A 57,671-nucleotide genomic window follows, 5' to 3' on the forward strand; every position below is an offset into this window, starting at 1 on the left:
CGCGTAGGCCTCGCCGAACTCGGACCGCGCGTCACGTTCCTCGTCACGCGCCAACTTCACGTATGACAGTCAGCACGGGAAACATCGCCAGCGTGAGAATCGTCGGCCACTGTACCAGGAAGCCGAGCATGACCAGGATGAAGCCGACGTACTGCGGGTGCCGAACGTAGCTGTAGGGCCCGGTGGTCGCGAGGCTGCGGGTCTGCTGTGCGTCGTACAGCACCCTCCAGGCAGCGGAGATCAGAACGAAGCCGGCCCCGATGAAAATGAAGCTCATGATGTGGAATGGTCCGGCGTGCGGGTTGGTCTTCCAGCCAAACATCATCTCGAGCAGGTGGCCGGCATCATGGGAGAACCAGTCGACATTCGGGTAGTGCGACTGCAGCCAGCCCGACAGAAAGTAGATGGTGAGCGGGAAGCCGTACATTTCCACGAATAGCGCCACCAGAAACGCGCTGAAGGCGCCGAACGAGCGCCAGTCGCGCGAAGTCTGCGGCTTGAAGAAGCTGTAGGCGAACAGGATGAAGACCACGGAATTGACGACGACCAGACTCCAGAGTCCGTAGTCGGGCGCGGTATCGCTCATGGATTCCTCCGTTCGGCTCCGCCGCCGTGATGGTGCCCGTGTCGTCCATGCATGAAGAAGTGCATCAGCGGACAGGCGAGTACCGGCAGCCATACCAGCAATCCGAGCACGTGTGCCCTGTGCTCAGTGAACAGCAGAGCGCTCGCGACAGGTGCGAAGCCGGCGAACACCAGCCTGATGCGGGTATTCGTGGACATGCCTCGCGCATGCCCCTCGCTTTCGGCGCGATCCTGGAGGCTCATCCAAATTGCTCCTTCGGTTGCCAGTCTAAGCGAGACCGCTGAAGCGAACTTGATTCAAGTCAACGAGAGGTACAGTTGAGATTTCGGACGACGCGCTCGCCTCAGGCATGGGGCGACGAAACAGCGCTCCCAAAATGCGAGCCCTGACGCATCTAAACGCCAACTCAGCAGACTTAAGCCTAATGGCCTACCGATCGACAGAGCGTTCCGTTACTGCGGACCAGCGCTCCTGGTGCCGTGCATGAACATCAGCATCTCCTCCATAGTGAGCTTGCCATCTTTGCTGCTGTCCATCGCCTTGAAAATCCGCTCGTGGGCGACCTGGAACTCCGCCGATGAGATAGTCCCATCGCCATCGGCGTCCATCAGCGCGAAAATCATGCGGAACATGATCGCGGGGCCCTTCGTGTCCCCACCCATCATGCCGCGCCCCATCATACCTCGGCCCATCATACCTCCTCCCATCATATCTCCGCCGCTCTTCATGCCCTGACGCTCGCCAGCCTGGCCTACGGAGGGTGCCGGTTGCGTGATAGGCGGTACTTGGTCCGCTCCGGGATGATGGGTCTCATGATCGGCTGGAGATTGAGCGAATGCGGGACAGCTAAGGGCCGTCAAGAGCAGCGCTGCAGCAATGGTTGGGCGTCGCATGGATCGTACTCCGGTGTTGGTGTGAGGTAGCGATGGTGCCGAATTGCTCCGAGTTCAGCTTGAGGCAAATCAACTCGCGCTATGCGGGGAAGTCCGCTGCAGTGCACCAGCCATCGCAAACGCTTGAGTTGTTGATGCAGCTCAACGGCGTCCGACGCGAGTCGGCATTGCATATCATTCAGAAAGGAGAACCGGCCATGATTGCAAGAATGCTAATATCCGTCACCGCCGCAATTTCGCTGATCGCGATTCCGGCCGTTGCGCAGACCACCGACAAGGAACAGAGCGGCCACCACTATCAGGGTGGCCCCAAGACCGAAGTGCCCCATCACATGGGCAAGAAGGATACGGTCGGCGTGTCTCGGCAAAAAGCGTCCGGAGGACATCACTATACAGGCGGCGCCGGAACGTCGACACCCCACCACATGGGCGACAAGAAAGCCCAATGATCGGTCGCGCCCCTCAACGAGTGCCGTAGGAGCAAAGAGCTCGAAAATATACCGCTTCGGCGAGGACCGGCGCGATCTCGATCCGTCCCGAGTGGCGCGCCGAACTCGTCGATGCTGCGATATCGCTGAGCTGTCCCAGGAATCCGCGCCGATCCTGCCGGTGTTCAGGGCGTTGGGCAAACAATGTGTCGCATGGCCATTGAGCACGACGCGATCGCCAAAACGATCCTGCAGCGCAGTGTCGGCGCCCATTCAGAACCGGGAGCGGCGCGGAGCAGCTCGCTGCTGACCGCGTCGAATTTCGCCCTCACTGGAAGCCCGCTTTGGCGGTCGACGATGCGGGCCTTGAAGACCCCGTCGTCGAGCTCGACGCTCCGGATATCGTAGCCGAGAGTGTCGATCTTCTGTTTAAGCCGCCCCAGCAGTATTTCCCGGTTACGCGAGGTCCGGTGAAGGGACGTATCGGCGTGGTCTGCCAGCGCGGCTCCGCTAGAAGCGGCGAACAGAGCGATAGCAGCGAGAATGATGGGCTTGCGCATTGTCGGTCTCCCGTTTCGGTGGCGCACCCTCGGTTCGCTTGGTCATCTTGGCTATTTTGACGACAGGCGTTCGTGCTTTCGAGTGCGCCTTCAATTCCTTGATATCGGCAGCAGTCCACTCGCGGCGAATTACCTTTTTCTTCTTAGCCAATGCGGCGCTCCTTCAACGTTGAGGGCGCGGTCTAACACGTGGCGCGGTGTGTGCAAACCTGTGCCGTCCAGAGCGGGACGTCGGATCTAACCCGCGCGCGGCGGACGCGACTGCAGCGGTCAAGCGGATGGCTCGTCCTGATTCAGTGCATCCACAAAGCGCGCGTGTAGAGTCATCTCATGCTTCGATCCATCAAGCAGAACACGAAGGCGGTGGCGCGTTCCGCCAGATCCGAGAACAACGCCATGTCGGCCGGCCATTCTGGGCCCCGCCGCTGCGTTCACGATGATCCGTTGCCCTTTCACTAGCTCGTTTTTGACGAGTGTGAGGTCCAGCAAGTTCGGTAGGTTGCGTCTGTTTGGTTGAGTCATGGTGGAAATTTCTCAATTGGAGAAGTCTTGCTTTTGTCGAATTTTTGGCACTACCTTATTTTTTTTAATGATGGAGATGTAGCGTGGCTATGGGGACAGTGAAGTGGTTCAACCCAACCAAGGGTTATGGATTTATACAGCCTTACAACGGCGGCAAGGACGTCTTTGTCCATATCTCGGCAGTTGAGAAAGCTGGTTTCAGCTCTCTCGCGGAGGGAGCCAAGGTTAGCTTCGACGTCGTGAACAATCGCGGCAAAGACTCGGCGGAAAATCTACGAATAGGTTGAGCCCTTTCAAACCGCGACGTGACGGTTTCAAGTCGTCGTTTGGGCCTATCGTCGAATATCCTCTGATTTCCTCATCGGCCATCCTAGCCTGGTTCGCTGGGGATTCGAATGATGAGCGAGGAAGAAGCTGATCGCTATCGAACCGAAGCTGAGGAATGCCGCCGATTGGCTGAGAAGGCCATCAAACAATCGGACAAGGAAGCTTGGTTAAGGCTTGCTGCAGATTGGCTGAAGCTGGCCGAAGGTGCCGCGCCTCACTGCTAACTTAGGCCTTAGGCTCGTCCGGAAAATCGAAGCTGAAAATAATGAGTGCGAAAGCTCCGACGATCAGGAGTGCAACGCATAGCGCCGCGATTCCGTAGGGCCACACTGCTGATCTCAGCTGGGAGAAAACGAAACCGACGCGCCGAGTATGATGGCGCGCCGACTCCGCCATGCTGAACCCGGACAGGGGCAACTCGTCCGGTGATGACAGCGTAACCGGGAAGGCGAGCGGCGCAATCGAAGCCTGCAATTAAGCTTGAGGGGTAGGGTAAATTAAGATGAACCTCATCGCACAAGCGCCGCTCCGATCGAATGCCGAAGCAGTAACCGATCAGGAGCATCCGGATCATCAGTTCGGGATCGATCGAAGGCCGGCCGATGCTACTGTAGAAAGGCGCCAGGTCCTGCCTGATCTCTTGCAGATCGACGAACCTGTCGACCGACCTCAGCAGGTGGTCGGCGGGAATATGCTTCTCGAGCGAGAAATCATAGAACAACGCAGCCTGATCGACTTGCCGATGCCCCATCATGACCTTCAGTCCTGCCAATTAGACAGACTGAATCACTGATATCTCATCCAGCAGGCTGATCACGAAATTGACGATCGGAGCGACCTCGCTTTCCACTCGACCGTCGATGCCCTGGTTCCTCTGGGTGGCCACGAACCTGGTCAGCACCTCGGACATCTTCAGTCGGACATACTTGGTGGATTGCACCGTGGCGTGATGGACGGGCGCGAGCGGCGCCTCCGTTCCGAAGTGGCGGGTTGCCATCTCCGGCGGCGGCAACACCATGGCCTGGCTGGCGAGCGCATACTCCAAGCGCTTCTGCTCCAACTGCCCCTCGACAGACTTGGACTTTTCGATCGCCTTGGATGCACGGCTGTTCTCGCGCACCAGCGTGACGAAGTGTTCGTCCCATCCGGGCACCACGTCATTCGGTTTGAGAGACAAGCCGCGCACGGTCCATTGGGCAACAAAGGCCATATCCTGAAACGCCCGGCGTTCCACGATATCAGCTTCATCACGCACGGGCTCGACCGCCAGGGCCTGCAAGCGTGGCCACAACGCTTGCAGCACCTCCCTCGGATCCTCGGCCGCCTTGACGCTCATCATCCAGCTCGCAATTCGGGCTGCCCCCCGGACGGCGACCTTTTGGTCCGACGTCTGTAGGCTTATCCGAAAAGCTGACTTGGATCCCACCGCCAGGCAAGGCGGCAGGCGCGCTCTAAACAGGTATCTGCCGTCCCGGCGGGAAAGATAAGCGTGGCGAGCCATCTTCAAGACCGTGTCCAGTGTGAGGGACACAGGTCGCGCCGCCGCGACAAGATACGGCTGAAACCATTGAAATATCTGTAGAATTTTGGGAGTTGGTAGCTACCCTAGGTGTGGTAGCGGGAGAGGGACTCGAACCCCCGACCCCAGGATTATGATTCCCGGGCTTTGAGCTTCGTCAATTGTCGAAGGCCATTGCCGATCCAAGTCTCGGCCGCCGACGGTTAGAATTTAAGCTGAACGCTTTGCTCGAGAGGGCTGCGAAAACGGCGCAACCGTTTTCTTGATGACCCACGGAAGCAACCGGACCTCATGCGGCTGCAAGTGAGCCGTCACCTCTGGAAGCATCATGACAAACTGCAGGAGGGTCGCGATTTCGTGCGGCTCGCAATACCGCTCGTCGGTCTCGCCGTCGCCACCATGCCCAAGCAGGTCGGAACGACCTTCCTTCGCCACCAGCTTCTTCTTCAGCTGTGCGCCAAAGAGATGCCGTACGGCATGCGCGCCCAAACCCTTCTCGGTCACGCCTGCGGCTTCGAGGACCGACTTGAAATCCTTGTAAAAGCGATCACCCATCGGAGAACTGGTCGACGGCGAGAAGAGATCCGGAAACAGAAGACGATAACCGAGCGCCTTGATGGCCTCGACGTAGGCAAGGAAATTCAGCCGCAACACCTCCGGGTGGAGCGGGATGTTACGTTGGGATTGCGCGTTCTTGATCCGCCGCTGCTCATTCTTGGCGATATGGAGATAGGGGATATCGCCATTGTCGGTGATGACATCGTCGACCATCAAGCCGCACAACTCCTCCCGGCGACAGCCGGTGTAGAAGATGAGCATCGGAACGAAGTAGAGCGCGCAATGAAAGACCAGGCTCTGCCCCTCAGGTCCGGGCTTATCCAGAGCGTCCCAGGCCGCGCAATTGTTGAAGACGGGCGCATGAAAGATCGCCGCCGCCTTCTCCAGCGGCAGCTTGGCGCGCGCGTTGCGGGCACGCCCCTTCTTGCCCTTGGCGCGAAGCTTGGTCAGGTCGATCCCCGCAAGGGCGGTCGCGCTGCGCGCGGCGGCAAAGTTGAAGACCTGTCCCAGATTTCCCAGATGCCGATTGAGGGTATCGCCGGTAATTCCGCGCTTGCTCTTGTCATGGGTCAGGGCAACCGCGCGCAGTTCCCCGATGCTGCGGCCTTCATCGGCGGATGATTTGCCGTAGTGCACGTAGATGTCGAGATTCAGGAAGTCGACGAAGGCCGCCACATGCGCCTTGTCCACCGAATGCAGATCCTCGACATGCTGGTCCTGCAGCATGAACTTGACGAACAGCCTGCTGATGTTGCGGACCTGCCGCTGAGTCTTGCCGTCCCAATGCTCCTGCTTGGCGTTTGCGGCGATGAGCTTTTCGGTGAAATCCTCAAAGCTCGCCATCGGGAGGCCCGCGCTCGCCAATAGGGTTTCCTGCTTCGGTGGGTCGCGCGGTGGATCGTTATCGCGCACCACTGCCACAGCCGGGGGCGGCGCCGGTGGATCGTTTTGCGCAAGGACCATCCGGTCGACAAAGCCGGCGTCCTCGACCCGGTTGCTGCCGTAGCGGCGATCGACGCTGGCAAGAGCCAGCTTCAAACCGCGATAGTAAATGCCTTGGGCAATGTCGAGGTTCATGGCCGTCGGCACCGCCTCGACGTCATCGAGCAGTCGGCGCAGCACATGTTGCTTGGTCGGGACCAGCTTGTTCGTCCGCAGCAAACAGAGGTGCTGCCACACGTCGTTGATGTCAGAGGCGCTGAACCCGTCTGCGACCATCTGATCGTAGTCCTCCCGTCGCAGGTAAGCAGCCGGGCCTTGCGCATCCAGGAGTGCGTAGGTCCAGAAGGCCTTCTTGTCATCCAAACGCGCCTGTTGAACGTCGAAGTCCGGATTGCGTTTGGCGGCAAACGCAACGCGCTCCAGCCTGCCGAGATGATTAGTCACCACGGCACGCAGCATTGTCTCAATTTGAGACGAAGACAGATCGAGAGTGTCGCGCTCAGCGAGCATCGCTGCATCTTCCAGGATCAGATCGAGTTGAACGGCCAGGCGCCGCGCCGTCGCGCGGCTGGTCGTCTTCAAGCTCAGAAAAAGATGCGGACGAGAAAAGAAACTGGCAAGCGGTCGCGGTGGACGGCGGCGCCAGTAATACACAGCATTCCTCCGGAAAATATGCGCAGCCATGGGGCACGACACCTGTGCAGCAGTAATGTGTCGCAGCGCTGTGCAGCAGCGCCCCAGCCAGGCCGGATTTGTCAGTGATTTCAGGGGAAGCGGGGCGTCTGGCTGGGGCGGGAGGGATCGAACCTCCGAATGGCGGAATCAAAATCAGTTCGACTATCTAGTTATTTCAAGGTGCATTTGGAAAAAATGACTGAATTCGCCTTTAGCGATATCAATTGCTTAGCAGGCGTTTCCAAATAAGGAAGCGCCTCGTCTGGGAAGATCGGCTCCGAGGAACGGCACGCGCGGCATCGTGCTTGTTTTACTCTATCTCGCCCTGGACGACGGTGACTATAGACCACTGGTCATTGATCAACCGGAAGAAAACCTCGATCCGCAATCCATTTACGTGGAGCTTGTCCCTTTGCTTCAGGCCGCGAAGCGCAAGCGTCAAGTGATCATGGTGACGCACAACGCCAACCTAGTGATCAATACCGACGCCGATCAGATTATCGTGGCTGAGGTAGGTCCGCATACGGCCGATGGACTACCACCGATCACTTATCGGAGTGGCGGGTTGGACGAAAAGCCAATACGCAAGCTCGTCTGCGATATTCTAGAGGGCGGCGAAAGAGCCTTTCAAGATCGCGCGAGACGCTTGCGGATCGCACTCGCGCGTGGGGATTAAGGTCGTGCCAGCTTGTACAAAGGTGGAAACTTGGCGCGCCAGCACTCCAGCCGAGGTGTCCGAATTCCTGAAGGCAAGCAAGTCGTCCGACAAGCGTACAAGAGAAATATTGGCCGTCCGATCAAAATTGAGACCGGTCGATGTTTACGCATATTTGAGAGCACGCTTTGGGGCGACGGGGCTTTCTTTTGGCGAGGAAGCGACAGGAGGTCGCTACTCGACTGGACTTCCGCCGTAATTTGACTCTTCATCCTGAACGTAGCGAGCCAACGTTTCTCTTACAGCGCTGGTCGATTCTTCTAGTCTTTGAAGCATGGTCCTCAAGTTAGCGACCGTTGCTTCCTCCATATGTAGATTTTGAGGGGCGAGAGTTGCTCGGATGAGTTGGTCGAGCGGCATTGGGGAAGTCGACATTGCCGCCGAAGCGTTTCCGTAATCAAACGATGACTCAGAAATCAGATCGCCGTCCGGGGTAAGTCTGCACGACGACGTCAAGTTGGATGAAATTGCTTCTTCTAACAGCCCAGCGGGAATTTCAATCGCCGCGACAACGGTCCCGGTCTCACTGACTCTGTATCCAAACCGATAAAGATCATCCGGCGTTCGCGCATTTCCGAGGCGCACGCGTTCTGCAAAGGGTTCAATTGCTTGTCGAGCAGCAAGAGCCAATACCTTAACTCCGTCAACATTAGCTCCTCCTCCGAGAATACCTAATTTATCGGTATCTGAAAAGTCGTTCTATGTGTCTGGCCCCCTTTTCGGAGGCCAGATGCCCAAGACGGTTACCTCGCCCATTCAAAAGAAGCTCGCCGCAATGTTGGTTGAGCTGAGAAAGGGTGCTGGGCTCCGTCAGGTTGATCTCGCCAACAAGCTTGGTGTCTACCAATCCTGGGTAACCCACCTTGAATCTGGGCAACGTCGAATAGACGTCGTTGAGCTGATCGAGCTGGGTCGAGCCATTGGCTTTGACCCCGCCGAGGTCGTGCGGAAACTCAATAAGCGTTAGGGGAAGCGAAGCACGCTTCGTTCGTGAAACACAGGGCTAAGCAGACCGACGTTGCGATTTTGCCGGCTGCTTCTTTGCACCTGTCTCCTTTGCCTGCTTCTTACCGACGATAGGCATCAGCATCTCTTTCTGACCGCTTGCGGCCTTGCGCGTCTTCTTGGCCGACTTCTTCGGATGATTTGCAGTCTCCGTCGATTTCTCCCTGCCGACGCTTTGTCGTAACGCCTCCATCAGATCGACGACGTTCTCACCTTTTGGCCGCTCTTTGGGGCGGATCATCTTGCCGGCGCGCTTCTGGTTGATCAGTTCGACCAGGGCGCTTTCGTAATGGTCCTCGAACTTTTCAGGATCGAATGTGCCTGCCTTCTGGTTCACGATGTGCTTGGCGAGATCCAGCATGTCTTTGGTGATTTTGACGTCCTGGATCTCGTCGAAGTATTCCTGCTCGCTGCGGACCTCGTAGGGGTAAAGCAACAACGTTCCCACGAGCCCCTTGCCCATCGGCTCAAGCGCAATGATGTGCTCGCGATTGGTCAGTACGACGCGGCCGATGGCGACCTTGTTCATTTCGCGGATGGTCTCCCGGATCACCGCGAAGGCGTCGTGGCCGACCTTCCCATCCGGTCGAAGGTAGTAGGGTCGGATCAGGTAGCGCGGGTCGATGTCTGACTTATCGACGAACTCATCGATTTCGATCGTGCGGGTCGATTCCAGCGCGATCTCTTCGAGCTCTTCCTTCGTCACCTCAATGAACTGCCCCTTCTCCACTTCATAGCCCTTGACGATGTCTTCGTTGGGCACCTCGTCGCCCGTGTCCTGATCCACCTTGATGTACTTGATGCGGTGGCCCGTCTGACGATTGAGCTGATTAAAGGAGATCTTCTCGGACTCAGAAGTCGCTGGGTACAGCGCCACCGGGCAAGTCACGAGGGACAGACGCAGGAAGCCTTTCCAGTTGGCGCGGGGGGCCATGTACGCAGAACTCCATGTCGGACGGTTCGGACTCAAGACGATCGAAGGCGGCTGGTTCCGACATTGTCAGGGGCAAATAAATCCACCAGCCGCCTTTGGTCGGACTCGACTTTTGTTCTCTTTATGTTCTAATACCAACATGAAGGATCGACCTGCGAGTTGGCGGATGCCCACCCCGAAACAGATGGAAAAGCTAACCGGCTCAATGGGAAAGAAAGCTCCGAGGGAGCGTTCGCTCGCTCCCAAGGACGACATGCCCGACGAATACTGGCGTGCCCTCCTCGACGCCCACGACCAGACAGCGGCCTCGGGAGGTTCGAGCCTCGTCCAGCGCCTCTGCGAAATCCCACAGCATGTCCTGCGCGTTTCCTGCCGCAGGTGCGAGCGCATTGTTGAGATCCAGAAAGTGGACGCCGTCCGTCTGTACGGACAGCAGGCGAGCTGGAAGGAGGTCGGGCAACGGTTGCTGGACAACACGTGCCAGAATCGAACTGGCCGCCACGAGGAGGACGGTTGCTGGCCGGCCTTCGGGCCCGTTTAACCGATCATCCGCGTCGCCGAGGATGGCTCCGAAGCATCACCCGACGCCACTCTCCGGCGGCGACCGGAAGGCGCTTGGCAAGGAGCTCGGCAAGGCACGCGCGATGACCACCATCCTGGCCGAGCAGTCCACAGCGGCTCGCGCCAAAGGTGAAGCACTGATCGAACAGGCCGATCGCCTCCTGAGTGAGAGCTGGAACGAGCGGATGTGGGCGAACGGCGAGCCGATCGATCCTTCCCCGGCAATCGATCAGGCGATCAACGGTGGTTATCCTTGGCTGGAGATCCAATGCTCCCGCTGCAAGACCCGACGTGACGTTGATCTGTCTGTATTGCCGCATGCCCCCACAACCTTTGTCCATGACCTGGCTGGCAGGCTCCGGTGCAACAAATGTGCTAAGGCGGGACGCCGTCCTGTGGCGACGCTGCTGCAGCTCGTGCGCCGCCCCCGCCCTGCTGTTTCAGAGACGTGATGATGTGCAATCTGTACTCGATGACCAAGAACGTTGATGCAATACGTCAGCTGTTCGGAGCCTTGAACAGCCGCGTCGGCAATCTGCCAAGCATGCCAGGCATCTTTCCAGACTATCCCGCGCCCATCGTCCGCAACGCCTCAGACGGACGCGAGATCGTCATGGCGCGATGGGGAATGCCTTCCTCCTCGAAGGCCTTAATGGACGCCACAAAGAAGCGAGTTGAGAAGCTCGAGGCCAAGGGCAAGCAGATCGAATTTAAGGAGTTGCTCCGAATGGAGCCAGACTCCGGGACGACAAATATCCGCAATACGAAAAGCAGCCACTGGAAGCGGTGGCTCGAGCCGGACAATCGCTGCCTGGTCCCGTTCACCAGCTTCAGCGAGTACGACACCATCGATGGAAAGAAGGTCCCTGTGTGGTTCTCCCCAGATGAGAGCCGTCCCCTACTCGCCTTCGGCGGGATCTGGACCAACTGGACGTCTGTGCGGAAGGCAAAGGAAGGCGAGGTGACGGCCGATATCTTTGGGTTTCTAACCTGTGATCCCAACGCGGAAGTGAAACGCGTCCATCCGAAGGCAATGCCGGTCATCCTCATAACGGCCGAGGAACACGACACCTGGATGCGCGCGCCTTGGGGCGAGGCGAAGGCGCTGCTAGCGGCCGCTCCCGGACGGCGCGCTGAAGATCGTGGCGACCGGCGAGAAGGAAGACCCAGCCGCGGCCTAGTGTTGTGCACAAGAGGGCGGAACACGTGGACAAGATCCAGCGCCGACGATTTCGAATCCCTACCCTGTGTTAACCGCCTGGAACGAGGGCGAGGATCGAGGATTCGTTTCGGTGGAGCGCATTCATGCTGATGTTTAGGGAAAGACGACCTGCGATCCGCACGCTGCGCGGCTGGGCCGTTTCGATCCTCAACGAGGCCGGAGCCATCAGGGAATGCGGGGAGCACGGCTGGATGCAAGATCGCGGCGACCCGCACGCCCATGAGCGTGCGTTCGATGTGGCGCGGCAGGATCCACCAGAGGGGTATTCTCCGGAGGCCGCCGCGGTCGCGATCACCGAAGTTCTGGAATCGATCGGCGATACATGCCCGGAGTGCCCAGCGGAGGACATCGTTTAAGGTTGCCACAACATCCGACGTTGAAAGTGCCGGTAATTTGTGAGGCCGGGGAGACGCAGACGCAATTGCGCAAGTCCGCCATTGCGCTAGGTCGAACGTGGCGACAGTGAGGATCCTAAGAGCGCCAAATCTTGGATGTGCAGACAACAACTTAGCTGCACTTCGGCGACAGTGCTTTTATCTTGCGTTACTAATCGGGCACCTACTGTCAATGCTCATCTGTGTTTTTGCTTGATCACATTGCTCACGACGGCTCTCCCTTCTCCCTGCACAACGAGCAGAGTTCGCCGCTTATCCGTCGCACGGTTTGCATCGTCCAGGCGGGGTCCATGCGTTACTTCGCGTTCAGCACAGGGCTGTCGCATGCTCTTCATCAGGTTCGTAAACAGGGCAGTCCAAGCAGTCAGGCGCTCTCATCACGATGGACGGCAGCAGGCAAGAGATAGCGGACATTCCCCATTTCGCGGCCCCGCCAGGGGACGCTCACCGCGCGCGCGGATGGCGATATTTCCTCCTTAAACAGGCTGGCAGCGACGCCGACAGCCGATCAATTCACCGCACTATAACCACCTCAGGACGCGGGTTTTAGCTTCAGACGCTGCGTGATCTTGGCGCCAAAACCGACCTGGAAGTCGCTTCCGTCGATCCACATCCGGTGCAGAATGCCGGCCATTTTACGTGCAACGGCGACAATGGCGCACAGCATACTCGAGCGCTTGGCGACCCGAAGTCCCCATGCCCGCAATGCGGACCACCTTCGAACGCGCAGCAGCAGGCTCGCTGCCGCTTCACACAATGCCTCGCGGACGTTGATGTCCCCCTGCTTTGTAATTCGTCCCTCATAATCGATCGATGTTCCGGATTGGTGGCGCCTGGGTGTCAGACCAAAATGCGCTCCGACCGTCCGCGATCGGGTGAAGCGCAGTGGATCATCGACGCCAACCTTGAAGGAGAGCGCCGTCACCGGACCGACGCCGGGAACCGTCATCAAGCGCCGGCAAACCGCATCGTATTGCACCACCTGCAATAGCACCCGGTGCAGCCTGTCGTAGCCGGCAAGAATCGCTCGGCGTACGTCCAGCATGGTCTCGATCATCGTCGTGAACACAATGTCGGCGCGCTCAATCAGCTCGCGGATCCGTGCCTCGTAACGGCCGCGGCTAACCGCGCCGACCAGCAATCCATAGGTGCGGAGCGCGCCCCGAATGTGGTTTTCGATGTCGACCAATTTGCGCTTCAACAGCTTGCGGTTTGACAGCAGTGTGCGCATTTTTTGCATGTCGACGTTCTTCACATGGACGGCACGGAACCAGCCCAATCGCATCATCTGGGCAATGCCGAGGGCGTCGTTGCGATCGGTTTTGTTCCGCATCGCCGACAGCGAGACACGCATGTGGCGGGCTTCCACAACGATCACAGGAAGCCCCGCGGGGTGAAGCTCACGATGCAGCCACATGCCGAGCGATGACGCTTCAACCCCGACCCGTGCGAGGCGATCCGCGTAGCCCTCCAGCGCGGAGCGAGATCGCCTCCGGTTCTGTGCTGACCTTGGTTTCGCGGACCGTTTTTCCGTCCTTGTCGACGACGCAAATGCTGGTTTCCTGCAGACCGACGTCTAGTCCAACATAGAATTCCATGGCGTCTCTCCTTCGTGCGAACGACGTCCAGATCGTTGCACCAGGCTCAAACTTCCGCCACCGTCCGTGCTATCTCGACACGCTGGCTGCCCGAGTCCCGATTAGAAGAGCCCTCTCCCCTCTCCTCATTGTTACTCGCTCACCCTTCCTCTTTTTGCTGCACTCGCATCTGACGATCCACCGACCAACGCACAGATCTCCTGCCCCGTCGTCGAAAAAAGTGGACGATCCGAGTTCAAAAATTCAGCTGCGACACGTCGCCAGCGACTGCGTGAAACAAGTTTTTTGGGATAGAAGCACACGAAGAATTGGCCCCAGCTTGCGTCAAAGCCATCGATTGGGACCGCTCACTTGTCCGCAGATTGGTGCAGATTTTGATGGCGATCGAGCGAACTTCTGCGTCGGAATGAGGAGGAAAAAGCTGTCGAGCGACCCTCGGACGCCAGGCTAAACTCGACTCCGTGCGAGTGCATTTGTTCGATCTAAATGGCACGTTTTCGCAAGCCACTCAGCCGCGCTCGCTCCTATCTGGGTTTAGTTACTGGCGCTCTCGATTAGTCGGCGCTATTCAAAACCTGATAGCCGGAGACAAGAAAGGGCTCCCGCGCAATGCGCGGGAGCCCAAGATTTTGACTTAGTCGACGGAATTCCAGATCAGGAAGAAGCTGCCGTCACCGTTAAGGCCGACGGTTCGACCAAGGTTGGCGCAGAGCTTACGGACCCCGAGGCCAGGTGCCGCAAGTGACAGGCTGACGTAGTCCGTTCCACGGCTTTCGCCGCTCAGAATCCGACCGGATCCGACCTCGACCCCTTGGGTGAAGATACGGAAGTCTGGTGAAGTATCGCCGGACTTATCGCGGTTTGGAACGATGTCGATGTGGGCGCAGATGGGCAGCAAATTGAGCTCGCCGCTGAAGCCGCCGTGAGTTGTGCGGGTGACGAAGCCGATCGCGGTCATGGTCTGTCTCCTTCGTGCCGCAGGGCCGATGCCCTGCGATGGCGAGACCGTTCATGGCGGCCGGCACGCATCCGAACCCCGCGGGGCGAAGCGCAGCGGCGCACCCGAGCTCGCCTCTTTTTTGCAGCGAAGCGACCGCGAGGAGCCGGCTTGCCGGCGGGGAAAAAAGGAACCGTGCGAGGGTTTCGGATGGGGGGCGGCTGCCATAGGTCGTAGCGCCATAAGCAGGGAATCGTGCCCCTTCAGACGAAGGAGTCAGGCATTGCCGCAGGGCGCTATTCACCCGCGCAAACGGCGGTCCAGAGCCGATTATCTCGCGGGGAAAGCGGCTCGGTTGCGCATCCGAGGGGTAGTCTCCTGGTGGCGGCCATCACGCCGAATCCGGCGCGATTGGTCGACCGCGCGAATGGCGGTTGAGCTCACGGACCGCCAACGAAAGCGCCCTCAGAAGTCCGATGAATTCGTAACTCGGCGCCTCCAATCGCGCTTGGGGGGCCCCGCAAATTCGCAGGCTGGCGCCTCCCTTTTGAGGGAGAAATGCCCTTCGTCTTCCCTTCAAAGCGGCGCAGGAAACGCAAAAAAGCCCCGCCTCCGAGGAGGCGGGGCCAATGATCCCAGGCGTCAGTCGCCGCTGCGGCGCGACCAGATCAGGCTGAAACCGTCCTCGCCTTCGACCTTGACCAGCGAGGCGTAGATCGGAGCGGGGAAGCTCGGATCGTCGAGCTTGACCGAGAGATATTCGCGGTCGCTGTCGCGAACGGTCTTCTTCCAGGCGGCGCCGAACTCGGTCGCTCCTGCGAAAATCCGGTAGTCGGGAGCCTTGTCGTTGTCCTTCTCGGAGGCCGTGAGCTTGGCCTTGATGTTCAGCGTCAGCGTCTTGATCGAGCCGGTGTAGCCGTTGTCCGAAGCGGTGAAAGTGCCGATGGTGGCCATGGTGATCTCCGTCTGTCTGTTGTTCGGGCCGCGCCTATCGCAGCCTCGATGGCGATCCCTTGCCCGGGGAGCGATCGGCCCGCAGCCGCAAGGCCCGCAGCGCAGCGGAGGACGGCGAAAGCCTGCTTTTTTGTCTTCCGCGAGGAATACCGCCGCTTGGCGGCAGGGGAAAAAAGCAGGCGTAAGCTGTTGCGGGAAGGCGATCGAGGCTCTTGCCGACCCTCGGGCCTGATCAGCCAATCGACGGTGCGTTGGACGCGAGCCCTTGACCGGACTGACGGAGATGACTGTGGCTGCCAACGCCCACCACAGCATCGGAAAACGGCGGGATCGATCAGAGAAAAGCCGACGTCTGCGCATCAATTGCGAGCACGATGCACCGGACAAATCAAAGCGAATCCGGCCGCATTTTCGCATCAGGAAACGACGAGCGCCGGCCAGGATTATCCGCGCGATTGCGCTCTCGAAACGAGAGGTCTGGACACGATCAATTGCCCGTAGCTTGATCGCCTCGCTGGTGCAGAAGACGGCGCGGCACAGCCTCACTGGCCGCTGCAAACGGCGTAGATCGGATCGATCGTAGCCCGCCTTTGGAGACGGGTTGACAGGCGTTGTCGCCGCTTCATTTCAACTGAACCGGCCGCGCACCGTCAGGTGCGCGGCCGGAATTTAATGGGTGCCGGGGGCGTCCTTGCGCCCCCGTCACGCTTCTTACTCTGCTGCTTGCGAGCAGAAATCATGCCCTTGTGTCTTGTCTGGTGCACGAGCCTGATCCTCTGTCCTGGCCGTGCGCAGCACAGCTGGCAACCAGTCGGTCGCCGCCAGCAGCTGTTCGGCCGCTGCGGCCATCTCGGCCTTTTTCATTCCCGACAAGCGTTCGGCGGCCTCCTCACTGACGCCTTCGCGGACTGCGTCAAGGATGCCCGCCTTGGTGACCCGGCCGAGATAACTTGGCACCGTGGGTCGCCAGTATCCGGTCATGTCGAGGCCGACGGCCCCGGCCAAACGGCTGGCCGCCGCCAACGCGCGCGGCCGCAGATCAAACGGCAATTTGACCGCGTTGACCGTCAATGCCGTGCAATGCGCGAACAGCGCCATGCGGCTGTCGTGATCGAGTTCGGTCACGAATTCCCAAAGCCTCGCGACATCTCGCGGCATTTGCCTCGCCCAATTGGCGTGGCGATCCGACCACGCCTTGCTGGCCGGGGTGTCCTCGATTCCAGGCGCATGCACGGCCAAATCTGTTTTCACCGGTTGAATGCCGACCACATGGGCATTGGCCCCGATATAGAAGATTTGCGCGGCGAGCGCATGCGTGAGCGCCATGATGGCGACGTCAGGCTGCTCACTCAAATTGAGGCGCAGCCCCAAGGTCCGATGCGCGGTGAGGTCGCGAACGAGCGTGTCGGACAGCCTCTGTTCCTCGTCTTCCTCCTCGTTCTCCGCCTCCTCGCCTTCACCTTCGCGTTTGACCTGATCGTTTCCTTCGCCCTCCTCGTCGGGTGCTTGAGCATCCCCGTCTTGCCCGGTTTCGGACTGGGGTTTCTCGTCCTCGGGGCGGATGAAACCGCGTTCGATCCTGACGGTGCCGTCATGATTGAGCGTCACGAATGCACCGCCGCGCGCGATATCACCGGGATCGTAGGCCTGCCGTTTCGCTTCCAGTTGTTCGATTTGGATCTCCAGTTCACCGAACCGCGCATCCACTTCGTCAGGCAATTCCTCGGCCGTTGAATACTGCTCGGTCAGCCGGTCGAACTCGGCCTGGACGACCTGAAGGGTGGCCTGATCTTCCGCCGAAAGCTCGACCTGATGCGGGTAGGCGCGGCGCATACCGTGGGCGTGCGGGAAGTCGAGATGGGGCTCCGTCCACTTCCATCCCTCAGCGGCCCGCAAGGCGTCCGCCTCGCGGCCAAGCCGTGCCGTCACCAGCAAATCGAGCAGCGCCAAATCTTCCAGATAGCCGCCGCGATCTTCGGTAAAGAGGTCGCGCAGGATCGTCCCGCCCGCCTCGACATAGGCTTCGAGCCCGACAAACCGCGCCCGGCGATCGGTTGCGGCGACGTGGGTCGCTGTGAGGAGACGGCGGATGGTGCTGGCATCGCGGTCGTAGGACAGGCGCTCAAAGACGTTTTCCTGTCGGACTTGATCGTCGGTGATGGCAAAGGCCATCAACTGCTCAAGGGTCAGATCGCCGTCGCGATAGAGCTGAACCAGTTTGGGAGAAACCGCCCCCAATCGCAGCCGCTGCCGGACCACATGAGCCGTCACGCCGAACCGGGCGGCGATCTCTTCCGCGCCGAAGCCGCGCTCCTCCGAAAGCTTCCTGAACGCCTCGAACTGGTCGGCGGGATGCATGTTTTCCCGGGTGACATTCTCGTCCAGGCTGATTTCGTGGGGATCATTCGCGGTGTCGATGATGCAGCGGATCGCCTCCGTCTTCCTGATCTCCTTCCGCTTCACCCGCAGCAGCTGGGCAAGCCGCCGGCCCTCACCGATGGTGACCAAATAGAACCCGGTCGCCACACCCTCGCCGTCCAGTTCGGGCTCAACCACCAGATTTTGCAGGATGCCCTTGGCGGCGATACTCGCCGCGTAGCCCTCGATTGCCGCCTCACTGTGCGGCGTCTTGCGCGCATTATTCGGAGACTTCTTGAGCTTGTTGAGCGGAATGAAGGTCTCCGTCCCGCTCGCGGGAATGATCTCAACTGATTTTGCCGACATGACCAAACTTCCTTTTGCTTCCATGGGTGCAAGGCGCACCACGCGCCTGCACCCCTGCCCATCGGCGAGATCGGGGGTAGCAAGTGCCAGGGCGACCCGAGCGGTGGGGGATCGCCCGCCCAGTAAGGGCCGCTCGAGAGAGCGGGTCTGCACAAGCGTGTGAGCCATGAAGCCCGAGTCAGCAGTGTGATAAGAGCGCGGAAGACCGGGGAGACCGCTCGGGTCGGCGCCGGCGATAGCCGGCGCTTCACCCTGGCGCGCGCGAGGGGCAGCGCCCCTTCCATGTCCTTTTGCAAGGAGAAAGACGCGGAGCGTCCATCACCGCACCGGAGGTGCGCTGGTGAGTACAGTTGCGAGGTGATGCTGTCAGGTCGGGAGCAGAACGACGATGGCGACGGTCGATCAATCTTCCATTCGCGGGTCGAGACCGCATGAGCGTTTTTCGCCGCGGGCCTACCTCGGACTTAGAACGGGCGTCGGGGTGAACCGGCCCGATGGGGCTCTCGAGGGTTGCCCTGACCGAGTGTCCTGCTCCCGGCCAAACAGGCCGGCGTCAGCTTGACTACGTTGTCACCGGCTTCACCTCCCGGCCGATCGCCCAGATGAAGCCGCAGAGCTCTCGCGCGATTGCGGCCACGACGACGGTGGGCTTCTTTCCAGCGGCGCTCAGCGTCCGATATCGTTTGCAGAGCCGAAGCTGCGCCTTCCAAGCAATATCTCGAACTGCTTTTGGAAGACGTACGATCACTTCAGCCTTCTCTTTCGCGACACGAGGCGGATAACGATAGCTCCAGGCGGCCTCGATCAGCATGCGCCGAGCCTCGGTGTTGCCAGTCTTAGTGATACCGCCACGCCGGATCCGTTCACCACTCGACTGCTCTGAAGGCACCAGGCCGAGATACGCCATCAAATGGCGAGCACTCTCGAAGCGGGCCAGATCACCGATCGCCGCGACAAATGTTGCGGATGAGATAAAATCAAGCCCTCGCAACGAGCGTAGCGCTTCCACGAGGGGTCCCATCGACCAATCGGCTGCTATGGCGCTGATGCGACCGACGAGTTGGTCGCGCCGTTCCTGGGTTGTCCAAACCGCTTCTATATAGTCCTGGAAGACAATCTGGTGCGCGGGCTGATCGAATGTTTGGCCTGCAAGCCACGAACGATGTCGTTGAGTCCAGTGTTTGCCGGTATCGTATGAGCGGCCGTGGCGCAGCAAAAATGCCAGCAATTGCTGTCGTGCCCGCATGAGGTGCATCGATGCATCCATCCGAGCCCTGGTGAGATCACGCATGGCCTCATGTCCCTCGTCTGGGACCCATACCCGCGTGAGGTCGCCAGATCGGTTCAAAATTGCCAGCTTCTGGGAGTCGCGGCGATCTGTCTTGATCCGCTCCCCCGGCTTACGCGGGATCATGGATGTCGCAGCAACAGTGCAACCATGTCCCAGACTGGTCAGCTGGCGATAGATGACATAGCCACAAAAGCCAGCTTCGTAACAAAACTCCAGTCGATGGCCGTTCTTGGACAAGCGTTTGCTCAGCTTGGATAGCGCCGCCGGCGTATTTGGTACCGCTCCGATGAAATTGACCGCTCCCTCACGTCCATCTTCCGCCACCGTTACCGAAATGCTGACTTTGTGAACGTCGAGCCCCACGTAAAGAACCTTCTGCATCTGCATTCTCCGATGTCGAGCCGCCGCGCCTTCATACGCGGCGGCGGCTCGACTGTGACGGAGACCGGTGGCACCGCTATGCTGGCGCTCAAGGACATACGGACTGAGCTCTCAAGCGTTGGAATATTGAGCAAGTCAGCGCGAGCGAAAGCAAGACATCGGAAACATGAGCAACAATGAGCAAATCAAAAGAGGCACCCGCAAGAGGGTCAGCATAGCGCCGACGCGGAACGCGGCGGGACCCGGGACCGAGTGCAGTCGCGAGACCGGTTCAATAAGGCACCCGCGCGACGGGCAGTGATAGCGGTGCCGCGAAGCGGCAGCCCTTCGTGCGAGTGCCTCCGGCGAGCGACACATTATATATCTGCTGCTTGCGCGAGGGATCGAAGCCGAATGGCCGAGACGCAACGCGGCCCGGTCCACGAGAGCCCGGTGCGGCACTGCCGCACGTGGACAGCTTTCCTTGTCCCGATAAGTATCTTATTCGCCTGAGGTCTGGCTGTCTCGCGTTGAAGGCTCGGATATGAATTGTGTGCATTCGGGCGACAATTCGCGCCGAGGAGGAATACCCTCGATAGCGGCGCTATCTCGTTTATCGGCGATCGTCTGGCCCGAGCACGTCTCGTCAAGCCTCAAGGCAAAGTGAACGACAAGACCGAGCATGATTTAGATAGCGGGATGGCATCCCGATCCGATGGCAGCTTGATCTCGATGCCGCTGCTCGCAAATTGTTCCGGCTGGCGCAAACCCAGAGCTCATGATCGAATGCAAGACCTGACGGAATCCCTGACGCGCGTTGGAAGGTCTCCGTCACGATCGCACATTTTCATTCTGGTTCAGGGCTTCGGTGAACAAGGTCATACGTTGCGTCACTTGAGCATGCAGCCGCCCTATTCCTCGACCGATGTCGCGACGGCGATAGGCATCTCACTTGACACATTCTATCGCACGCGCCGCCTCAGGCACGAGCGCGACGGCTTGCCTTCGCCGATCAGTGAGAGGGGCCCGCTGAAATGGGAACGAACCGGCTTCGATGCGTGGCTGACCCGAAATCATCCTATGCGCCCAAAGTCGATTGCTAATGACGCATTCGTCCCGCCGCCACCAGGAAACGACGACGAACACCGCGAGCGGCTGCGGAAGGCATACGGCCAGTCTGACGCTTGACAGATCAGATAACGCCAGATTCCAATAGCGTGATCTTCTTCCGGCAGAGAGACCTATTATGGCTGATCCCAAGTTTCCCCATGTGAAGTGGCGAGAGGGTCGTCCTCGCTCATCGCACGGCGCTCACGCCAGAGCACTCGGCTTTGGTGATGCTGATCTGCGTCATCCGCCCTACGATGAAAAAGGCCGACCGGTCGGTGCTTGGTTCAATCTCCAAGAAGCCTCAGACTTTTCAGACAAACGGAAGTCGGAAATCGAGGCGGCGCGCCGCGCGGGTAAGCTACCCAAGAAAATCACGATCCGGAAGCGTTCTACGATCGAAGATCTTCTGGACGATTGGAGCAAGTCGGTTGAGTTCAAGGCGTTGTCGCCCGCCTCGCAATCTTCCTATCGTAAATGCATCTCCGCTATCTTGTACCGACCGCAATCACGCGAATCCGCAGCGAAGATGCGTGCCGAAATCCGTGCTGCCAGGCTGCTCGGCGTGGCCGAGCCTGTACGAGAACTCGAGGCAATTGCGACTGCCACTCCGACATCAATCGGCAAACCTGAGCTCCGCGCCTTCTACAACTATGCAAAATCGGCTCGCGGCCATCATATGGCGCTCTCGATGATAGCCACGCTCTCAGCGGCATTCACTTGGGGACAGGAAAGCGTCTTGTGGCGTCTTGGACCCAACCCGCGAGAAGGCATGGAGTTCGATCATCCAGAGGGACGCATCGTGCAGGTTACGATGTCCGAATTTTCCGCATGGGTGGCCGCGGCCGATGCGATCGAACGCCCTTCGGTCGGCGATAGTTTTCATCTGGCGTTGTTCACGGGCCAGCGCCAGACTGACCGTCTTATTATGCGCAACGAGAGCGACGTCGAGGGCCGGCACGCATTCCGGCAGAGCAAGACCGGCGAACTTGTAGACATCAAAGAGGCGCCACAACTCAGTGTGCGGCTGAGCGCTTCGCGCGCGCGCGTAAAGGAGCTCAAGCTTCGGCTTCAACTGGATAAGGTGCCACCCGAGCTCGTGGTCAATGAGGACAATGGCGAACCGTATGACGAGAGTACCTATCGCCATTGGGTGTCGACCGCCCGGGCCGTCGCGATCTTCGGCTTTCTCGCGCGCGAAAATGCCCGCCAGGCAATTGTACGGGCAGAGCGACTAAACGCCGAACTGAGTAAAGATGTCGACAGGCTTTTCGCCTCTTTTCCTCTCGGCGAGGAGAACAAGGCGCAGCGCGCTCGTGCAATCGATCAGCGCAAGCGCGCATTAGCGGAATGGCTGGATACGCAGACCGCACGCGACAGCAATGGAGATGAGACGGCATGGCGGCTTAAGCCTTGTCCCGCGCTGATGTTTGTAAACGGCGCCGGCGAACTCGACCAAAAGCACGACCAAGACCTACGAGATACCTGTGTCATGCTTCTCGATCGAGCTGGCTGCGACCTGCTGACGATCTGCGACATCACTGGACATTCATACCGAAGTGCGCAGACAATCGTGAAGCACTACCGCGCCCGCAATGCGGCTCGAGCCGATTCCGGCATCGACAGGCTTGAATTGCAGGTGCTGAAGGAAGGTATGAAGGGCTGAACGCAGAACGGTCGGTCTCGGCGGGTGGTGTTCCAGCCGAGCATGTCTCCAGCCCAAGCTCGCGTTCTGTGTTTCAACCCATTCCTAGAACGCGCCAAGCGCTTCGACACTGGAGAATCTGTCAACGCAGACGATTAGCCATCGACGATGGCCCGCACCTGATGCACGCCCAAATTATCCGACTCGTCGCACGGCGTGCGACGTACGACCATCAAAAGCGTCGCACGAGACCCGCTTTGTTCTGCTACCAAGATAAAAAAGCTCTTGCGGGCCAACGTCTTAAGATGGTGGGCGCACCAGGGCTCGAACCTGGGACCCGCTGATTAAGAGTCAGCTGCTCTACCAACTGAGCTATGCGCCCGAAAGGCGGTCAAATGCCTTGCGAGGCCGGTCGTTTAGCAAAGCGATCCGGGGATGGCAAGCGATGCGGTGAAGGTTTTTCCACAGTCCCCAAAAAGCGAAAAGCCGCTGGATTCCAGCGGCTTCTCCAGGGGCAATCCCCGCAAAATCCCTGATGGCTCAGAGCCGGCCCTCGCGATCCCGGTCGGGGCGGCCGTCACGGTCGAAACGGTCGCCGTGGAAGCGGTCCATGCCGCGCTCCATCATGCGGTCCATGCCCCGTTCCATGAAGTGTCGGGACGGGCCGTCCCCACCGCCCCCGAACGGGCCACGGTGGCGGGTCAGCACGGCAAGGCGCCGCTTCTGGCCTTCGTCGAGCGTCTTGTAGAGCGGATCGGCGGCATCGGCGATCTTCTTCAGGGCGGTGGAGGTCGCGCCCATGTCCTCGGCGCGCTGGCGCAGGCGGGCGACCGGATCCTCGGGCTTGTCGGCGTCCTTGCCGGCGTCACCCGGGCCCGTATTCATCCGCGCGTTGGCGCGGTCGATGCGCAGCTTGGCGAAGTCGCGCACGGCAGCCTCGACCGGCGGCCACAGCTTCTCCTGGTCGGCGTTGAGCTTCAGCCCGGCATGGACGGCGGCGATCCGCGCGTCGACGAAGGCGGCACGGTCCTCCGGGTTCATGCGGACGTGGCGGAAGTGCTCCATCCACGGGCGATGAAATTGGGCATAGACCGCGCCCGAGCCGGCGATGCTGAGCACGGCGATGGCGGCGATGGTGAACTTCCTCATACGGACCTCCTCTGGAAGGATGCCGGTGAGGATGAGCGCCGGACGGCAGACGCGCAACTTACAACTTGGACAGAGAGGGCGTTCTTACGAAGATGTAACTCCCCTGAATGTCCATTCAGATGCAGACTGAAACGATTTGCAACAAAAAGGGCCTCCGCGCAGGCTGCACGGAAGCCCCTTCAATGATGGTCGATCCGGATCAGTTCGTCGTGCTCTTCGATTCCTTGAGGAACTCGTCGATCAGCGGCTGGCCGACGCGGCTTGCGGCGTCCTTGTAGACCGGCTCCATCGCCTTGCGCATCGCCTCGTCCTGCTGCGGCGTGAGCTTGATGATCTCGCTCTTGCCGCTCTTCTTGATCTCGGCCAGCGCGTCGTCGTTCTCCTTCTGCGACTGCGCGTTGTTGAAGTCGGTCGCCTCCTTCATCGCCTTCGACAGCTGGTCGCGGATGTCCGCCGGCAGATCGTCCCAGAACTTCTTGTTCACGATCACGACGTAGCCGATGTAGCCGTGATTGGTCTCGGTGATGTACTTCTGTACCTCGTGCATCTTCTGCGTATAGATATTCGACCAGGTGTTCTCCTGGCCGTCGACGACGCCGGTCTGCAGCGCCTGATAGACTTCCGAGAACGCCATCACCTGCGGCAGCGAACTGAGAGCCTTGAACTGGGCCTGGAGCACGCGCGATGACTGGATGCGGAACTTGACGCCCTGGTAGTCGGCGGGCGTGACCAGCTTCTTGTTGGCGCTCATCTGCTTGAAGCCGTTGTCCCAATAGGCAAGGCCGGTGATGCCCTTTGAGTCCAGGAGCTTGAGCAGCCGGAGGCCGAGCGGGCCTTCCGTCACCTTCCGCAGCGTCTTCAGGTCCGGAAGAATGTAAGGCAGATCGAACACCTCGAACTCGCGGATGCCGAGCGGGCCGAACTTGGAGTTGGACGGCGCCAGCATCTGCACACTGCCGAGCTGGAGCGCCTCTAGCTCTTCCTTGTCCTTGTAGAGCGTCGAGTTCGGATAGACTTCGATCTTGACCTTGCCGCCGGTGTACTTCTCGGCGAGCTCCTTGAACTTCTCCGACGCCTTGCCCTTCGGCGTGTCGGTGGCGACGACGTGACTGAACTTGATGATGATCGGCGATTGAGCCGATGCCGGCCCGGTCAGGGCCAACGCCCCGGTCAAGACCGCAACCGATGCCGCAGCCCAAATGAGTTTCCGCATGCTTCCTCCCGCACGTTTTTTGGTGGGGCACGAACCGTCGCCCCCAAGCCTTAGATTCAAGACTTGAAGGCAGGATTATAGGGAAGCGGACACAGGCGCCATTGCCCCTTAGCAGGGGGCGGCTTGCAAAAATGCGGTATCCGGAGGGGAAATCTGCCGGACTGGCTCGCGCAGGGCGATGGCAGGGAAACCCTGCCATCGCCGCTGCCGCCTCTCGCAACCTCAGCCGTGCAGCGCCGGCGCGAGCTGGGCCTGCTGCGCCACCGCCGGATCGGTGATCAGGGTGCCGCCGTGCCCGTCCGAGGACAGCGCGAAATCGGCCGCGCTGTATTGACCGAGCAAGTGCAGCGTCGCGACGTGGGTGCCGTCGGAGACCGTCAGCGTGCCACCGGTGTTGTCGCCATTCTGCGCATAGGCCAGCGAGGTCAGACTGTCGCTGAACAGGATGTCGCCGAGATCGAGACTGTCATGGTCCTGCCAGCCGGAGATCGTTCCCGTGAAGGCCGACGCCTGGGCCAGCACCAGCGAGGCATTGGGACCGGCGAAGATCACATCGTCGATCGTGCCGCCCGCATGGACAAAGGCGAGCGCGCCCGAGCCGATCGTCGTGTCGTCAGCGCTGCCGCCGGCCTGCACGTGCTGTGCGCCGGCCAGGACCGTCGTACCTGTCGCGCTGCCATACACATATTGTACGCCGCCGTTGACGATGGTTGCGCTGGCGGCGCCCCAATCGACCTGGACTCCGCCGGCATTGATCGTGGTGCCGGTCGCCCTGCCGTCGACGTAGACACTCTGCTGGCTGCCGGCGTTGACCGTCGTCATCGACGCGTTGCCGTGGAGGTACTGGAGGGCGCCATTGCTGATCGTGGTCTGGACCACCGTGCCGCCATAGACCGCCTGGATGCCGCCATCCATGGTGGTGTTGATCGCGGTTCCACCCAAATAGACGTCCTGCCCGCCGCCATGGATCGTCGTGTCCGAGGCCGTGCCGCCGCCCTCGACGGCCTGCAGGCCCGAATTGATCGTCGTGAGGCTCGCCGACCCGAACACGTACTGACCGCCGCCGCTGATCGTCGTGATGATCGTGAAGCCCCAATCGATCTGGATGCCGCCGGCATTGATGATGGATCCGGTCGCACTGCCGTCGATGTAGACGTTCTGCTCACCCCCGGCATTGACGACGGTGTTGAAAGCATTGTTGTGAACGTGCTGGAAGCCGCCATTCGCGACCGTGGTCTGGATCGCAACGCCGAAGACGTTCTGGGTGCCGCCGTCCACGGTGGTGTTGGTTGCGATACCACCGCCGAGGATATCCTGGTCGCCGCCGGCCTCGATCGCCGTGCCGTCGGCCGAGCCGCCGATCTGGATGTACTGATTGCCCGAGATCACGGAGTTCGAGGCCAGACCGAACACCAGCTGCGCGGCGCCCGCAGCAACCACCATTCCATTGGCCGAGCCCTCCAGCACGACCGCCGCGCCGCTCTCAACCTGGATGTCGGAATAGCCGGCCGCGTCCTTGATCCGCCAGATGCCGCTCTGGACGTCGAGCTTCTCGACATTGACGACCGCGCCAAGGAGCGAACCGGAGCCACTGCCCGACAGCACCAGCGTGTCTACGCCGTCGCCGCCGTCGATGGTGCCGGTGACGATCGAAGCGGTGGCGAGATTGATGCTGTCGTCGCCTGCGCCCATCGAGACGTCACCGGTGATGGAGCCGCTGTTGGTGAGCGTATCGTTGCCGCCGTCGGTGGCGACGCTGCCGAAAATGCCGCCCGTGTTGGTGACGGTGTCGCCGAAGGTGCCGACGATCGAGATCGCCTCGCCGTTGTTGCCGCGGATCGTGCCGTCGTTGATGATGGTCATGACGCCGAAGGCGCTACCGTCATTGCTGTCGTCCACGGTGATCGCGCGCTGATCGCTGATGATGAGGCCGCCCACCTCGTTGTGGACGAAGCCGCCGCCGATCGCGAGCGCCTCGTTCAGGCCGTTGGCGCCGCTGGTCAGGCCGACCGCCGCGATCGTCCCGAAATTTTCGATCGAGACCAGGCCGTCGACGTCGATGCCGTCGGCGTCAGCACCGCCGACCGCCGTGCCGGTGATGGTGCCACGGTTGGTCACGACCGTCGTCGTGTTAGCCGCGCTGTCCATGTTGATGCCGGAGCCGCTGCGGCCGGTGATCGTGCCGTCGTTGTTGACGGTGATCGGCTGGTCGCCGGTGATGGCGTGGCGGGCGCCGTCGATGATTCCGCCGGCATAGTTGTTGACCACGCCACCGGTGTTGACCGACTGGAAGTCGATCGCGTCGTTGCCATCAGAGGCCGCCGAAGCATTATGGCTGACGATCTGACCGTAATTGTTGATGGTGGCGTTGGCGCCGGGCCGGATCGCATCGGCATCGGCCGCCGAGATCACGCCGGTTACGGCGTTGTTGATGACGGTATTGGCGCCGCTCGAATTGATGTCGTCGAGATCGAGCGCCTGGCCGGCATTGCTGCCGGTCCCGGTCGATGAGATCGTGCCCTCGTTGTTGACGGTGAAGGTGCCGCTCTTGCCCGAGACCAGGTTCGAGATCTTCACCGCGTCCTTGGTCGCGGTGATGGTGGCGCCGGCCTTGTTGTTGATGGTGAGGCTGCCGCTCGTCGAACCGCTGGTGGCGATCGCGCGGCTGCTGCCGGTGATGGTGCCGAAATTGTCAACCAGCGCGCCGGGCGTCGTGCTGCCGCCGACCCAGGTGACCGGGGTCGAGCCCGACAGGGTCGCGCCGGCGAGAACGGTCAGATGATCGTTGTTCGCCAGCGTGATCGGGTTCGACGAGTTGCCGGAGACGAGAGTGCCGTCGTCATTGGCGATGGTGCCGGTCGCCGTCGCGGTGCCGATCGTGACCGCCGCGCCCGGATTGCTGGCGCTGGTGAGCGTGAGCGTAAAGCTCTCGTCGGGCTCTGCGGTGGTGTCGCCGGAGATCGTGATGGTGATTGTCGCCGAGGACGCACCGTCGGCGAAGCTGCCGCTGAAGGGCGAGGCCGGCAGCGTGCCGCCGAAATCGGCCGCATCGGTGGTGCCGGCGGCGAACGTGCCGGAGAAGCTGAGCACACCGGTGGTGCCGCCGGTGCGCGCGATGGTGAAAGTCATGGTCTTGGTGCCGCTCTGCCCCTCGGCAACCGACACGCTCGGCGACGAGAACGAGATCGTCTGCGTGGCGGGAGCCGCGACCGTGAAGGCGGTCGTCGGGAACGGCGCGTCGGGCGTGGTGCCGTCCGTGCTCTGGTCGCCGCTGCCGTTCTGGGTCGCCCAGTTGGCGGTGTTGCCGATCGCGGCGAGGTAGTCGGCGAAGCTGGCGAAGCCCGAGCGCGGGCCGTTATAGCCGACGATGTCGAGGCCGCCGGTGAAGCTGACCGCGGTCTGGCCGGCAACGAGGCCGGTGCCGGTCAGCGTGCCGTCTGAGGTCGCATAGCCGACATTGGAGATCGCGGCGAGGAAGGTCGGCGACGTCGAGGTGCCGACATAGGCGTAGACGACCTCGCTATCGTTGGACAGGCCGGTATTGTTGGCGTTGGTGAAGGTGGCCGAGCCCGCACTGGTGCCGAACGTGCCCTTGCCGATGTTGTTGATGTCGATGACGGTGCCGGCGGGAATCGCGCCGGTCGCGGTCCAGGCGATCGTGCTCTCGGCATTGCTGCCTGTGGCGAAGCTGGTTCCGTTCCAGTTGTTGTCGGTGAAGTTGATCACCGTGCCCTGCGGGATGTCGGTCAGGGCGACAAAGGACAAATTATCGTTGCCGTCGCCGTTGAATCCGGTGAAGGCGATCGAACCAGCGGAAAGGGGCATTCCAAATTCTCCAGCAGCGAGGGCGCAGCGACGCTGCCGGTTAATGGAACGTTAGCATGACATGTTAATAACATATTTGTTGCGATGCACCCCCGCATGACGTGATCGTGGGTCAAACGAAAAACGCGGCGCCGAAGGCGCCGCGATCCCGCAACTATTGCACTTTGGCCTTCCCGGCCTCAGCCATGCAGCGCCGGTGCAAGCGCGACCTGCGGTGCAAGCGCCGGATCGGTGAGCAGGGTGCCGCCATGTCCGTCCGACGCGATGGCAAAATCGGCGGCGGTGTATTGGCCGAGCAGGTGCAACGTCGCAACATGCGTGCCGTCAGAAACGGTCAGCGTACCGCCTGTGTTGTCGTTGTTCTGTGAGTAAGCGAGCGACGTGGAGTCGTCGCTGAACAGGATGTCGCCGAGGTCGATGCTGTCATGGTCCTGCCAGCCGGAGATCGTTCCGGTGAGGGCCGAGGCCTGGGCGAGCACCAGCGAGGCATTGGCACCGGCGAAGATCACGTCGTCCATCGTGCCGCCCGCATGGACAAAGGCGAGCGCACCCGAGCCGATCGTGGTGTCGTCCGCGCTCCCGCCGGACTGCACTTGCTGCGTGCCGGCCAGGACGGACGTGCCGGTCGCGCTGCCATACACATATTGCACGCCGCCATTGACGATGGTGGCGCTGGCGGCGCCCCAATCGACCTGGACGCCGCCGGCGTTGATCGTGGTGCCGGTCGCCGTGCCGTCGGAATAGACGTTCTGCCCGCCGCCATTGTTGAGGATGGTGGTGATGGCGCTGCCATGGAGATGCTGGATCGCGCCGTTGCCGATCGTGGTCTGGGTCACCACCGCGCCGTAAACCTGCTGGCTGCCGCCGTCCATGGTGGTACCGGTCGCTGTTCCACCGGCGAAGACGACCTGATCGCCGCCGTGGATCGTCGTGGCGTTGGCGCCGCCACCAGTCTCAACGACCTGCAAGCCCGAATTGAGAATTGTCGTGCTCGCCCTGCCGAACACATATTGAACACCGCCTTCGAGGGTCGTTCCGCTCGTCGTACCCCAGTCGTTCTGAACGCCGCCCGTGTTGATCGTGGTGCCGGTCGCAGTACCGTCGGAATAGACGTTTTGACCGCCGCCGTTGTTGAGGATCGTGGTGATGGCGCTGCCATGGAGATACTGGACCCCGCCGTTCCCGATCGTGGTCTGGGTCACGACCGCGCCATAGACGTTCTGGCTGCCGCCGTCCAGGATGGTGCCGTTCGCCTTGCCGTTCCCCACAACCCACTGCTCGCCGCGCACGGCGGCGCCGTCACTTCTGCCGTAAACGTAGAGCGCAGCGCCCTGCGCCACCGTGCCGGCTGAGCTTGAGCTCTGGCCTTGCACGAAAAGGCTGGCTCCGGTCTCGACCGTGACAAAAGAATAGGTCATGCCCGCGCTGGTCGCCCAGTTTCCGCTCCGCACATCGAGATTCTCGACGCCGATCGTCTTTCCAAGCGTCGAGCTGCCTAGCCCCGACAGATTGATCGTGTCGTTGCCCTCGCCGCCATCGATCGTCCCGGCGATGGTCGAACCGGTGAAAAGATTGATGGTGTCGTTTCCGGCGCCCATCCTCACACCGCCAGCGACAATACCCGTGTTCGTGAACGTATCGTCGCCGTCGCCAAGGTCGATCGCGGAACCGGAATACACCACGATCAAGCCGCTGTTGGTCAGCGTGTCTCCGCCGCCGTCCGTAAAGATGCCACCGGTCATATTCCCCTTGTTGGTGATGGTGTCGGCGAAGCTGCCGAGGATGCTGATGGCGGACGTGATCCCACCCTCACTGTAGATGGTCGTGGCGCCGAGCGACGGGCTCGTATCAATGAAGTAGGCCGTCGCTCCGCTCTCGATCTTGATATAGGAATAATTGGCGATGGCTCGGGCGTTCCAGTTGCCACTCTGTACGTCGAGATTCTCGACGTTGATCACGGCGCCGAGTTGGATGTTGTAGCCCGTGCCCGAAAGATTGAGGGTATCGTTCCCCGTACCGCCATCGATCGTCCCGGTCAGGGCCGAAGATAGCCCGTTCAATCTCAAGCCGGTGAAGAGGGCGATACTGTCGTCGCCGGCTCCCATCGACACATCGCCCGTGATGACGCCCTTGTTACTCAACGCATCATTGCCGCTGCCCATGTTGATGCTGCTGGTGATGGTGCGGGTGTTGGCGACGGTGTCGTCGCCGTCGCCAAGTTTGATTACGGAATCGAACTTCGCCGCGATCAAGCCGCTGTTGGTCAGCGTGTCTGCACCGCCGCCCATATCGATGCCTCCGGTGATGGAGCCGGTGGTGGCAATGGCATCAGCGCCGTCGCCAAGATTGATTGCGTAACCGGAAGTCGCCGCGATCGAGCCGCTGTTGGTCAGCGTGTCTGCGCCGCCGCCCATGTCGATGCTGCCGGTGATGGAGCCGGTGGTAGCGATGGTATCGGCGCCGTCGCCAAGTTTGATTGCGTAACCGGAAATCGCCACGATCGAGCCGCTGTTGGTCAGCGTATCTGCGCCGCCGTCCGAAAAGATTCCGCCGGTAATATTCCCCTTGTTAGTGATGATGTCGTCAAAACCTCCCAGGATGTTGATGGCCGCGCGCGCCGGGTCGCCGCCCTCGATCTTGCCCTCGTTATAGATGGTCTTGCCGACGAGCGACGAGCCGACGCCAGAGAAGGATACCGTCGATGCGCTGTCGAGCTTAACATAGGAATAACCGCGGTTGTCCTGGATAGACCAGTGGCCGCCCTGTACGTCGAGATTCTCGACGTTGATCACGGTGCCGACGTAGCGCGTGTCCGAAAGCGTAATCCAGCCCGAAAGCGTGAGCGTATCGTTGCCCGTACCGCCATCGATCGTCCCGGTCACAGCCGAATGCGCCCCGGTCACGCTCGAGCCGCCGACGAGGGTGAAGCTGTCGTCCCCGGCTCCCATTGACACATCGCCCGTGATGACGCCGATGTTGCTCAACGCATCATTCCCGCCGCCCATGTCGATGCTGCCGGTGATGGAGCCGCTGTTTGTGAGCGTATCGTTGCCGCCATCGGTGGCCACGCTGCCGAAGATCCCGCCGGTGTTGGTGACGGTGTCGCCGAAGGTGCCGACGATCGAGATCGCTTCGCCGTTGTTGCCGCGGATGGTGCCGTCATTGATGATCGTCATGGCGCCGAAAGCGCTGCCATTGTTGCTGTCGTCGACCGTGATCGCGCGCTGATCGCTGACGATCAGGCCGTCAGCCCTATTGCGGACGGAGCCGCCGCCAATCGCGAGCGCCTCGTTGAGGCCGTTGGCGCCGCTGGTCAGGCCGACCGCCTTGATCGTTCCGAAATTCTCGATCGAGACCAGGCCGTCGACATCGATGCCGTCGGCGTCGGCGCGGTTTACGGAGGTGCCGGTGATGGCGCCGCGGTTGGTCACGACAGTTGTCGTGTTCGCCGCACTATCCATGTTGATGCCGGAGCCGGCCTCGCCGGTGATGGTGCCGATGTTGTTGACGGTGATCGGCTGGTCGCCGGTGATGCCGTGGCGCGCGCCATCGATGGTGCCGCCGGCATAGTTGTTGATGACACCGCCGGCATTGACCGACTGGAAGTCGATCGCGTCGTTGCCATCAGAGGCCGCCGAAGCGTTGTGGCTGACGATCTGGCCGTAATTGTTGATGGTGGCGTTGGCGCCGGCCCGGATCGCATCGGCATCGGCCGCCGCGATCACGCCGCTCGACCAATTTGTTATGACGGTACGAGCGCCGCTCGAATTGATGTCGTCGAGGTCGAGCGCCTGGCCGCCATTGCTTCCGGTGCCGGTGGACGAGATCAAGCCCTGGTTGTAGACGGTGAAGGTACCGCTGGTGCCGGAGACGAGATTCGAGATCTTCACCGCATCCTTGGTTGCCGTGATGGTCGCGCCGAATTCGTTGCTCACGGTGAAGCTGCCGCTTGCGGACCCGCTGGTGTAGATCGCGCGGCTGGCTCCGATGATGGTGCCGGAATTGTCGACCAACGCGCCGGGCGAGGTGCTGCCGCCGATCCAGGTGACCGGGGTCGAACCGGACAGCGTTCCGCTGAAAATGACGAGAGGATCGTTGTTCGCCAGCGTGACCGGGGTGGACGAATTGCCCGATAGTACCGTCCCATCATCCTTGGTAATCGTGCCGGTCGCCGTCGCGGTGCCGATCGCGGTCACTGCGCTGGGGTTGCTGACGCTGGTGAGCGTGAGCGTGAAGCTCTCGTCGGCCTCCGGGGTTGTGTCGCCGGAAATCGTCACGGTGACGGTCGCCGAGGTCGCACCATCGGCGATGGTGCCGCTGAAGGTGGGGGCCGGCAACGTGCCGCCGTAATCGGCGGCGTTGGTGGTGCCGGCGGCAAAGCTGCCCGAGAAGCTCGCGACGCCGGTGGTGCTGCCGCTGCGCACGATGGTGAAGGTCATGGTTTTGGTGCCGTTGTCGCCTTCGACGATCGACACGCTCGACGGCGAGAACGATATCAATTGCGCCGCCGGGGGCGCCACGGTGAAGGCGGTGGTCGGGAACGGCGCGTCCGGCGTGTTGCCATCGGCGCTTTGATCGCCGCTGCCGTTCTGGGTGACCCAGTTGCCGGTGTCGCCGATCGCGGCGAGATAGTCCGCGAAGTTGGCCAAGCCGAAGCGCTGGCCGGTATAGCCGGCGATGTCGAGGCCGCCAGTAAAGCTGACCGCGGTCTGGCCGGCGACGAGGCCGGTGCCGGTCAGCGTGCCGTCTGAGGTCGCATAGCCGACATTGGAGATCGCGGCGAGGAAGGTCGGCGACGTCGAGGTGCCGACATAGGCGTAGACGACCTCGCTATCGTTGGACAGGCCGGTATTGTTGGCGTTGGTGAAGGTGGCCGAGCCCGCACTGGTGCCGAACGTGCCCTTGCCGATGTTGTTGATGTCGATGACGGTGCCGGCGGGAATCGCGCTGGTTGCGGTCCAGGCGATCGTGCTTTCGGCATTGCTGCCGACGGCAAAGTTCGCTCCGTCCCAGTTGCTGTCGGTAAAGTTGATCACCGTCCCCTGCGGGATGTCGGTCAGGGCAACAAAGGACAAATTGTCGTTGCCGTCGGCGTTGAAACCGGTGAAGGCAATGGATCCAGCCGAAAGCGACATATCAATTCTCCAACAGCGCGCGCACTGCGGCCCCTCGCAGCAGAGCGGGCATGCTCTGCCGCGTCGGGACTCGAAGCGGGAAAGACTGGCCCGATCGAAGGCCGGGCAAGGTCCGTGATACCTGTGGTTAATGATATGTTAACGTGACATGATAATAACAATCTTGCGGTGATGCGCCCTTCCTCCACATCTTAAAGGCCCCAAACGAAAAACGCGGCGCCAGGGGCGCCGCGTTTGCCGATGAAATGGAGAGGATGAAGCGTCAGCTTGCCGCTGCCGTCGTCACCGTATCGCGCTGGCGCTTCATGACGATCTTGTTGAGCGCGCCGAGATAGGCCTTTGCCGAGGCCACCAGCGTATCCGGATCGGCCGCGCGCGCGGTCATCGCACGTCCCTCATGCGACAGCCGCACCGAGACTTCCGCCTGCGCGTCGGTGCCTTCGGTCACCGCATGGACCTGATACAGCTCGAGCTTGGCCTCATGCGGCACCAGCGCCTTGATGCAGTTGAAGACCGCGTCGACCGGACCATTGCCCTCGGCCTCCTCGATCTTGATCTGGCCGTCGACGTCGAGCTTCATGGTCGCGCGCTGCGGGCCGTGGGTGCCGGCGATCACGGTCAGCGAGGTCAGCTTGATGCGGTCGTGCGACGCTGCCATCTCCTCGTCGACCAGCGCCTCGATGTCCTCGTCGTAGATGTCCTTCTTGCGGTCGGCGAGCGCCTTCATCCGCGTGAACGCATCCTCCAGCTGGTTGGCGCCGAGCTTGTAGCCCATCTCCTCCAGCTTGTGCACGAAGGCGTGGCGGCCGGAATGCTTGCCGAGCACCAGCGACGACTGCTTCAGGCCGACCATTTCGGGCCGCATGATCTCGTAGGTGGAGGCGTCCTTCAGCACGCCATCCTGGTGGATGCCGCTCTCATGCGCGAAGGCGTTCCGGCCGACGATGGCCTTGTTGTACTGGACCGGGAACGAGGTTGCGGCCGACACGACCTTCGAGGCGCGCGTCAGCTGCGTGGTGTCGATCTTGTTCCACCACGGAAACACGTCGTTGCGGACGTTGATGGCCATCACGACTTCCTCGAGGGAAGCGTTGCCAGCCCGCTCGCCGATGCCGTTGACGGTGCACTCGATCTGCCGCGCGCCGCCGGCAATGCCGGCCAGCGAATTCGCCACGGCCATCCCGAGGTCGTTATGGCAATGAACCGAGAAGACCGCCTTGTCGGAGTTCGGCACGCGCTCGATCAGCGTGCGCATGAAACGGGCATATTCCTCGGGCGTGGTGTAGCCGACGGTATCGGGGATATTGACGGTGGTCGCGCCGGCCTTGATCACGGCCTCGACGATGCGGCAGAGATAGTCCATCTCGCTGCGGGTGGCGTCCTCGGCCGACCATTCGACGTCGTCGATCTGGTTGCGGGCGCGGGTCACGTTGGCGATCGAGAGCTCCATCACCTGCTCCGGCGTCATGTTCAGCTTGACGCGCATGTGCAGCGGCGAGGTCGCGATCACGGTGTGGACGCGGCCGCGCCTGGCGAACTTCACCGCTTCGGCGCAGCGGTCGATGTCCTTCGGGTTGGCACGCGACAGGCCGGCGATCACCGAGTTCTTGGAGCGGCGGGCGATCTCGCTGACGGCCTGGAAGTCGCCTTCGGAGGTGATCGGGAAACCGGCCTCGATGACGTCGACGCCCATGTCGTCGAGCATCTCGGCGATCTCGATCTTCTCCTCGAAGGTCATAGTGGCGCCGGGGCACTGCTCGCCGTCGCGCAGCGTGGTGTCGAAAATGATGACGCGGTCCTTATCGGACTTGTTCACGGGGGCCATTGCAAAATTCCTTTATGAGCTTTTTGCGCCGTCAGTCTGCTGGGCGCTTGAGGTGTCCAGTGATCTCGACCAACCCCTGAGCGCCCAGGCGCATGGCGCCCAGCCGGCCCTCAGGGGCAAGTAAGAAGAAGGCCGCCAATCAGGAGGGTGGGCAGCAGCGCGGCCGGGATCGTGGCGGCGGCCAGAGCCACCTCCCCCGAAATCCCATCGATTTGGCCGCGAATCAGCATTGCCAGACCCTTTTGAGCCCTCAAATCCTCGGTCAAAACCGTTGACGGTTGGTTGCCGGGAGGCTCGATGCGCCGTTTCTAGACGAGAAATGGCCGCAACCGCAACGCCAAAAGATGGTCAGGAGAGATGACCTAATTGCGACGACCGCCGATGATCGAACCGAGCCGCGGCCCACCACGACATCTTAGCCGCAAACCGTCCCGCCTCCGCTTCTTAAACCTGAACCGGCGTTGCGAGCAGGGGCTGGGCCTGATGGGTGGTTGCAAGGTAGGTGCCGGCAAGATCGTGGCCCACCACGAAATCGGCCGCCGTGTACTGTCCGAGCAAGGCGAGCGTCGCCGTATGAACGCCATCCGAGAGGGTTAACGTGCCTCCAGTGTGGTCCGCATTCGTCACATAGCTTGGATGCATGTGAACATCATAAGCCATGTCATCGAGATTGATCTTGTTCCCGGCCTGGAAGCCGGAAATCGTTCCCGAGAATGCCGATGATTGAGCGAGTTCAAGTCTTGCGACTGGCGCTCCGAAGGTCACGTTGTGCATCGAGCCGCCCGCAGCGAGACGCACGACACCGTACGCGTTGATGGTGGTGTCACTGGCCGTACCGCCGCCGTAAATGTCCTGCTCGCCATGGTCGACGATCGTGTTGGCGGCGGTGCCACCGACATACTGCACGCCACCAGAAATCCTCGTGCCGGTAGCGGAGCCCCAGACAATCTGCGAGCCACCGTTGATCGTCGTGTCGATGGCGATTCCCCAATCGATCTGAACGTTGCCGGCATTCACTGTGGTGCCGACGGCAATGCCGCCAGCGTATATGTTCTGCCGCCCGGAGACGATTGTCGTGTTGGTGACGCGGCCATAAACGTACTGGAAGCCGCCGCCATCGACCGTCGTCTGATCGGCCGCACCGTACACGGATTGGCTGCCACCATGCACCGCGGTGCTACTCGCGCTGGCGCCGCCATAAATGGTTTGGCTACCGAAATTGATGATCGTGCTGGCAGCCGTGCCGCCGACATACTGCGCGCTGCCGGAATACATGGTCGTATTGGTGCTGGAGCCCCACACGAACTGCGTGCCACCGTACATCGTCGTATTGTTGGCAGCGCCCCAAACGATCTGCGTGCCGCTGATCACTGCACTATAGGCCAAGCCGCCCGCATAAACATTCTGCTGCGCACCGCTCGCGATCACCCAGCCGCTGGAGAGCCCGTAGACGTACTGTCGAAGACCGTCGCCGAGCACCGCTCCGTTGCCCCAGGACGCAGTGTAGACGTATTGGGACAGGCCGGAATTACCGGCCGCATCGTAAGCATAGACGGCTGGACTGTTGCTGAACACCGACACCGGCACACCGCTGATGCTCCAGTGTCCGCTGGCATCGGCCGTGGTCGTCACGCTCCACACACTCGGATTCGACGCAAAGGGAAGCGTCATGTCAGCGAGCGTGATCGTTCGGCCGGCGTCCGCAAGGTCGATCGTGCCGCTCACCGTGGCGGTTTCGCCGGCATCGGGGACAATTGACGTGATGGCGAGGACCGGTGGGGCAGTATCGACGACGAAGTTCAGCGCGGCGCTTGCGGCACTCTGGTTACCAGCCAGATCGGTAGCGGTGGCGGTGTAGGAATAGCTGCCATCGGCGAGGTGACCGATCTTGACGCTCCAATTGCCGTTTTTGTCCGCCGTCGTCGCGTAGGACGGCGTCGCCGATCCGTTGAGATAGATGTTGACGATGCTTTCCGCTTCCGCGGTTCCGCTCAGCGCCTGCGCCGTCGTGTCACCGGCCGCGTTGACGAAACCGCCAACGACGGATGCATTAGCGAGCACCGGCGCAGCAGGCGGCATCGTATCCCAGACAAAGACCTGCGCCTTGATTGCGGTGCCGCTGGTGTCGCCCAGCGTACCGCCGTCATCCTGCCAGGTAACCGCAAAACCGCCGTTGCCGAGCGCGGTGATTTTTGGAACGGTTTGGTTGCCGCCTGTCTGGGTATTGATAAAAAAATTGCCGCCGAGTTGGCTGCCGTCAGCCCCGAATACCTGCGCTTGGATGTCGCGGCCGTTGTCCCAGGCGACGACGAAGTCGCCGTTGCTCAAGCCGGTGACAGTGGGCGAAGAATGAGATCCACCTGCGGAGAATTGGAATCCCGCGCCGGTCTTTGTACCGTCACTCTTGTAAACCTGCCCCCCCCACGAAGAAGGCGTTGTCCTGCCAAGTGATGACAAAGCCGCCATTGGTGAGGCCGGTGATCGTCGGAACGACTTGATTGCCGTCCGCATACTTGTCGACGAGGAATTCCGAACCAACCTTGCTGCCATCGGCGGCAAAGACCTGCGCCTTGATGCTGGTGCCGCTGGCATCTCCCTGGGTGCCGCTCAAGTCCTGCCAGGTGACAACGAAGCCGCCATTCCCAAGACCGGTGACGGTCGGAACGGTCTGGTTGTTCGCCGTCTGCGTGTCGACCAGAAATTCCGAACCAACCTTGCTGCCGTCGGCGGCAAAGACCTGAGCCTTGATGCTGGTGCCGCTGGCGTCTCCCAGTGTGCCGCTAAAGTCCTGCCAGGTGACGACGAAGCCGCCGTTGCTCAAGCCCGTGACGGTCGGAACCTGCTGGAAACTTGCCGTCTCACCATTGACAAGGAATTCCGAGCCGACCTTGCTGCCGTCGGCGGCAAAGACCTGGGCCTTGATGCTGGTACCGCCGCCGTCCCCGAGCGTCCCGCTGAAGTCCTCCCAGGTGGCGACGAAGCCGCCATTGCCGAGGCCGGTGACGGTCGGCGAGACCTGATGTCCAGCCATCTGCGTATTGACCAGGAATTCAGAGCCAACCCGGGTGCCGTCGGCTGCAAATATCTGCGCCTTGACGCTGAACCCGTTAGCGTCTCCGAGTGTGCCGCTCAGGTCCTGCCAGGTGACGACAAAATTGCCATTCCCGAGACCGGTGATGGCCGGAGACGATTGATTGCTCACCGTCTGGGTGTTGACCACGAATTCGGAACCGACCTTCACAACGGGCATTGCCACGCGCCAGAACTCCTCTGCCAATCGATCATGGCCGCCTGAATCGACCTCGGGGCCGCGCCGGGCGTGCACAAGCTCTGATCTAGGAAAATTTATCTCATATCATAACTTATGTTGCATAACGATATGTCCGTCGCATGAAGGAGAAATGGCACGCCGCGAATGACGGACGAAAAGCCGGCGCCCAAACGCGCAGCGTTGCTGCGGTCTTCTCATCGCACGCACGTTTCGCAGGCCTGGCGCACCATCGCGCGGGCGGGCGCCCGCGATCGTGCCCGTCCGTTGTCGCCAGGTCTACGGATTGCGTCGATGCTAAACGGAGCAATTAGCGGATCAGCCCTTGCAAACAGCGCTTCCGCCTCCCGCAGTCACAGATCTTTTGCTGAGCTGTCGTTCGGATGCCGATTCCAGTATCGGCCAATCCGCGCCGCTATCCCGCGCGACGGGCGCGCGCCCTGCTTTCCCAGCGGTCCAGCATCTGGCCGAGCTCGCCGGTGGCGACAGGGGCAGCCGCGTTGGTGTTTGCGGCCTCGTTGGTGTTGGCAGGTGCGGCGGCGCGGAGCCAGCCCGGCTCGGTATATTCGCGCCAGCGGCGCGCCTCCGCGCGTCGTTTGCGGGAGGCGAGATCGCGGGTGAAATAGCCGGCGGCGAACGCGATGGCGAGCGCAATGACCAGTGCAACAACGGCTAACACAATGAACTCCGGCTGATACCCCGGAAACGTTCTGCCATCATCACGCGTGAGGTCAAGGCTTGACACGTCCTAAAAGCCGCACCGGTTAACAGCAAGAAGCCCGACGGCAGGACCCGAACGGCGAGACTGGGACGAATTGCCGCTTCTGCCCTCGCCTCGCCGCAATGCCGCCGCGTTCCAGCCTTTGCGGACCTGCCATCGCGTAGGGGATGCGTACCTGCCCCTCGCAACCGGCCGCGGACCGGACTAACCTTCGCCCGCTCGGCCGGATCAACCGGCCAGCCGAACATAACCGGGAGGACGCGATGAATCGCCCAGAGCAGCGTGACCATGATGCTGCGCTTTCACGACGAACACTTGTGCGGGGACTTGCGATCGGCGCAGCGGCGACCGTAGCCGGCCCCGCGCTGGCCCAGACCGGACCTGCCGCACCGCCCACGACGATCACCACCCCGCCGCGCGATTTCGGTCCCAACGGCGCGCCGACGACTTATTTCTGGGACCCCGACATCATCGCCGTCGATCCGTCCTTCAACGACCTGGCGCAGCCCAACACCGCGATCAAGCGCCTCTACACCGGCCTGTTGTGGGCCGAAGGCCCGGCCTGGAGCGCGCAGGGCCGATATCTGTTGTGGAGCGACATTCCCAACAACCGGCAGATGCGCTGGACCGAGGACGACGGCCGCGTCAGCGTGTTCCGCGCGCCCTCCAACAATTCCAACGGCAACTCGTTCGACTTCCAGGGCCGTCAGCTCTCCTGCGAACACCTGACCCGGCGGGTGACGCGCTACGAGCATGACGGCACCGCCACGGTGCTCGCGGATTCCTACCAGGGCAAACGCCTGAACTCGCCGAACGACATCGCCGCGCATCCCGACGGCAGCTACTGGTTCACCGACCCGCCCTATGGCGGCCAGCTCTATGAAGGCGAGCCCGACGTCGCCGGCGGCCCGAGCAATGCAGGCGGCAAGCTCAATCCGCGGATCGGACAGCCGGCCGGCTTCGTGCCGGGCAAACGCGAGCTGCCGACCAACTGCTATCGCATCGATCCAAGTGGCCGCATCGACCTCGTCGTCACCGAGGACCAGGTGCCCGATCCCAACGGCCTGTGCTTCTCACCGGACTACAAGAAGCTCTACGTCGCCTCGACCGGCAAGGGACCGGGCGACACCGGGCCCGGCGGCAAGGGCGAGATCTTCGTGTTCGATGTCGGCACCGACAACAAGCTCTCCAACGTGAAGAAGTTCAGCGACTGCGTGATCGACGGGGTGAAGTGCGGGCCCGATGGCGTGCGCTGCGACGTCAACGGCAATGTCTGGGCTTCCAGCAATGCCGGCCGCGCGGTCGGCTACAGCGGCGTGACGGTGTGGTCGCCGGAGGGCAAGCTGCTCGGCCGCATCCGCCTGCCGGAAGTGTGCGGCAACGTCTGCTTCGGCGGCCCCAAGCGCAACCGCTTGTTCATGGCCGCGAGCCAGTCGCTCTACGCGGTGTATACGGCGACGCAGGGCGCCGGACCGGGCTGAGGGGCAAGCACGGATTGCACCACGGCGCCGGCGTGCCCCGCCGGCGCCGAATGATGCTGTATCGCTCGTTTGAAGCGACCCAGCATTATCCCCATTCGTGATGATTTATCTCATGCTTTACGCCCAGCAGGTCGATGGTCTCGGAGCCGACCTGCAACAGTGTTCCGCCATGTTGGTCAGATGATTTCGTGACGTGAACGTCGTTCGAAAATTGCAGTTTGTCCTGTTTGGGATCGAAGTCGGTGATGACCGCGGTGTTGTGCTTACCTGCGAGAACACCAAGGTCGAATACGAATGTGTCGGCACCGGCACCTCCGGTCATGGTCATGCGGCCGCCCGCGGCGACCAGCGTGTCATCCAGATCTCCGCCAGTCAGGGTATCCCCGCCGGGAGATCCGACCACAAGCTGCGCCATGCCTGCTGCAGCCTCTTCTCCGGTCGGGTCTACGCCGCCCAGCGTGCCGCTGTGCCGTTCGGTGGCGACGAAGGCATCGCTCTGCATCGCAGTGGTATCGGTGTCGCGCAGAATGAGGTCCGATAGCGTGGTGTTCTTTATCTCATTCAGGGTCTGTTTATCGAAGCCCTGGTTCTCGAAATAGTAGCGATCGCCGTCGCGCAAAGCGGTGAACTGGTCGGCGATGATTATGCCGAAGGTGGGCCCGATGACGGCTCCTGGCGCATGATCCTCAGCCAATCCACCGGCCCACAAATCGACGGCATCGATCGAACCATAGGCTTCCTCGAACGCTGCTGCCGTCGCCGGATCAGAGCTGAGCTGATCGAAGCTGGTGTAAGGCGCAAGCCCCAGCGCCTCCCGGGTTTGGTTCAGTGTACCCAGCCCAAGATCATGGCCGCGTTGGATATTGATCGCTGCCAGATCCATGCCGTCCGGAAGATCGAACAGGAGGTTTCGCAAGCCATCGACAATGTGAGCGTCCAGCGGGTTGGCCAGGTCCCCCGACAGATGCCGCAGCAGGCCATCCGCACCAGTCGCCTTGAAAGTCGCCGTGTCTTCGAAGAACGATTGCGCCAGCGTCTGCTCCGACGTAAAGGCACCCAGATTGCTGGTTGCACTGATCTCGTCGGAGACGATGGAGTGACCGAAGCGAAAGGCCGCACCGGCAAACTCTTCGGTGATCCGCGCGTCCGCCGTGCGGTCATAGCCTTGGTACGGCTTGATGGCGTCCTCGCCCAACAGATGCGGCAGGAACTCGTTGTAGGTGATGTTGACCATCTCGGCCGTGGTGATGGCCTTGGCCGTCTCGTATAGCTTGTCGCCGCTCCAGTTCGGATGGTCCTCGTGCAGTCGATCGACCTGGTAATTGTGCTCGCGCACAAACAAGACTTGCAAGGCGGTCAGGTCGGGATTCTCCTGCGCCCGTACGTCACCGGCCGCAAAGACGTTGCCGTGGTCGGTCTCGACGATCGGGAGATTGTCTCCCGCCGACACCTTCATATGGCCGTCGGCCGTTCGCAGGCTCGCTGCGCTGGCCGCGTCGGAACCGTAGATCTGCGATCCGTCCAGCCAACCCGTCACCGTGTTTATCGCGGCCGCCGGATGCCCGGTGACCCCCGTCGCAGGATCGATCGCCACCCGCGTCAACGCGATCATGCTGCCGGGCGGCAGAAACTCATCATCAGCCGGGACCTTGATCGAGATATCATCCGTGCCTGTGCCCTCCTTCTGCAGATCCAGATCGTGATCGATGAACTGGCCCCACGCATACATCATGCCTGACAGCGCGACGCCGGCGTCATCCACCAGATGCGGGCCTTCCTCGTCATCGCCAATTTCCGTCTGCGCCACGACAATGTTGCTGATCTCGCGCGGATTCGGACCCGGCGTCATTTCATTGACCCCATCGACGAAATTTGCCGGCCCCAGCCGAGCAAAGTCGGTGTCGGCCTGGTTCAAGGTGGGATCCGCACGATTGTTGTTCGAGCCGTCGATGCTGCGGAATCTGAGCGCCATGGTTTACCCTCCCCGTAGAGTGTTCCCCCCAGCGCCTGCTCAATTGGCGGCTTGCGGCATGACGCTTTTGTGATTCTTTATGACGCTCGCATGATCGTTGAGTGACGACATTCGATATACGACAGAATTGCACCTCTAGCGGCGAAGCGGCAATCTTCGCCTGAACGATCGTGCCGGAACAGACCATGTTGCGCGCATCAGCGCAGCACTATCCAAGGAACAAGCCATGCGCGTCATCATCTGCGGCGGCGGCGTGATCGGAGCCTGCACCGCCTTGTTTCTCCGGCGCCGCGGCATCGAGGTCATCGTCGTCGAACGGACCGAGGTCGCGGCCGCCGCCTCCGGCAAGGCCGGCGGCTTTCTGGCGCGTGACTGGTGCGCCGGCTCGCCGCTCGACGCACTCGCGCGGCGGAGTTTTGCGCTTCATGCGCAGCTGGCGCAGGAGATCGCGGGCGATTGGGGCTATCGCCCGATGACCGCGTATGGCGGCTTTGTTGCGTCCGACGGCGATCCGCGCCGGAATGCACCCTCCGCGCTCGGCTGGCTCGCCAACGGCGTCGTCATCGCGCAGCGCATCGGTACGACGCAGACGACTGCGATCGTTCATCCCCGCAAATTTACGTCGGCCGTGATGAGCGCGGCAGTCGCGCAAGGCGCCGAGCTTCGCGTTGGCCGCATCACGGGCATCGTGCGCGACGCGAATGGCACGACCGCGAAGGGGGTCGAGGTCGAAGGCAGCCTCGTTGAGGCGGACGCCGTCGTGATCGCGATGGGACCATGGTCGCTGCTCGCCGCGCAATGGATGCGCCTGCCCGCTGTCTATGGCCAGCGCAGCCCGAGCATCGTGTACGACATCGGCTCCAACGTGCCGGCCGATGCGTTGTTCCTGGAGTATGACGAGGACGGCAGCGCCGTGTCGATCGAGGTCTTTCCACGCGCCGACGGCAGCACGCATATCACCGCACTCTCGGACATCGCGCCGCTGCCGCTCGATCCGGCGGCCGTAACGCCGGACGTCGATGCGATCGCGCGCCTGCAAATCATGTGCGAACGGCTGTCGCCACTGTTTCGCCCCGAAAAGATCATCGCGCAGCAGGCCTGCTTCCGACCGGTGACTGAGGATGGCCTGCCGTTGATCGGCAAAGTGCCGCAGAGCGAAGGCCTCTATGTTGCGACCGGGCACAATGTCTGGGGCATCCTCAATGCGCCCGCCACCGGCGAAGCGCTGGCGCAGCTGATCGCCAAGGATGCGGCGCGTGGTGACTTGTCGCCCTTCGATCCGGCCCGGCTGAGGCCGCTCGATCCATCGTCGCTGCAAGCGCGCTGAACCGGCATCGCTGCTCGTCTTGTAGGCTACCGCCCGCTCCAAGGCTTCGACGCTCACGCATGCCCGCCGACAGAAACTGCATGCCTGCGCGCGTCATGAGTGTCTCGCACCTATCCTGCCCGCAATTTGCGCAGCGCTAGACTTTAGTCCGTCTCTACCAATCCTGAACGCGGTTTCACTTGCCGAGAATGGCTCCGCCGTTATAGTTGCGACATAATGGCTCACAAGAGGCCTGTTCAAAGGGAGAGAACAACATGAAAAAACGACTCTCTGTTGCATTGCGAATAGCGCTCGGTGCGGCCTCGGTCGGCGCGATGATGGCAGCGTCAGGCGCAGCACTTGCGGCCGATCCCCTCAGGATCGGCGTGATCGCGGAAGCGCAGGCGATCGCAGGCGCCTCCATTCCGCAGGCGGCGCAGCTTGCCGCCGACGAGATCAACGCCAATGGCGGCGTCGACGGCCGCAAGATCGAGATCATCTCTTACGACAATCACTCCTCGTCGGCGGATTCAGTGCGTGCGTTCCAGCGCGCGGTGAACGAGGACAAGGTCAACGTGGTCATCGCCAGCTATATCAGCGAGGTCGTGCTGGCGCTGGAGCCCTGGGCCTCGCGGCTGAAGACGCCGTTCGTCACGCCGGGTGCCGCCTCCAACGAGATCAGCAAGAGCGTCCACGCCGACTACGACAAGAACAAGTACACCTTCCACGGCTATCTGACCTCGGCCGCGCTGGCGCTCTCGGTCTGCGACGGCGCCAAGGACCTGCTCGTCGACAGGATGCACATGAAGACCGCGGTCATCATGAGCGAGGACGCCGCCTGGACCAAGCCGCTCGACGTCGGCTACGAGGAATGCCTGCCCAAGATCGGGCTGAAGGTGCTCGACCACATCCGCTTCTCGCCCGATACGACCGACTTCACGCCGATCTTCAACAAGATCGAGGGCTCCAAGCCCGATGTGATCATCACCGGCATCTCCCATGTGGGCGTGCAGCCGACGGTGCAGTGGAAGAACCAGCAGGTGCCGATCCCGATGTTCGGCATCTCCTCGCAGGCAACCAACGAGACCTTCGGCAAGGACACCAACCAGGCGGCCGAAGGCGTGCTCTATCAGGGCGTCTCCGGGCCCGGCGTCGCGGTGACGCCGAAATCGGTGCCGTTCGCGGAGAACTTCAAGAAGAAGTTCGGCAATTATCCCTCCTATGCCGGCTACACCGCCTATGACGAGGTCTACTACATCGCCGACGCGGTGAAGCGCGCCGGCTCGAGCGACGCCGACAAGCTCGTCGCCGCGCTCGAGAAGACCGACTGGGAAGGCACGATCGGCCGCGTCCAGTTCTACGGCAAGGACGATCCGTTCACCCACTCGATCAAATACGGCAAGGGCCTGATCACCGGGCTGATGCTGCAATGGCAGGACGGCAAGCAGAGCGCGGTCTGGCCCAAGGACGTCGCCAAGGTGGACGTCAAGTTCCCGAGCTTCATCAAGCTCAGCAACTAGCAGGACATGCTCCCGGGACCACCTCCCGGGAGCTTCCACATGCGGCTCTCCGCAGCACCTTTCCTCAAAGCGGCAGCTCGGCTGCCACCCGGCCAATCATAGATGCGAGCTTTCCAGATATTGATCGATGGCTTTGCCATCAGCGCACTCTACGCTCTCGGTGCCACCGGCTTCACCCTGATCTTCGGCGTCTCCGGCGTGCTCAACCTCTCCCACGGTGCCATCATGGTGGCCGCAGCGGTGGCGGCCTGGGCCGCTGCCAGCATCCTCAACGTCGGCACCTATGCCGGTGCGCTGATCGGGGTCGCCGTGGCCCTCCTCACCGCCTTTGCGACCTATTTCGCGGTGGTGAAGCCCATTCAGGACTCCCGGCGCATCCCCAATGAGGAGAAGGAGATCTTCGTCCTCACGGGAACGCTGCTCTGGGGCATCATGATCCAGGAGCTGATCGCCTATTTCTTCACCAACAATGCCAAGACCGTGCTGCCGATCGTCGAGGGCGTGGTCGAGATCCTCGGCGTCCGCACGCCGAAGAACGAGATCTTCACCGCGATCGTGTGCTGCCTCGTCATCGCCCTGCTTTGGCTGCTCGTGAACCGCACCCGCACCGGCAAGGCGGTGCTGGCGGCGTCGATGAACCCGCGCGGCGTCACCCTGCTCGGGCTCGAGCTCACCAACATCTACGTCGTGGTGTGGGCGATCTACGGGATCCTTGCCGGCATCGCCGGCGTGCTGCTCGGCATGTTCTTAGGCGTCAGCTCCTACAGCGTCGGACCGCTGACGGCGAGCGCGTTCTCGATCGTGGTGCTCGGTGGTCTCGGCAGCGTCTCCGGCTCGCTGATCGCGGCCTTCGTGGTCGGCTATCTCGAGACGCTGACGGCCTACCTGGTCTCGCCGGCCTACCGCACCATTCCGGCGCTGCTGCTGCTCGTGTTCGTGATGTATATCCGGCCCCAGGGCCTTCTGGGGAGGCGCTGAGATGTCCACCTTCTTCACCTCCCGCCTGTTCTTCATCTCGGTCGCGCTCGTCATCATCGCGGCGACGCTGCCGCTTTACGTCTCCGGCTACGTGCTCGGCCTGCTCACCGTCGCGTTCTATTTCGGCGTGTTCGCGATGGCCTGGGACCTGCTGTTCGGCTTCGCGGGCGAGGTCAATTTCGGGCCCACCTTCCTGATCGGCGTCGGCGCCTACACAGCCGGCATTCTCAACGCCCAGTACGGCTGGTCGGTCTATCTCTGCATCGTGCTGGGGGCGCTGGCCTCCGTCATCGCGGGCCTCGTGCTGGCGCTGCCGGCTTTGCGCGTGCGCGGGCCGTATTTCGGCCTCACCACGCTGGTCGCGGTGTTGATGTTGCAGAACTTCATCGTGGTGTTCGCCGATCTCACCGGCGGCGAGATCGGCCTGACCATCCCCGACGTGATCACCATCAACGCCGGCGCCAATTACTGGATCGCGCTCGGCTTCATGACGATCTCGGCGGCGATCCTCTACGGCCTGTCGCAATCGCCGATTGGCCTCGTGCTCCAGGCCAGCGGCCAGGATCCGGTGCAGGCCGGCGCGCTCGGCTTCAACATCGTCAAGCACAAGCTCGCCGCCTTCATCGTCAGCGCGTTCTTCTCTGGTTTGTCCGGAGCGCTGCTGGTGTTCTATTTCGGCACCGCCTCGGTCGGCACCGTCGTCGACGTCGCGGTCGGCGTGAACGTGATCGTCTCGGCCGTGCTCGGCGGCCGGCGCACCGTGCTTGGCGCCGCGCTCGGCGCGATCTTCCTGATCGTCGCCGGTGAATTCCTGCGTCCCACCGGCGAGCTCGCGACCTTCATCGTCTCGGCGGTCGCGCTGCTCGTCGTACTGTTCTTCCCCGGCGGCTTCCTCGGAGCGGCCCTCTCGCGTGAGGCGCGCTCGTGATGGATATGATCGCAAACCGGCCCGTGCTCGACGTCCGCGGCCTGACAAAACGCTTTGGTGGATTGACGGCGGTGAAGAATCTCGGCTTCGAGGTGAACGCCGGCGAGATCTTCGGCCTGATCGGGCCGAACGGATCCGGCAAGTCGACCGCGATGAAGAGCGTGATGGGCATCGAGCGCCCGACATCAGGCGAAGTCATCTTCGAGGGCGAGAACGTCGCCGGCCTGCCCGCGCACAAGATCGCGCGCAAAGGCTTTGGCATGGTGTTCCAGCACTCGCGGCCGCTGAACCGGCAGACGGTGCTGGAGAACATCATGGTCGCGCTGCTGCCGGACAGCCTGTTCATGCTGTTCCCGGACAAGGCGCTGGTCGAGCGCGCCAAATGGATCGCCGACCGCGTCGGGTTGGGCAGCGTGATGAACCGCCGACCGCCGACGCTGCCTTTCGCCGACCTCCGCCGGCTGGAGCTTGCGAAAGCGATCGCGCGTGACCCAAAAGTCGTGCTGGTGGACGAGCCCTTTGCCGGGCTGACGCGGGCGGAGGTCGACGTCTTCTCCGACCTGATCCGCAGCTTTCGCGACGAGGGCCGCGCCGTGATGCTGGTCGACCACAACGTCAAGAGCGTCGCCGCGCTGGTCGACCGTGTGCTCGCGATGTATCTCGGCGAGGAGATCGTCACGGGCAAGGCCGACGACGTCATGAAGAACGAGACGGTGCGCCGGGTCTATCTCGGCGGCGCCATCGAGACCCATGCGCGGCCCGAGACCAGCTTCAGGGACAAGGTGCCGCTGCTCCAGGTCGAGAATGTCAGCGTGTTCTATGGCAAGGCGCAGGCACTGGAGAACGTCTCGATCCACGTCCACGAGGGCGAGTTCGTCTCCGTCGTCGGCCTCAACGGCGCCGGCAAGACCACGCTGTTCAACACCATCTCCGGCTTCCTGCCCTATAGCGGCGAGATCGTGCGCGGCGGCGACAAGTTGCGCGGCACGAGCCCTGCAAAGATCGCCCGCAGCGGCCTCGTGCAATGCCCGGAATCGCGCGAGCTGTTCGGCGAGATGAGCGTGCGCGAAAACCTCGATCTCGGCGGCCAGCATCTCTCCGACGACAAGCGCGCCGCGCAGCTCGCCTGGCTGTTCGAGCTGTTCCCGATCCTGAAGGAGCGCCAGGGCCAGATGGCACAAACGCTCTCCGGCGGCGAGCAGCAGATGCTCGCGATCGGCCGCGCGTTGATGATGCAGCCGCAGATCCTGATCCTGGACGAGCCGACGCTGGGCCTCGCTCCCGTCATCCTCGAGCAATTGTCCAAGGCGCTCACGAAGCTGCGGCAGACCACCGCGATCACGGTGCTGCTCGGCGAGCAGAACGTCACCTTCGCGCTGCCGCATGCCGACCGCGTCTATGTGCTGGAGCACGCCCGCATCGTCTGGGAGGGCGATCCCGGCCGCTTCGCGAGCGAAGCCGGCGCCGATTTTCTTTAACTCCGTCAACATCAATAAAAACATAGAAAGGGAAACGACCATGCGGCCTTCAATCCTCGGCAGCAGCCTCCTCACCTCCGCACTGGCGCTGTGCCTTGCCGCACCCGCCGATGCGCAGTCGAACGATCCGATCAAGATCGGCGTCATCGCCGAGGTGCAGTCGATCGCGGGCGCTGCGACCCCGGGCGGCGCGCAGATCGCTGCCGACGAGATCAACGCCAAGGGCGGCATTCTCGGCCGCAAGGTCGAGATCGTCACCTATGACAACAAGAGCTCGTCGGCCGACTCGGTGCGAGCCTTCCAGCGCGCGGTGAGCGAGGACAAGGTCTCCGCCGTGATCGCGAGCTATATCTCCGAAGTCGTTCTCGCGCTCGAGCCCTGGGCGGCGCGGCTGAAGATGCCGCTGATCACGCCCGGCGCCGCCTCGAACGAAATCACCAAGGCGATCCACAACGACTACGAGAAGAACAAGTACACCTTCCACGGCTATCTGACTTCGGCCGCGCAAGCCCAGCTCGTCTGCGATGCCGCCAAGGATCTGCTGGTCGACAAGCTCAAGTTCAAGACCGTTGCGATCATGAGCGAGGACGCGGCCTGGACCAAGCCACTCGACGTCGGCTACGAGGCCTGCCTGCCCAAGGCGGGCCTGAAGGTCGTGGAGCATGTGCGCTTCTCGCCCGATACCACCGACTTCACGCCGATCTTCAACAACATCGAGGGCAAGAAGCCTGACGTGATCGTCACCGGCATCTCGCATGTCGGCGTGCAGCCGACGGTGCAGTGGAAGAACCAGCAGGTGCCGATCCCGATGTTCGGCATCAGCGCGCAGGCGCTGAGCCCGACCTTCTGGAAGGACACCAATGGCGCCGCAGACGGCGTGCCGTCGCTGGCAGTGGCAACACCCGATGTTGCCGTGACCGCCAAGACAAAACCGTTCGCGGCCGCCTTCAAGGCCAAGTTCGGCACGCCGCCGGCCTATACCGGCTACACCGCCTATGACGAGGTCTACTTCATCACCGAAGCGATCAAGCGCGCGGGCTCGACCGATCCCGACAAGATGGTCGCTGAACTGGAGAAGACCGACTACGAGGGCACGATCGGCCGCATCCAGTTCTACGGCAAGGACGACGAGTTCACCCACGGCATCAAGTCCGGTCCCACGACCGTGTCCGGCCTCGTCTTCCAGTGGCAGGACAGCAAGCAGGTCGTGGTCTGGCCCGAGAAGATCGCCGAAGGCAAGCTGAAGTTTCCCGCCTTCGTGAAGCTGTCGCAGTAACCGGCTCGTCCCGGCATCAGGCCCACCGCTCATTCGCGGGCGGTGGGATTTTCTTTGCCCTTCAGGAAGTATGCTGCGCCGCGGCCGACACGTAGCGACCTTGGGTCACGTTGACGTTGTGCCGCAACCTCCGCCATGTAACCCGCCGGTGATGAAGCGGAGCATCTCAGATGGACGCAGGCATCTCTCCCGGACAATCTCCCGCACCTCAAGATTTCGCCCAGATATTCAGGCTGATCGGTGGGTACCGCATTTCGCAGGCCCTGCGCGTTGCCGTCGAGCTTGGCATTCCGGATCACCTGGCGGCAGGCCCGCGCCATTGCGATGATCTGGCGACAACGACCGGAAGCCATGCTCCGACCCTTTACCGGCTGCTTCGCTTCCTGGCTGGTGCCGGTCTGCTCGACGAGACGTCTCCGAAGCAGTTTGCGCTGACACCGCTTGGGTCTACCCTCCGCGCCGATATCCCGGCCTCGATCTGTCCGGTGGTGCGGCTGTGGCTCAGCGAGTCGCACTGGCAATCCTGGAGCCACCTTCTGCACTCCGTACAGACCGGCCAGCATGCCTTCGATCACGCACACGGGACGGGGGTCTTCGACTATTTGCGCGAGGACGCCGAGCTCTCCGCGATTTTCAACGCGACGATGACAACCAGCTCCGCCCGGTTGGCCACCGCGCTTCTCAAGCACTACGATTTTCACGGGATCGGCCGCATCGTCGACGTAGGCGGCGGACATGGATTCACGCTCACAACGATTCTGGCCGATCACCCGACCATGCAAGGCGTGCTGTTCGACCTTCCCGATGTCGTAGCCGGTGCTTCTCTGGGGGCGATTGGAGGCAGGAATCGATGTGAGATCATCGGCGGGAGCTTCTTCGAAACCATTCCGGCAGACGCAGACGCCTACATCCTGAAGCAGATCATCCATGATTGGGATGACGAACAATCGCTGGCAATCCTGCGAAATGTTCGCGCGGCAATGCCAGGACATGCTCGGGTTCTGCTGATCGAACGACGGATCGAGCCGGATCATCGCGACGCCATGCGCGTGCTCCATATCGACATGGAGATGCTGGTCAATGTCTCCGGCATGGAGCGCACCGACGCCGAATATCGATCCCTGCTGGAGCAGGCCGGATTCCGATTGGCGAGAGTGGTGCCGTTGCTCGACGGTGCAGGCTTTGCGGTATTCGAGGCCATGCGCTCCGACACGAACTGAGGTCGGGCAGATCGCTCGATGCAGTTCGTCTTCGCAGTTGCGTTCTGCGCCATGCCCCGCCTATCGACCTTTCGCCATGTTGACTTTCCATCGTCCCGCTCCCCATACTTCGCAAAAAAATAACAAGACCAATCAACAGACGGGTTTGAGGGAGGATAGGATGCCGACTTCACGCAGGCAGCTGCTGAAGAGCACTGCGGCTGCCGCCGCTGCGCTCAGCCTCGATTGGACCCGGGCCCAGGCGCAAGCCGAGAATTTGCGCATCGGCCTGATCTACGATCTCACCGGCCCCTTCGCCGCCGGCGGCTCGGTCGCCTCGTCAATCGGCGCGCAGATCGCGATCGACCTCGTCAACGAGAAAGGCGGTGTCGGCGGCAAGACCAAGATTGTTCCGGTCGCCGCGGATTCCCAGAGCAAACCCGACGTTGCGATCAACGAGGCCGAACGCCTGATCAGTCAGGAGAAGATCGACATCCTCAACGGCGTCTATGCGAGCTCGCATGCAGTGCCACTCGCGGCCAAGGTCGAGCAGCAGAAGAAGATCCTCTGGATCACGACCGCGGTCTCGACCGCCGTGTTCAAGGACAAGAACCTGCAATACGTGTTTCGCGCGCAGATCCATTCCGACCAGTATGGCCAGGCGTTCGCGAGCTTCCTCGCCGAGCATGCGCAAGGCAAGCTCGGTATGGATCCGAAGGACGTCAAGGTCGCGTTGATCCACGAGGACGGCCCCTATGGCGTCGGCGTCGCGGCGGCCGACGAGGCCTATGCGAAGCAGGCCGGCATCCAGGTGGTCCTGCGCGAGGGCTACTCCGCCTCGGCGCCCGACCTCTCGGTGCTCGTCACGAAAATCAAGCGCGCCAAGGCCGACGTGATTTCGCACGCCGGTTACAACCCCGACATCACCCTGTTCCTGCGCCAGGCGCGCGAGAGCGGATTGCGCTTCAAGATGCTGTTCGGCGCCGGCGCCGGCTACAGCCAGCTCGACAAGCTGCGCGCGACCTTCGGCGCCGACATCGACAATTTCTGCAACATCGATCCGGTACCGGCGCAATTGCTCGATCCCGCGAAGCTCGCACCGGGTATCGGCGATCTGACCAACGCCATGGTTACGCGCTACAAGGCCAAGACCGGCGCGACCGAAGTGCCGCCACACTGCTCGATGGGCTTCAACCAGACCTGGTTGCTGCTCAACAACGTGTTGCCGGTCGCCAAGGAGAAATACGGCAGCTTCGATCCCGAGGCCATCCGCAAGGCCGCGCTCGACGTCGACATTCCCGCCGGCGGCACCATCCAGGGCTATGGCGTGAAATTCTTCCCGCCGGGAACGCCGCTGTCAGGCCAGAACGAGCGCTCGACCCCGGTCGTGATGCAGAATGCCGGCGAGCGCATCTCAGTGGTGTGGCCGACCAACATCCGCACGCAGGACCCGGTATTTCCGCTGCCGAAGGGTTCGACCTACGGGGCCTGAGGACGGCGTGGACGGTGCCACCCTCCCCGGGAGGGGGAGGGTCGCTACGCATGCAGCGGAGCGGAATGCGTTGCGGGGTGGGGTGATCTCTCCTCACGGACACTGCCCGATTTGAGAGATCACCCCACCCCGCTCGCGCTTCGCGCGATCGACCCTCCCCCTCCAGGGGAGGGTAACGGAGCCGCGCCCTACAACACCACCCGCCGTCCCTCCTCCGCGGCCCAGTAGCCCGCGTAGTTCACCTTGATCGTCTCATACGCCAGCGCCAGGTCCGACAGCGGCTGCCGTCCGGTCGCGGCGCATTCCATGAAATCCTGGATCTCCTGGAGATAGCCGCGCGTCCACTCCTCCTCGAGGCAGACATATTGCCAGCCGGTTTTGCGGTCGACCTTTTCGGTGATGTAGACGCTGGCAAGCCTTTCCTCGGAGGTCTGGTAGCTCATCAGATGCGTGTTCGGGGTGATGTTGGCGAACAGCGAACCGCCGGAAGTGTAGGTTTCGATCAGATTGCGCACGCCGCCCATGATCATGTCGCCGGAAAACACGGTCGCCTTGGTGCCGTCGGAGAAGGTCGCCGTCAGCGTGCCCCAATCTTCGACATCGACCGGGTTGGCCTTGATGTAGGTGCGCTCCTCGGGCTTCAGGACGGCCGTGACGTTGCCGACGTCGCCGGTGACGCTGGCGACGCGGATGGTTTCGCCGCGCGCCCTGGCCTCCACCTGCTTGAGATAAAGCACGGCCGAGAGCGGATGGCAGCCCATGCGGATCAGCGAGCCGCCGCCGGTCATCGCCCATTGCGCGGCATGCGCGGCGTGCGAGCCGGAATGACTCTCCTCGCCCTTCATGAACAGGATCTTGTCTTTCGTCGCCCTGATGATCTCCGCGGTCTTGGTCACCGCGGGCGCGTAGACCCAATCCTCCGCATACATGAAGAGTTTTCCGGTGCGCTCGATCGCGGCGCGGGTCGCGTCCATCTCCTCCAGCACCCGCTCATACATCAGCGCCTTCGGCACATGCTTGCCGATCGGCTGCGCGTCGCCTGCACGGCCGAAATAGCCGGCGAACGGCTTCTCGCAGATCACGTGCTTGCCGGCCTGCATGCTGGCGACGATCATGTCGGCATGGAGATTGGGCGGGGTGCAGATGTCGATGACATCGAGCTCGCGATCCGCGATCAGTTCGGCGAAGCTGCGATAGACCCGCGGAATGCCGTGGCGGCCGGCAAATTCGACGACATGATCGCCGCGCGCCGCGACCGCCGCGACCTCGACATCCACACCGTAGACGCGGCGGAACGCATGCATATGCAGCTCCGACACGAAGCCGCAGCCGACAAGTCCCACCCGAATCCTGGCCATAGCGCCCCCCTTACCCTTGCGTTGGGCGGCACTATAGCGTGACGGCCAGCCTATTCCACCGAGACCCGCACCACGCCGGCGCTCATCATGCCGAGCGCCTTGGCCGCGGCACCGAGAGATCGACGATCCGGCCGCGGATGAAGGGGCCGCGATCATTGACGCGGCACTGGATCGACCGGCTGCCGTAGGACACCCTCAGCACGGTGCCGAACGGGCGCGTGCGGTGGGCGCAGGTCAGCTCGCCGCCCTTACCGGCTTTTCCGTAACCGTAGTATGAGGCAAGCCCGCTTTCGGCTTGCGCGACAGAAAATGCAGAAAGCGAAAAAGTTGCCAGACTGAAGAAAAGCGTCGTCTGCGTTCGCACGGCACCGCTCCCGGTTGCCCTGCCCGGCGCCGCAAACGTCGATTTGTTCCGGTAAGTTCCAGGAACACTGCCAGGCGCGCCCGGCAGGGCCATCACACATTGTTACTGTTTGTGGAACACCAGCGTGCGGACCTCGATGCTTTCGCGCGGAGCCGCATCGGCCGGCGTGGTCGGATCGACGAACGCCGTATGCGGCCCGAACCGCGTCCGGCCGTCGGTTGCGGAATCATGGCACTTGAGCAGCAGCGCCTCGTCCGGCGTCATCTCCGGAAAATAGAACCAGCGGTGGTTCGGATTGTATTTCACCGAATAGATCTCGCCGCGGCGATTGGGATAGATCAGATCGGAGGCGACGAGATCGTCGGGCGCGATCGTCGTGCCGTCGGCCATCGCCAGCGGTGAATCGCGCAAGGGTCCGCGGATCGGCCGCCAGAGGTTGATCACCTGCACACGACCTTTCAACAGCGCATCGGCTTCGTCGGGCAGATGCTCGCGCACGCGGTTGGCGCCGGAGACAGCGGTCTGGTCGACATGGACGCGCGTCGCAGGCTGGCGCGGGCCGCCGTCGCGAATATCAGGAGCGCCTTCGACGCGCCTGCGCACGGTGTGATCGAAAATGAAGACGCGATCGGCCTTCAGCGTCGCCCGCAAAAAGGCCTCGACGGCGCGATAGTAGACGGTGCGGATTTCCTCGTCGTTGTAAAAATCCTTCACCTGGGTCGGGTGACGCACCAGCGCAAAGCCCTCGCGATCGAGCGAGAAATTGTCCGCGATCAGGCGCGCATCGAAGATCGGGACCTGATGCGGCTCCGGCAACGACGTGCTCTTGGGCTCGCCCGGCGGCGGATCGAAAGCATAGGTGCGCGGCTTGCCGGAAACCGGCGCGAGGTAATTGAGTTCAGCAGTGACGAAGGGAAGCGATTCGATTCTTGTTTCTTGCAGGCCCATGGCCGGTCTCCCGATGTGGTCGTCTGTCTGATTTTTGACGGGGTGTGGCGTGGTGCAAGGGAGGCGCTGCAAATAGCAATGCGGGTGTTGTCGAAGGCGCTAAATGCAGAAGGAACGTTTCGAAAGTGGCGATCAGACTGTAGGCGTTATTCTAGCCTCACGGATGCTTGAGGTAGTCGTGAGCTTGCGTATCCCCCCATCGTCATTCCGGGGCGCCTGAAGGGCGAACCCGGAATCCATCGGGCGGCAGTACTTGTAGATGAATGGATTCCGGGCTCGCGCCAAGAGGCGCGCCCCGGAATGACGACGGAGAGCGTTGCCTTACAGCCCCGCCTTGGCGATCGCGTCCGCAAATGAACGGTCGACGATCTCGGCCGCATCGAGCTTCTGCTTGATCAGGCCCCAGCGGAAATAGAGGTCGATCGTGCTCTGCTCGTCCGCGACAACGCCGTCGTCGATCGGGGCAATGCGGATCTTTGCGCGCGACAGCCAGTTCTGCGGCACGGCGGTCGGGATGTTCATCAGCTTGCCCCAGGTCGCGGCATAGCTGTCGATGTTGCTCAGTGACCACGCCCGCGCCGCCGTGAGGCGCCGGATGAAGTCGGTCAGCTCCGCGCGCTTGTCGCGGATGGCGTCGGGCCGCGCGACCTGAAAGCTCAGCCCCGGCGTCAGGCCCTCCGAGGTGATGACGCGGCGCGATTTGAACAGCACCTCTTCCTGGCTCACATACGGCTCCCAGGTCGACCACGCATCGACGGAGCCTTGCGTGTAGGCGATCTTGGCATCGGACGGCGCCAGGAACGCGATCTGCACGTCGGACGCAGCCCGGCCGTTCTTCTCCAGCGCAGCCAGGATCAGCTGATGACCAATCGATCCACGACCAGTTGCGATCTTCTTGCCGCGCAGATCGGCGAAACTCTTGATCGGTGAATTCTCGGGCACCAGGATCGCGAGCCCCTCGCGCGTCTGACGGATCGCGGCGATCGCCTTCACCGGCGCGCCGGAGGCGGCGGCGAAGGTGAAGGGTGCATCGCCCACGATGCCGGTCTCGATCGCTCCGGCGCTGAGCGCTTCCAGCAGCGGTGCCGCCGCCGGAAATTCCTTCCACTCGATCTTGTAAGGCACGTCCTTGAGCACGCCTGCCGCTTCCATCACGGCCTGCGAATTGCCCTTCTGGTCGCCAACGCGCAAGGTGGTTTGCGCCGCCGCGAGCTCCAATGAGCCGAACAGCAGCGCGCCGGCCAGCATGAGACGGATCATTCCGCCGCCTCGCCGCGAACGGCCTGGCGCTTGGCGACCAGCTCGCGCGTCAACGGGATCAGCTCGCGGCCATATTCGATGGCGTCGATCAGCGGATCGAAACCGCGGATCAGGAAGTGGCTGATACCGAGGTCGTAATAGTCGCCGAACACTTCGGCGACTTGCTCGGGCGTGCCGACCAGCGCGGTGGTGTTGCTGTTGGCGCCGGTGAGCTTTGCGATCTCGGTCCAGAGCCGCTTGTCGATGCGGCTGCCCTGGTCGGCGAGCGAGAGCAGGCGTCGCGCGCCGGCCGTGGCATGGCCGTCGGCAGGCTTGCGGTAGCCGGTCTTGTCTTGGAGCGCGGTGGCGCGCGCCAGAATCTCTTCCGCCTTCTCCCAGGCCTGCTTCTCGGTCGGGGCAATGATCGGCCGCACCGAGAGGCTGAAACGCGGCGTCGGCCGTCCCTGACGAACCGCAGCGTTGTGGACGCGGGAGGTGACGTCGCGCACCTGCGCATAGGATTCGCCCCACAGCGCAA

General features: G+C 62.0%; 43 protein-coding genes, 1 tRNA gene and 7 pseudogenes (2 of these 51 running past the window's edge). 20 read left to right on the forward strand and 31 right to left on the reverse strand.

Annotated elements, in window-relative coordinates; all coding sequences use genetic code 11:
• The 3 genes and pseudogenes from ACKWRH_RS34120 to ACKWRH_RS34130 form a co-directional block, all read right to left on the reverse strand.
• Window positions 1-586, reverse strand: a pseudogene (locus ACKWRH_RS34120) (methyltransferase family protein) (it extends 87 nt beyond the left edge of the window).
• Window positions 583-828: a DUF2933 domain-containing protein gene (locus ACKWRH_RS34125; protein ID WP_445217105.1), complete on the reverse strand. Its 246-nt coding sequence runs from the start codon at window positions 826-828 to the stop codon at window positions 583-585. Before ACKWRH_RS34125 ends, ACKWRH_RS34120 begins: the two are co-directional and overlap by 4 nt.
• A 210-nt stretch (window positions 829-1,038) precedes the next feature.
• Entirely contained in the window at window positions 1,039-1,314 is a 276-nt protein-coding gene (locus tag ACKWRH_RS34130; RefSeq protein WP_445217106.1) for a hypothetical protein, read from the reverse strand.
• A 299-nt stretch (window positions 1,315-1,613) separates the two neighbouring features.
• Here ACKWRH_RS34130 and ACKWRH_RS34135 point away from each other — a divergent pair, with 299 nt between their 5' ends.
• Window positions 1,614-1,928: a hypothetical protein gene (locus ACKWRH_RS34135; RefSeq protein ID WP_445217107.1), complete on the forward strand. Its 315-nt coding sequence runs from the start codon at window positions 1,614-1,616 to the stop codon at window positions 1,926-1,928.
• A 164-nt stretch (window positions 1,929-2,092) separates the two neighbouring features.
• Here ACKWRH_RS34135 and ACKWRH_RS34140 read toward each other — a convergent pair whose 3' ends face one another.
• Together ACKWRH_RS34140 and ACKWRH_RS34145 are read right to left on the reverse strand one after the other, a co-directional pair.
• The gene (locus ACKWRH_RS34140) at window positions 2,093-2,467 is read right to left on the reverse strand and encodes a PepSY domain-containing protein (protein WP_445217108.1); all 375 of its coding nucleotides are present in this window, start codon (window positions 2,465-2,467) and stop codon (window positions 2,093-2,095) included.
• On the reverse strand, window positions 2,418-2,618 hold the full coding sequence (locus tag ACKWRH_RS34145) for a hypothetical protein (RefSeq protein WP_445217109.1): 201 nt from the start codon (window positions 2,616-2,618) through the stop codon (window positions 2,418-2,420). The genes ACKWRH_RS34140 and ACKWRH_RS34145 overlap by 50 nt, the downstream gene beginning before the upstream one ends.
• Before the next feature lie 454 nt (window positions 2,619-3,072).
• Between ACKWRH_RS34145 and ACKWRH_RS34150 the strand changes: the two genes are divergently transcribed.
• Together ACKWRH_RS34150 and ACKWRH_RS34155 are read left to right on the forward strand one after the other, a co-directional pair.
• Entirely contained in the window at window positions 3,073-3,276 is a 204-nt protein-coding gene (locus ACKWRH_RS34150) for a cold-shock protein (protein WP_445217110.1), read from the forward strand.
• A gap of 108 nt (window positions 3,277-3,384) precedes the next feature.
• Window positions 3,385-3,540 (forward strand): hypothetical protein, encoded by a 156-nt coding sequence (locus ACKWRH_RS34155; protein WP_445217111.1) that lies wholly within the window; start codon window positions 3,385-3,387, stop codon window positions 3,538-3,540.
• A gap of 263 nt (window positions 3,541-3,803) precedes the next feature.
• Here ACKWRH_RS34155 and ACKWRH_RS34160 read toward each other — a convergent pair.
• The 4 genes and pseudogenes from ACKWRH_RS34160 to ACKWRH_RS34175 all read right to left on the reverse strand — a co-directional run.
• Window positions 3,804-4,070: pseudogene (locus ACKWRH_RS34160) on the reverse strand (transposase); the annotation flags it as partial.
• Between the two features lie 18 nt (window positions 4,071-4,088).
• Window positions 4,089-4,655: a hypothetical protein gene (locus ACKWRH_RS34165; protein WP_445222636.1), complete on the reverse strand. Its 567-nt coding sequence runs from the start codon at window positions 4,653-4,655 to the stop codon at window positions 4,089-4,091.
• A gap of 66 nt (window positions 4,656-4,721) precedes the next feature.
• Window positions 4,722-4,817: pseudogene (locus ACKWRH_RS34170) on the reverse strand (hypothetical protein); the annotation flags it as partial.
• 228 nt (window positions 4,818-5,045) lie between these two features.
• Window positions 5,046-7,019, reverse strand: coding sequence for a DUF6538 domain-containing protein (locus tag ACKWRH_RS34175; protein WP_445217112.1), 1,974 nt, complete (start codon window positions 7,017-7,019; stop codon window positions 5,046-5,048).
• A gap of 277 nt (window positions 7,020-7,296) precedes the next feature.
• On the opposite strand from ACKWRH_RS34175, the pseudogene ACKWRH_RS34180 reads away from it, so the two are divergent.
• Window positions 7,297-7,686, forward strand: a pseudogene (locus ACKWRH_RS34180) (AAA family ATPase); the annotation flags it as partial.
• Between the two features lie 213 nt (window positions 7,687-7,899).
• Here the strand turns inward: ACKWRH_RS34180 and ACKWRH_RS34185 are convergent.
• Window positions 7,900-8,355: a hypothetical protein gene (locus ACKWRH_RS34185; protein ID WP_445217113.1), complete on the reverse strand. Its 456-nt coding sequence runs from the start codon at window positions 8,353-8,355 to the stop codon at window positions 7,900-7,902.
• A gap of 100 nt (window positions 8,356-8,455) precedes the next feature.
• Here ACKWRH_RS34185 and ACKWRH_RS34190 point away from each other — a divergent pair, with 100 nt between their 5' ends.
• On the forward strand, window positions 8,456-8,692 hold the full coding sequence (locus tag ACKWRH_RS34190) for a helix-turn-helix domain-containing protein (protein WP_011084405.1): 237 nt from the start codon (window positions 8,456-8,458) through the stop codon (window positions 8,690-8,692).
• Window positions 8,693-8,728: 36 nt separating this feature from the next.
• Here the strand turns inward: ACKWRH_RS34190 and ku are convergent, their stop codons facing one another.
• Window positions 8,729-9,664 carry a non-homologous end joining protein Ku gene (gene ku, locus ACKWRH_RS34195; protein WP_445217114.1) on the reverse strand — a complete coding sequence of 312 codons (936 nt, stop codon included), beginning with the start codon at window positions 9,662-9,664 and terminating at the stop codon, window positions 8,729-8,731.
• Window positions 9,665-9,803: 139 nt separating this feature from the next.
• On the opposite strand from ku, the gene ACKWRH_RS34200 reads away from it, so the two are divergent.
• From ACKWRH_RS34200 to ACKWRH_RS34215, 4 genes and pseudogenes are all read left to right on the forward strand, one after another.
• Entirely contained in the window at window positions 9,804-10,205 is a 402-nt protein-coding gene (locus tag ACKWRH_RS34200) for a hypothetical protein (RefSeq protein WP_445222524.1), read from the forward strand.
• Between the two features lie 22 nt (window positions 10,206-10,227).
• A complete protein-coding gene (locus ACKWRH_RS34205; RefSeq protein ID WP_445217115.1) occupies window positions 10,228-10,677 on the forward strand; it encodes a hypothetical protein in 450 nt (149 codons plus the stop codon).
• 2 nt (window positions 10,678-10,679) lie between these two features.
• A pseudogene (locus ACKWRH_RS34210) lies at window positions 10,680-11,406 on the forward strand (SOS response-associated peptidase).
• 124 nt (window positions 11,407-11,530) lie between these two features.
• A complete protein-coding gene (locus ACKWRH_RS34215) occupies window positions 11,531-11,803 on the forward strand; it encodes a hypothetical protein (protein ID WP_445217116.1) in 273 nt (90 codons plus the stop codon).
• Window positions 11,804-12,374: 571 nt separating this feature from the next.
• On the opposite strand, the pseudogene ACKWRH_RS34220 reads toward ACKWRH_RS34215, so the two are convergent.
• From ACKWRH_RS34220 to ACKWRH_RS34240, 5 genes and pseudogenes are all read right to left on the reverse strand, one after another.
• Window positions 12,375-13,440: pseudogene (locus ACKWRH_RS34220) on the reverse strand (IS110 family transposase).
• Between the two features lie 634 nt (window positions 13,441-14,074).
• Entirely contained in the window at window positions 14,075-14,398 is a 324-nt protein-coding gene (locus ACKWRH_RS34225; protein ID WP_445217117.1) for a DUF736 domain-containing protein, read from the reverse strand.
• 621 nt (window positions 14,399-15,019) lie between these two features.
• On the reverse strand, window positions 15,020-15,331 hold the full coding sequence (locus tag ACKWRH_RS34230) for a DUF736 domain-containing protein (protein WP_445217118.1): 312 nt from the start codon (window positions 15,329-15,331) through the stop codon (window positions 15,020-15,022).
• Window positions 15,332-16,042: 711 nt separating this feature from the next.
• Window positions 16,043-18,055, reverse strand: a complete 2,013-nt coding sequence (locus ACKWRH_RS34235) for a ParB/RepB/Spo0J family partition protein (RefSeq protein WP_445217119.1) — start codon at window positions 18,053-18,055, stop codon at window positions 16,043-16,045.
• Between the two features lie 562 nt (window positions 18,056-18,617).
• Complete coding sequence (locus ACKWRH_RS34240) at window positions 18,618-19,733, reverse strand: IS110 family transposase (RefSeq protein WP_445217120.1); 1,116 nt, start codon at window positions 19,731-19,733, stop codon at window positions 18,618-18,620.
• A 636-nt stretch (window positions 19,734-20,369) separates the two neighbouring features.
• On the opposite strand from ACKWRH_RS34240, the gene ACKWRH_RS34245 reads away from it, so the two are divergent.
• On the forward strand, window positions 20,370-20,894 hold the full coding sequence (locus ACKWRH_RS34245) for a hypothetical protein (protein ID WP_445217121.1): 525 nt from the start codon (window positions 20,370-20,372) through the stop codon (window positions 20,892-20,894).
• 58 nt (window positions 20,895-20,952) lie between these two features.
• Window positions 20,953-22,479, forward strand: a complete 1,527-nt coding sequence (locus ACKWRH_RS34250) for a hypothetical protein (RefSeq protein WP_445217122.1) — start codon at window positions 20,953-20,955, stop codon at window positions 22,477-22,479.
• Window positions 22,480-22,764: 285 nt separating this feature from the next.
• Here the strand turns inward: ACKWRH_RS34250 and ACKWRH_RS34255 are convergent.
• The 9 genes from ACKWRH_RS34255 to ACKWRH_RS34295 form a co-directional block, all read right to left on the reverse strand.
• Window positions 22,765-22,840: transfer RNA gene (locus tag ACKWRH_RS34255), tRNA-Lys, on the reverse strand.
• A gap of 158 nt (window positions 22,841-22,998) precedes the next feature.
• Window positions 22,999-23,607, reverse strand: coding sequence for a Spy/CpxP family protein refolding chaperone (locus ACKWRH_RS34260; RefSeq protein ID WP_445217123.1), 609 nt, complete (start codon window positions 23,605-23,607; stop codon window positions 22,999-23,001).
• Between the two features lie 199 nt (window positions 23,608-23,806).
• Window positions 23,807-24,820 carry a TRAP transporter substrate-binding protein gene (locus tag ACKWRH_RS34265; RefSeq protein ID WP_445217124.1) on the reverse strand — a complete coding sequence of 338 codons (1,014 nt, stop codon included), beginning with the start codon at window positions 24,818-24,820 and terminating at the stop codon, window positions 23,807-23,809.
• A 222-nt stretch (window positions 24,821-25,042) separates the two neighbouring features.
• A complete protein-coding gene (locus ACKWRH_RS34270) occupies window positions 25,043-28,645 on the reverse strand; it encodes a beta strand repeat-containing protein (RefSeq protein ID WP_445217125.1) in 3,603 nt (1,200 codons plus the stop codon).
• 179 nt (window positions 28,646-28,824) lie between these two features.
• Window positions 28,825-33,780, reverse strand: a complete 4,956-nt coding sequence (locus ACKWRH_RS34275; protein WP_445217126.1) for a beta strand repeat-containing protein — start codon at window positions 33,778-33,780, stop codon at window positions 28,825-28,827.
• Between the two features lie 262 nt (window positions 33,781-34,042).
• A complete protein-coding gene (locus ACKWRH_RS34280) occupies window positions 34,043-35,605 on the reverse strand; it encodes a 2-isopropylmalate synthase (protein ID WP_445217127.1) in 1,563 nt (520 codons plus the stop codon).
• Between the two features lie 444 nt (window positions 35,606-36,049).
• Entirely contained in the window at window positions 36,050-37,933 is a 1,884-nt protein-coding gene (locus ACKWRH_RS34285) for an Ig-like domain-containing protein (RefSeq protein ID WP_445217128.1), read from the reverse strand.
• A 70-nt stretch (window positions 37,934-38,003) separates the two neighbouring features.
• Window positions 38,004-38,882 carry a hypothetical protein gene (locus ACKWRH_RS34290; RefSeq protein WP_445217129.1) on the reverse strand — a complete coding sequence of 293 codons (879 nt, stop codon included), beginning with the start codon at window positions 38,880-38,882 and terminating at the stop codon, window positions 38,004-38,006.
• Window positions 38,883-39,288: 406 nt separating this feature from the next.
• A complete protein-coding gene (locus ACKWRH_RS34295) occupies window positions 39,289-39,552 on the reverse strand; it encodes a hypothetical protein (protein WP_445217130.1) in 264 nt (87 codons plus the stop codon).
• Between the two features lie 305 nt (window positions 39,553-39,857).
• Between ACKWRH_RS34295 and ACKWRH_RS34300 the strand changes: the two genes are divergently transcribed.
• On the forward strand, window positions 39,858-41,075 hold the full coding sequence (locus tag ACKWRH_RS34300) for an SMP-30/gluconolactonase/LRE family protein (RefSeq protein ID WP_445217131.1): 1,218 nt from the start codon (window positions 39,858-39,860) through the stop codon (window positions 41,073-41,075).
• 85 nt (window positions 41,076-41,160) lie between these two features.
• Here the strand turns inward: ACKWRH_RS34300 and ACKWRH_RS34305 are convergent, their stop codons facing one another.
• Window positions 41,161-43,047, reverse strand: coding sequence for a peroxidase family protein (locus ACKWRH_RS34305; protein WP_445217132.1), 1,887 nt, complete (start codon window positions 43,045-43,047; stop codon window positions 41,161-41,163).
• A gap of 226 nt (window positions 43,048-43,273) precedes the next feature.
• Between ACKWRH_RS34305 and ACKWRH_RS34310 the strand changes: the two genes are divergently transcribed.
• The 8 genes from ACKWRH_RS34310 (at window position 43,274) to ACKWRH_RS34345 (ending at window position 53,224) form a co-directional block, all read left to right on the forward strand.
• Complete coding sequence (locus tag ACKWRH_RS34310; RefSeq protein ID WP_445217133.1) at window positions 43,274-44,374, forward strand: NAD(P)/FAD-dependent oxidoreductase; 1,101 nt, start codon at window positions 43,274-43,276, stop codon at window positions 44,372-44,374.
• Window positions 44,375-44,688: 314 nt separating this feature from the next.
• Window positions 44,689-45,873, forward strand: coding sequence for an ABC transporter substrate-binding protein (locus ACKWRH_RS34315; RefSeq protein ID WP_445222525.1), 1,185 nt, complete (start codon window positions 44,689-44,691; stop codon window positions 45,871-45,873).
• Window positions 45,874-45,975: 102 nt separating this feature from the next.
• Window positions 45,976-46,851, forward strand: a complete 876-nt coding sequence (locus ACKWRH_RS34320) for a branched-chain amino acid ABC transporter permease (protein ID WP_028156504.1) — start codon at window positions 45,976-45,978, stop codon at window positions 46,849-46,851.
• Window position 46,852: 1 nt separating this feature from the next.
• Window positions 46,853-47,779, forward strand: a complete 927-nt coding sequence (locus ACKWRH_RS34325; protein ID WP_441499283.1) for a branched-chain amino acid ABC transporter permease — start codon at window positions 46,853-46,855, stop codon at window positions 47,777-47,779.
• On the forward strand, window positions 47,779-49,257 hold the full coding sequence (locus tag ACKWRH_RS34330) for an ATP-binding cassette domain-containing protein (protein ID WP_445217134.1): 1,479 nt from the start codon (window positions 47,779-47,781) through the stop codon (window positions 49,255-49,257). Before ACKWRH_RS34325 ends, ACKWRH_RS34330 begins: the two co-directional genes overlap by 1 nt.
• 40 nt (window positions 49,258-49,297) lie before the next feature.
• Window positions 49,298-50,533: an ABC transporter substrate-binding protein gene (locus ACKWRH_RS34335; protein WP_445217135.1), complete on the forward strand. Its 1,236-nt coding sequence runs from the start codon at window positions 49,298-49,300 to the stop codon at window positions 50,531-50,533.
• A 170-nt stretch (window positions 50,534-50,703) separates the two neighbouring features.
• Entirely contained in the window at window positions 50,704-51,753 is a 1,050-nt protein-coding gene (locus ACKWRH_RS34340) for a methyltransferase (protein ID WP_445217136.1), read from the forward strand.
• 160 nt (window positions 51,754-51,913) lie between these two features.
• Window positions 51,914-53,224: an ABC transporter substrate-binding protein gene (locus ACKWRH_RS34345; RefSeq protein ID WP_028152081.1), complete on the forward strand. Its 1,311-nt coding sequence runs from the start codon at window positions 51,914-51,916 to the stop codon at window positions 53,222-53,224.
• A gap of 188 nt (window positions 53,225-53,412) precedes the next feature.
• Here the strand turns inward: ACKWRH_RS34345 and ACKWRH_RS34350 are convergent, their stop codons facing one another.
• The 5 genes and pseudogenes from ACKWRH_RS34350 to ACKWRH_RS34370 form a co-directional block, all read right to left on the reverse strand.
• Entirely contained in the window at window positions 53,413-54,582 is a 1,170-nt protein-coding gene (locus ACKWRH_RS34350; RefSeq protein ID WP_445217137.1) for a Gfo/Idh/MocA family protein, read from the reverse strand.
• 50 nt (window positions 54,583-54,632) lie between these two features.
• A pseudogene (locus tag ACKWRH_RS34355) lies at window positions 54,633-54,946 on the reverse strand (septal ring lytic transglycosylase RlpA family protein).
• Window positions 54,947-55,048: 102 nt separating this feature from the next.
• The gene (locus ACKWRH_RS34360) at window positions 55,049-55,894 is read right to left on the reverse strand and encodes a CmcJ/NvfI family oxidoreductase (protein WP_445217138.1); all 846 of its coding nucleotides are present in this window, start codon (window positions 55,892-55,894) and stop codon (window positions 55,049-55,051) included.
• 321 nt (window positions 55,895-56,215) lie between these two features.
• Window positions 56,216-57,154, reverse strand: a complete 939-nt coding sequence (locus ACKWRH_RS34365) for an ABC transporter substrate-binding protein (RefSeq protein WP_445217139.1) — start codon at window positions 57,152-57,154, stop codon at window positions 56,216-56,218.
• Window positions 57,151-57,671, reverse strand: the 3' portion of a protein-coding gene (locus ACKWRH_RS34370) for an LLM class flavin-dependent oxidoreductase (RefSeq protein WP_445217140.1). Its footprint extends 580 nt past the window's final position; only the last 521 of its 1,101 coding nucleotides appear in the window; its start codon lies off the right edge, out of view — the gene reads right to left on this strand; the stop codon is at window positions 57,151-57,153. Before ACKWRH_RS34370 ends, ACKWRH_RS34365 begins: the two co-directional genes overlap by 4 nt.

The organism is Bradyrhizobium sp. Pa8 (assembly GCF_052588265.1).

What these genes read in the sequence shown, in the direction of transcription:
- ACKWRH_RS34230 (WP_445217118.1), bottom strand. Translation starts at nt 15,331, where the DNA reads ATGGCCACCATCGGCACTTTCACCGCTTCGGACAACGGCTACACCGGC.
- ACKWRH_RS34205 (WP_445217115.1), top strand. Translation starts at nt 10,228, where the DNA reads ATGGCTCCGAAGCATCACCCGACGCCACTCTCCGGCGGCGACCGGAAG.
- ACKWRH_RS34190 (WP_011084405.1), top strand. Translation starts at nt 8,456, where the DNA reads ATGCCCAAGACGGTTACCTCGCCCATTCAAAAGAAGCTCGCCGCAATG.
- ACKWRH_RS34265 (WP_445217124.1), bottom strand. Translation starts at nt 24,820, where the DNA reads ATGCGGAAACTCATTTGGGCTGCGGCATCGGTTGCGGTCTTGACCGGG.
- ACKWRH_RS34300 (WP_445217131.1), top strand. Translation starts at nt 39,858, where the DNA reads ATGAATCGCCCAGAGCAGCGTGACCATGATGCTGCGCTTTCACGACGA.
- ACKWRH_RS34250 (WP_445217122.1), top strand. Translation starts at nt 20,953, where the DNA reads ATGGCTGATCCCAAGTTTCCCCATGTGAAGTGGCGAGAGGGTCGTCCT.
- ACKWRH_RS34125 (WP_445217105.1), bottom strand. Translation starts at nt 828, where the DNA reads ATGAGCCTCCAGGATCGCGCCGAAAGCGAGGGGCATGCGCGAGGCATG.
- ACKWRH_RS34225 (WP_445217117.1), bottom strand. Translation starts at nt 14,398, where the DNA reads ATGACCGCGATCGGCTTCGTCACCCGCACAACTCACGGCGGCTTCAGC.
- ACKWRH_RS34365 (WP_445217139.1), bottom strand. Translation starts at nt 57,154, where the DNA reads ATGATCCGTCTCATGCTGGCCGGCGCGCTGCTGTTCGGCTCATTGGAG.
- ACKWRH_RS34200 (WP_445222524.1), top strand. Translation starts at nt 9,804, where the DNA reads ATGAAGGATCGACCTGCGAGTTGGCGGATGCCCACCCCGAAACAGATG.
- ACKWRH_RS34155 (WP_445217111.1), top strand. Translation starts at nt 3,385, where the DNA reads ATGATGAGCGAGGAAGAAGCTGATCGCTATCGAACCGAAGCTGAGGAA.
- ku (WP_445217114.1), bottom strand. Translation starts at nt 9,664, where the DNA reads ATGGCCCCCCGCGCCAACTGGAAAGGCTTCCTGCGTCTGTCCCTCGTG.
- ACKWRH_RS34325 (WP_441499283.1), top strand. Translation starts at nt 46,853, where the DNA reads ATGTCCACCTTCTTCACCTCCCGCCTGTTCTTCATCTCGGTCGCGCTC.
- ACKWRH_RS34275 (WP_445217126.1), bottom strand. Translation starts at nt 33,780, where the DNA reads ATGTCGCTTTCGGCTGGATCCATTGCCTTCACCGGTTTCAACGCCGAC.
- ACKWRH_RS34345 (WP_028152081.1), top strand. Translation starts at nt 51,914, where the DNA reads ATGCCGACTTCACGCAGGCAGCTGCTGAAGAGCACTGCGGCTGCCGCC.
- ACKWRH_RS34330 (WP_445217134.1), top strand. Translation starts at nt 47,779, where the DNA reads ATGGATATGATCGCAAACCGGCCCGTGCTCGACGTCCGCGGCCTGACA.
- ACKWRH_RS34305 (WP_445217132.1), bottom strand. Translation starts at nt 43,047, where the DNA reads ATGGCGCTCAGATTCCGCAGCATCGACGGCTCGAACAACAATCGTGCG.
- ACKWRH_RS34140 (WP_445217108.1), bottom strand. Translation starts at nt 2,467, where the DNA reads ATGCGCAAGCCCATCATTCTCGCTGCTATCGCTCTGTTCGCCGCTTCT.
- ACKWRH_RS34235 (WP_445217119.1), bottom strand. Translation starts at nt 18,055, where the DNA reads ATGTCGGCAAAATCAGTTGAGATCATTCCCGCGAGCGGGACGGAGACC.
- ACKWRH_RS34320 (WP_028156504.1), top strand. Translation starts at nt 45,976, where the DNA reads ATGCGAGCTTTCCAGATATTGATCGATGGCTTTGCCATCAGCGCACTC.
- ACKWRH_RS34130 (WP_445217106.1), bottom strand. Translation starts at nt 1,314, where the DNA reads ATGAAGAGCGGCGGAGATATGATGGGAGGAGGTATGATGGGCCGAGGT.
- ACKWRH_RS34135 (WP_445217107.1), top strand. Translation starts at nt 1,614, where the DNA reads ATGCAGCTCAACGGCGTCCGACGCGAGTCGGCATTGCATATCATTCAG.
- ACKWRH_RS34340 (WP_445217136.1), top strand. Translation starts at nt 50,704, where the DNA reads ATGGACGCAGGCATCTCTCCCGGACAATCTCCCGCACCTCAAGATTTC.
- ACKWRH_RS34310 (WP_445217133.1), top strand. Translation starts at nt 43,274, where the DNA reads ATGCGCGTCATCATCTGCGGCGGCGGCGTGATCGGAGCCTGCACCGCC.
- ACKWRH_RS34335 (WP_445217135.1), top strand. Translation starts at nt 49,298, where the DNA reads ATGCGGCCTTCAATCCTCGGCAGCAGCCTCCTCACCTCCGCACTGGCG.
- ACKWRH_RS34165 (WP_445222636.1), bottom strand. Translation starts at nt 4,655, where the DNA reads ATGATGAGCGTCAAGGCGGCCGAGGATCCGAGGGAGGTGCTGCAAGCG.
- ACKWRH_RS34350 (WP_445217137.1), bottom strand. Translation starts at nt 54,582, where the DNA reads ATGGCCAGGATTCGGGTGGGACTTGTCGGCTGCGGCTTCGTGTCGGAG.
- ACKWRH_RS34215 (WP_445217116.1), top strand. Translation starts at nt 11,531, where the DNA reads ATGCTGATGTTTAGGGAAAGACGACCTGCGATCCGCACGCTGCGCGGC.
- ACKWRH_RS34240 (WP_445217120.1), bottom strand. Translation starts at nt 19,733, where the DNA reads ATGCAGATGCAGAAGGTTCTTTACGTGGGGCTCGACGTTCACAAAGTC.
- ACKWRH_RS34270 (WP_445217125.1), bottom strand. Translation starts at nt 28,645, where the DNA reads ATGCCCCTTTCCGCTGGTTCGATCGCCTTCACCGGATTCAACGGCGAC.
- ACKWRH_RS34280 (WP_445217127.1), bottom strand. Translation starts at nt 35,605, where the DNA reads ATGGCCCCCGTGAACAAGTCCGATAAGGACCGCGTCATCATTTTCGAC.
- ACKWRH_RS34360 (WP_445217138.1), bottom strand. Translation starts at nt 55,894, where the DNA reads ATGGGCCTGCAAGAAACAAGAATCGAATCGCTTCCCTTCGTCACTGCT.
- ACKWRH_RS34315 (WP_445222525.1), top strand. Translation starts at nt 44,689, where the DNA reads ATGATGGCAGCGTCAGGCGCAGCACTTGCGGCCGATCCCCTCAGGATC.
- ACKWRH_RS34175 (WP_445217112.1), bottom strand. Translation starts at nt 7,019, where the DNA reads ATGGCTGCGCATATTTTCCGGAGGAATGCTGTGTATTACTGGCGCCGC.
- ACKWRH_RS34260 (WP_445217123.1), bottom strand. Translation starts at nt 23,607, where the DNA reads ATGAGGAAGTTCACCATCGCCGCCATCGCCGTGCTCAGCATCGCCGGC.